Consider the following 57361-nt stretch of genomic DNA (forward strand, 5'->3'; position numbering starts at 1 on the left):
GGGGGCGGCGGGGGCGGCGGGGGCGGCGGTCCCGGCCGGACCCTCCGTTGCGGCCGCCGGTGCCGCGGAGAACAGGGAGAACGCGACCGTTGCGGCCGCGAGCACACCGAGAAGCCGACGCGGTGAACGACGACGCATGAAGCCCTCCAGACGAGGCAGCGGATGCTCGACCCGCTCAGCGTCAGGGGCCACCGCGCGCAGGCCATCGGCGAAATCACCAGTGCCTCACCCTTCTTGTCGGGTTGTGTACTCCGGGCGGAGTACGGGGCGCGCCGCCCCTCGCCGGATGTGGGGCGTCGGGTGCGGAGGGATGGTGAGTGAACGCGATTGGAGATGGAGCGAGAGGGAGTGAGGGCCTATGCGTGGGCGTATGTACCGCGTCGTTGCCGCCGTCGTCACGGCGGTGGCGGTCGCGGTGAGCGTGCCGGGGGCCGCCACGGCGACGGAACCGGGCGGACGGCAGGGCGATCCGGTGGCCGGATGGGCGCGGCGGCACGCGGAGCCGCTGCGGACCCCCGAGCCCGGCCGCCCGCTGGACGACCTGGGGCCGTTGCGGGACGCCGTCGGGCGGGCCCGGATCGTGGGGCTGGGCGAGGCCGTGCACGGGGCGGCCGAGGTCGGCGGGCTCAAGCACCGTGCGCTGCGGTTGCTCGTAGAGCGCATGGGGTTCCGGTCCCTCGCCTGGGAGGAGGACTGGACGACCGGCGTGCGTATCGACACGTACCTGCGCACCGGCCAGGGTGATCCGGACGCCCTGGTCCGGGACATGGGCCCGCAGTGGTCCGGCTCCCGCGAGGTCGCCGACGTACTGCGCCGGCTGCGCGGCTTCAACGCCGGGCGCGCGACGGACGATCAGGTGCGCTTCGTGGGCGTCGAGTTCTTCATGACGCGCCGGCTCGCCTACGACGCCGTGACCGACTACGTCACCGGCACCGCACCGGAGCATGCGGACGAGCTCCGCGGCCTCTATGAAGACCTCCGCCCCAGGACCGACGACATCTGGCAGCACATCTCCTGGTACCAGGGCGTCAAGAACAAGCGGCCCTACGTCGACCGCGCCCGGCAGGCGCACCAGCTCGTCGCGAAGATCCCGCACACGCCGGGCGACCGCTCCCACGCCCTGGCGCTGCACAACGCCCGGCAGATCCTGTCGTTCTACGAGTTCTACGCCCTGGGAGAGGACGAGCAGGGCACCTACCGCGATGCCCGCGCCGCCGAGAACCTGCGCTGGTGGCACGAGTTCACCGGCGACAAGACCGCCTACTGGGCCGCGAGCCCGCACACCGCCAACGCCCCTGAACTCCGCCTCACCCAGCCGGAGATGAGCTTCGCCAGCGCCGGTTCACACCTGCGCGGCTGGTACGGCCGGGACTACCGGTCGGTCGGCTTCACCCTCGACCACGGCACGGTCGCCACCGGCGCGGGTCAGCCGGCCGAGCTTCCGCCGCCCGCCCCGGGATGGTTCGAGAAGCCCCTCGGCGAGGTGCGCGCCGACCAGTTCGTCCTGAACCTGCACGGCCCGGCGGCGGCCCCGCCCGTCCGCGCATGGCTCCACGGACCGGTCACCACTCGCGGCCCCGGCCCGGGCTCCGTCGCGAGCGGCGGCTCCCTGGCGCAGTGGTTCGACGTCCTCGTCCACCGGCAGGAGGTGACACCGGCGCTTCCGCTGCCCTGACCGGGCCGGGCTGGAGGCGGTGCTCGCGATCACGCCTCCCGCTGCGCGTCGATCTCGGCGACGAGTGCCTCGACGCGGGCCTTGATCTCGTCGCGGATGGGGCGGACGGCGTCGACGCCCTTGCCGGCCGGGTCCTCCAGGGCCCAGTCGAGGTACTTCTTGCCGGGGAAGATCGGGCAGGCGTCGCCGCAGCCCATGGTGATGACGTAGTCGGACGCCTGGACGTCCTCGGCGGTGAGGGTCCTCGGCTGCGCGCCGGCGATGTCGACGCCGACCTCCCTCATCGCCTCCACGGCGGCCGGGTTGACCTGGTCGCCCGGGAGGGACCCGGCGGACCGGACCTCGACGCGGTCGCCCGCGAGGTGCCGGAGGAAACCGGCGGCCATCTGGGACCGGCCGGCGTTGTGGACACAGACGAACAGCACGGAGGCGAGCGGAGCGGAGGACATGCGTTCTTCCTTCACGGAGGGTGGGGCAGATCGCGTACGAGAAGCAGGCGCCTCAGAAGTCAGCCCCAGCTGATATCAGCCTCAGGTGATGTGACAGTATCAGCCCATGATGACGTCAGTCGACACTGACCTGATCCGGGTGCTGGCCGACCCGCTCAGGCTCCGGATCGTGACCCTGCTCGCCCGCGAGACGCTGTGCACCACCCACCTCGTCGAGGAGACCGGCGCCCGCCAGACCAACCTCTCCAACCATCTGAGGGTGCTGCGCGAGGCGGGGGTCGTGGAGACCGAGCCGTGCGGGCGCTTCACCTACTACAAGCTGCGCCCCGACGTCATCGACCGGCTCGCGAGGCAGTTCGCCGAGCTGGCCGAGCAGGCCCGTACCGCCGCCGGCAACAAGAGGGCCTGCCCGTGACCCGCACCGAAGCACCCGCGACGATCGAGGCCCCGTCCGTCGTCGCCGGACTCTCCACGCTCGACCGCTACCTCGCCGTGTGGATCCTGATCGCCATGGCGGCCGGCCTCGGGCTCGGGCGCGCGATCCCCGGGCTGAACGACACGCTGGCGAAGGTCGAGATCGGCGGGATCTCCCTGCCGATCGCGCTCGGCCTGCTGATCATGATGTATCCGGTCCTGGCCAAGGTCCGCTACGACAGACTCGACGCGGTCGCCGGCGACCGCAGGCTGATGATCTCGTCCCTGGTCATCAACTGGGTCCTCGGCCCGGCCGTGATGTTCGCGCTGGCTTGGATCTTCCTGCCGGACCTGCCCGAGTACCGCACCGGTCTGATCATCGTCGGCCTGGCCCGCTGCATCGCCATGGTGATCATCTGGAACGACCTCGCCTGTGGCGACCGGGAGGCCGCGGCCGTGCTGGTCGCGCTGAACTCGGTCTTCCAGGTTCTGGCGTTCGGCCTGCTGGGCTGGTTCTACCTCGACCTGCTGCCCGGCTGGCTCGGCCTCGGCGACGGGGAGCGCCTGGACGTCTCGACGGGGGAGATCGCGTTGAACGTGGTCGTCTTCCTGGGCGTCCCGCTGCTGGCGGGCTTCCTGACCCGCCGCATCGGTGAGCGGACGATGGGCCGCGAGCGCTACGAGTCCCGCTTCCTGCCGAAGATCGGGCCGGGGGCGTTGTACGGGCTGCTGTTCACGATCGTGATCCTCTTCGCGCTGCAGGGCAGGACCATCACCTCCCAGCCGCTGGACGTCGCCCGGATCGCGCTGCCGCTGCTGGTGTACTTCGCGGTGATGTTCTTCGGCACGTTCCTGCTCGGCAAGGGCCTGGGCCTGGCGTACGACCGCACCGCCACCCTCGCCTTCACGGCGGCGGGCAACAACTTCGAGCTGGCCATCGCGGTCGCCATCGCCACCTTCGGCGTCACCTCCGGGCAGGCGCTGTCGGGGGTCGTCGGCCCGCTCATCGAGGTGCCGGTGCTGATCGGCCTGGTCCACGTCGCGCTGGCCTGGCGCAAGAGGTTCAGCTGAGGGGCTGCCGGGGTGCTCGGCCGCGCAGGTCGAGCATCGCGGCCATGGCCGCCACCACGGACGGCGCGACCTGGTAGTACACCCAGGTGCCGCGCCGCTCGGAGGTCAGCAGACCGGCCTCGCGCAGCTTCTTCAGATGGTGGGACACGGTCGGCTGGGAGACCCCGACGTCGGCGATGTCGCAGACGCACGCCTCCCCGCCCGGATGCGAGACCACCTTCGAGAACAGCCGCAGCCGCACCGGTTCCGACAGCGCCTTGAACATCGCGGCCATCTTCTCCGCGTCCGCCTGTGACAGCTCCCCGGCGGTGAGCGGCGGGCAGCAGGGCACGGCGTCGCTGTCCTGGAGGAGAGGCAGCTCCACGACCTCTGAATTCGACATGCGTCTATATTGACGCCCGCCGATGTCGGTGGCAAGGTGCGCTGTATCGACGAATGTCGAAGTACGTCGTCACGGAGGAGACGGAGCCCATGAGCACGCACCAGCTTCCCGTCGTCGTCATCGGCGCCGGCCCCGTCGGACTCGCCGCCGCCGCCCACCTCGTCGAGCGCGGCATCGAGCCGCTCGTGCTGGAAGCGGGCGACAGCGCGGGCACGGCCGTGCGCCACTGGAGCCATGTGCGCCTGTTCTCCCCCTGGGGCGAAGTCGTCGACCCGGCCGCCGAGAAGCTCCTGGCGCCCACCGGCTGGACACGCCCGGACCCGGCGACGTACCCGTCCGGCGGTGACTGGGCGGACCGGTACCTGCGGCCGCTCGCCGACGCCCTCGGCGACCGGGTCCGCACCGGCGCCACGGTCACCGGGGTCTCCCGGTCCGGCCGCGACCGGATCGTCGACGCCGGCCGGGAGAACCAGCCCTTCGTCGTCCACGTCGAGTACGCCGACGGCCGCGAGCAGCGGTTCCTCGCCCGCGCGGTGATCGACGCCTCCGGCACCTGGACCACCCCGTCCCCGGCCGGCGGCAGCGGCCTGCCCGCGCTGGGCGAGAAGGCCGCGGCCGACCGCATCACCTACCGGGTCCCCGACCTCAAGGACCCCGCCGTACGCGCCCGTTACGCGGGCCGGCGCACCGCGGTCATCGGCTCCGGCGCCTCCGCCTTCACCGCACTCGCCTACCTCGCCGAGCTGGCCAAGTCCGCCGACGGCGAGGGGACCCACGCGGTATGGATCCTGCGCTGCGGCCTCTGCGCCACCACCTTCGGCGGCGGCGAGACCGACCAACTGCCGGCCCGCGGCGCACTGGGCCTGGCGGCGAAGGCGGCGGTCGAGGAGGGCTACGCCGAGGCGGTCACGGGGTTCCGTGTGGAGGCGTTCGAGCGGGCGGGTGCGGGTGTTGGTGCCGGTGCCGCTGCCGGAGATGGCGACGGCGATGGCTATGGCGACGGCGATGGCTATGGCGATGGATATGGATATGGCGACGGCGATGGTGCTGGTGACGGTCGGCTGGTGCTGGTGGGCGAGGACGGACGCTGCCTGGAACCGGTGGACGAGGTGATCGTGCTGACCGGTTTCCGCCCCGACCTGTCCTTCCTCTCCGAGATCCGCCTGAACCTCGACGAACGCCTCCAGGCCCCGGTGGCACTCGCCCCGCTGATCGACCCCAACCAGCACTCCTGCGGCACCGTCTACCCGCACGGCCACCGCGAGCTCTCTCACTCCGAGCAGGACTTCTACCTGGTCGGCATGAAGTCCTACGGCCGCGCCCCGACGTTCCTGTCCATGACCGGCTACGAACAGGCCCGCTCCGTAGCCGCCGCGATCGCCGGCGACCTCGAGGCCGCCGACCGCGTAGAACTCACCCTCCCCGAGACGGGAGTCTGCGGCGGCGCGGGTCTGTTCGACACCCCGGAGGCCGAACAGACCGACGCCGGCGGCTGCTGCACGGCACCGGAACCCCAGCTCGTACACCTCACCGAGCAAGCCCCGGCGGGGGCGGGCGGCTGCTGCGGCTCATGACCGACCTGGCCGCCCGCCCCTGACCCGTCAGCCCTCACCGAGCAATTCCTTCAGCACCCAGCCCAGCACAACGATCACCAGCCCCACACACAACCGCCCGCCCGGACAACTACGCGCACGGCAGCCCCTGATCACGATGACGATGGCTTCCGCCCCAGGCCCGCTCAAGCAGAGCCGCCCCCGGGGCGCAGCCCGCGCGATCCCGGGGCAGGCACCAGCCAGTCCTCGTCGACGGGCGGCGGGCCGAGCCAGCCGCTGCGGGTGGCCAGTACGCCTGCCTCGAACCGGCTGGTCGCGCCCAGTTGCTCCATGAGCTCGGCGACGATCCGGCGCACGGTGCGTTCGGAGGCGCCGAGGCGGCGGGCGATCGACTCGTCGGTGGCGCCGGTCGCGAGCAGCGCCAGCACGGTGGACTCGCGGTCGCCGAGGCCGGCCTTCGCGTGGTCGGCGGTCTGCGGGCCGGACAGCGGCAGGGGCACCGAGGTCACCCAGCAGTGCTCGAAGATCTGGCGGAACACAGCGGCGAGCGGGCCTCCGTGCACCAGCAGGGCCGCCAACTCGCCCTCGGGCGCCGGTGCGGGAACCATCGCCGACGCGCCGTCCACCACGATCATCCGCAGCGGCAGCATCTGTGTGGTCTTCACCTTGCCGCCGAGGGCCTGCAGATCGTCCAGGTAGGCGGCCATGTGCGGGGTGGAGGCGGTGGTGTGCAGGTGCACTGTCCGGATGCGTATGCCTTTCGCGAGCGCGTGGCGGTCGCGGGCCAGGCCCTCCTCGATCATCTCCGGGGGTACGGCCCTGCCCGGGTGCAGCGAGACGATTTCCCGCTGCGCGGAGCGGGTGATGTCCTCCAGCGCGGCGGTGACCCGGGCCACGCCGGTCAGCAACTCGGTGCTGGAGTGCGCCAGTTGGTCGGTATGTACGGGGTGATAGTCGGCGATGACCCTGCTCACCGCGTTCCACACCTGGTGCAGTTCCTTCGTGAGCCCGTCGACCGTGCGGTGCCCGTGGGCCAGTAGATGGCCCAGCGCACCGCTCGGTGCCGCGGCGGCCCAGCCGCTCGGCGCGTGCGGGTTGGGGCAGAGCAGCTGTAGGTCCGCCAGGTGCAGGATCGCCTGCGTGAGCTGGTCGTTCGACCAGCCCTGGGCGTCCGCGAAAGCGTGCGGATCCCATTCGGGATCCCGCAGCGCATGCGCGTACAGCAGCCTCGTCCGTTCGTGAGTGTCGGTGTCCTCCATCTATCCCCCCGTTCGCGCACTACCAGTGCCCAATCGACTGCGCAATGTACTGGAAGGGGCAACTGCCGCGTACGGGTGATCAGTTCGTGAGATATGTGAACGCTGGATCAAAGACGTGTCCGGTAACGGCCACGGCCTGATCCGGCAGCCCTGATCGCTGGGCACAGGACCGGCGGTGCGTGAGTATCGAGAAGTCGCCGGGGGCGGACGGCGCTTCCCGACCAACGCGTCGGCCACCGCTCTGACGGCTTTCTCCTGTCTTCATCACGACCAACGGGGTTTCTCAGTCATGCGCTCATTCGTTCGCGCCCTTCTCGCCGGTGCCGCCGCCTCTCTCATCTGGGGTGCGCTGCCCTCCACCGACCACGGTGTGCCGGCCGTGGCGCCCGTGCTCCTGCCCGCCCGATGAGGGCCCGGCGTCGCACCGCCGCTCCGCGTCCCGGAATCGTCCGCAAGCCCAGGAAGCAAACGTGATCTTCGGAAGCGTGCACGACGTCGTCACCGACGACCTGTTCCTCAACCTCCATGGATTCCATGACCGGTTGCGGGTCCTGCTCAAGCTGGAGGGACTCAACCCGGCCGGATCGGTCAAGCTCAAGACCGCCGTCGCGCTGGTGGAGGACCTGGAGGAGCGCGGTCTCCTTGAGGAGGGCTCCCGCCTCATCGAGTCGACGTCGGGAAACCTCGGCGTGGCGCTCGCGATGGTCTGTGCCGCCAAGGGCTACCGGCTGACCGTCGTCACCGACCCCAACGCCAACGCCCAGAGCGTCCGGCTGATGCAGGTGCTCGGCGCGGAACTTGTGATCGTCCGCGAACGCGACGCGGGCGGGGGCTTCCTGCAGACCAGGATCCGCTGCATCGAGCGGAAGCTGGCCGAGGAACCGGGGCTGATCTGGCTCGACCAGTACGCCAACCGGGCCTCGGTCGCCGCCCACGCGGCCCGCACCGCCCACTCCATCCGCATCTCGGTCGGCGATCCCGACTACCTGTTCGTCGGCACCGGGACCGCGGGCACCCTGATGGGCTGCGCCACCTACTTCGGGCCGCCCTCCAGGACCAAGGTCGTCGCCGTCGACTCGGTCGGCTCGGTCACCTTCGGGCAACCGGCTGGGCCCCGGCACATCCCCGGCCTCGGGTCCAGCCGCGAACCGCGGCTCTTCGACGAGCAGCAGGTGCACCGGACGGTGTCGGTGCCCGAGGAGAGCGCCGTACGCGTGTGCCGCCGGCTCGCCGCCGACTACGGCCTGCTCGTGGGCGGTTCGACGGGCACCGTCCTCGCGGGCGTCGAGCAGCTGGCGGCGGAGCTGGCGGACCACAGCACCGTCGTCGTGATCTCACCCGACTTCGGCGACCGCTACCTCGACACCGTGTACGACGACGGCTGGGCGGACCGGCGCCTGCCCGGCTGGCGCAGCGAGCCCGCGCACCCGACCCCCGCCCACACATAAGGGATCCGCCATCATGACCACCTTCGACATCGTCCCCGGGAACGTCGCCTCCCGCGTCCTCGACGAGGACCGCGCCGCCGTCATCGCGCTGGTGCGCTCCGCGTACCTCGCCCATGAGGCCGGACTGAGCGTCAACCCCGACAGCTACTTCCTGCGCTTTCCCGAGAAGCCGGACGCCCGGATCATCGCACTGCCCGCCTACCTCGGCGGTGGCACCGACCTGGCCGGCATCAAGTGGATCGCCAGCTTCCCGTCCAATGTCGCCGAGGGCAACCCGCGGGCCTCGGCCGTGCTGGTCCTCAACGACTACCGCACCGGCTACCCGATCGCGCTCCTCGAGGCGGCCGGCATCAGCGCCGCCCGTACCGCGGCCTCCGCGGCCCTGGCGGCCCGGACCCTGGGCGGCGGGGCGGCGCTGAGCGGGCGTACCGCCGTGATCGGCGCGGGCGTCATCGCCCGCACCATCACCGACTACCTGGCCGCGGCGGGCTGGCAGCCGGACGAGGTGCTCTGCCACGACCTGCACGAGCCGTCCGCCGCCCGCCTCGCGGCGCACGCCGGCTCGCTGGGCTTCGACGCCCGCACCACCGGCTCGCTGGAGGAGGCCCTCGACTGCGACCTGGTCGTCCTCGCCACCACCGCGGCACAGCCGTACGTGCCCGCCGGCACCCGGCTGCGGCCCGGGCAGGTGGTGCTGAACATCTCGCTGCGCGACCTGCCGCCGGAGCTGCTGCTCAGCACCGACAACGTGCTCGACGACGTGGAGCACTGCATGAAGGCGCAGACGTCGCCCCATCTGGCCGAACAGCTCACCGGCGGGCGCGAGTTCGTCACCGGCACGCTCGCCCAGGTGCTGTCCGGCGAGGTGACCACCGATCCTGGACGGGCCGTGGTCTTCTCGCCGTTCGGGCTCGGCGTGCTCGACCTGGCGGTCGGCGCGTACGTCCTGGACCAGGCCCGCAAGCGGGAGGAGACGGTCGCCGTTCCCGGCTTCTTCGGTCAGGAGCGCAGGTGGTAGCCGACGGCACCGACGCGGTACGCATAGCGCTGGTCGGCGCCGGGCCGCGTGCCCTGTCCGTACTCGAACGGATCGTCGCGCTCTGCGCCGAGCACCGGACCCCCGCCGCCGTGGAGGTGTGCGACCCGGGCGTCGGCGGCACCGGGCTGCACCGGCCACAGCCCGACTACCTGCTGCTCAACACGATCGCCGCGCAGGTCACCGGGTTCGCGGACGGGCCGATGCTCGGCCGTCCGGTCACCGCGCCGGGCGGGCCGACCCTCTTCGAGTGGGCGCGCGAGCGCGGCCTCGGCCGCACCGGTGACGGCTGGGAGTACGGCGGCCGCGGGCGCCCGGTGCGTCCGGCCGACTACCTGCCCCGCCGGGTGCTCGGCGAGTACCTCGCCTGGTGCTGGCGCGAGATCTGCGGCCGGGCGGCGCCCTGGGTCCACGTCACGCACCACCAAAGCGACGTGACGGATGTCGTCCGGCGGGACGGCCGCGAGCGGGTGCGGCTGGCCGACGGGCGGGAGCTCACGGCCGACTCCGTGGTGCTGGCGCTCGGCCATGGGCTGCCCGAGCGGGCGCCGGTGCCCGCCGACCGGTGGGTCCGCACCCCCTACCCGCTGCCCGAGGCCGTGGCGGGCGTCCCCGACGGCGGCCGGGTGGCCGTCCTCGGCACCGGGCTCGCCGCGATGGACGTCATCGCGGCGCTCACCGTGGGCCGGGGCGGACGTTTCGGGACCAGGTCCGACGGGCGCCCGCGGTATGTGCCGAGCGGGCGGGAGCCCCGGATCACCTGGGTCAGCCGTTCCGGGCTGCCCTACCGGTCGCGGCCGGAGTTCCGCCCCGACCGGGTCGCCTCCCCCGCACGGCACTTCACCCCCGAAGCGGTACAGGAGCTGCGCTCCGGTGCCGCCGGCGGCCGGCTGGACTTCGAGAGCCGCGTACTGCCGCTGCTGCGGGCGGAAATGGACGACCGGCTCGGCACGGGACCGGCTGCCGGCCCGGATTGCACCGCGGCCGGACTGCTCGCGGAGACGGTGCCTCGTGCGGCGCTGGCCGACGCCGACCGGTACGGAAAGTGGTTCCTGCAGTCGGTCAACGAGGACCTGGCCGAGGCGCTGCGCGGGGTCGAGGCCAGCCCGCTGAAGGCCGCCCTCGAAGTGCTGCGGGACCACCGCGAGACCATCCGGCAGGCGGTGGACGCCCCGGGCCTGACCGAGGAGTCCACCCGCTGGTTCTTCACCCGCTTCACGGGCGAGCTGAACCGGTTGGTGACCGGCCCGCACGCGGAGCGGACCGCCGAGGTGCTGGCCCTCGCCGACGCGGGCGTGCTCACCCCCGGGCCGGGGCCCGCGCCCCGTACCGTCCGCGACGGCTCCGGCTGGCGGCTGGAGTCCACCACGCTGGCCACAGCGGCGACCGTACGGGTCGACTGGCTGGTCAGCGCCCATCTGGCGGCTCTTCAGTCCCCCGAGACGGCCGGGGAGCTGCTGCGGCGGCTCCTCGCACGGGGCCGGCTGCGCCGGCTGGGCGCGGCCGGGACGTCGCTCGGCATCGAGGTGGACGGCGCCCTGCGGGTGCGGGACGCCGCCGGTGACGCGTCATCCACCGTCTCAGCCTTCGGACCGCTCACCGAAGGGTCCAGCTTCTACAACCACTATGTTCCGTCGCCCGGTTCTCCCTCGCGCGCCCTGCGTGAGGCGGACCGGCTGGCCGCGAGACTTCTCCGGCTCGACCAGGAAGCAGCGTCATGAAGATCAGTAACCGCGAGCTCTACACCCCCTGGGCGCCCGGCACGGTGCGGCGCGAGACCCTCGCCGCCCAGGCCGACGGCTGGCGCTGCCCCACGACCGGCGCCGTCCCGCCGCCGATCGCCCTGGGCGTCACCTTCGGCCGTGACGGCGCGTACGACACCCGCGGCGGGCGCGCGTACCTCCGTGACCAGGGGGCGCCCGGCTACGAGCAGGCCGAACTGGTCGTGGCGGGCCTGGAGGGCGGCAGTGACGCCACCCTGTTCTCCTCCGGCATGGCGGCCGCGACCGCCGTGTTCCAGTGCCTGCCCGACCGGTCGCGTGTGGTGGTCTCCGAGACGCTCTACTTCGGGCTGACGAAGTGGCTGCTGGAGTTCGCGCCGCAGCGCAGCCTCGAGGTGGTCCGGGTGGACACCACCGACCTCGCGGCGGTCGCCGGGGCGGTGGCGGCGGCGCCGACCACCCTGCTGTGGATCGAGACGCCGGCCAACCCGACCTGGCTGGTCACCGACATCGCCGCCTGCGCCGAACTGGCTCATGCGGCGGGCGCCTTGCTGGCCGTGGACAACACCGTGGCGACACCCGTGCACACCCGGCCGCTGGAGCTCGGCGCCGACCTCGTCATGCATTCCGCCACCAAGTACCTCAACGGCCACTCCGACATCGTGGCGGGCTTCCTGGTCGCCGGAGAGCGCGGCGGGGCGGGCCGGAGCGCGGTGCTCGCCGAGCTGTGGGAGCGGATCGACCTGCACCGCAAGCTCGCCGGCCCGATCCTCGGCACGCTGGAGACGTACCTGCTGGTGCGCGGGATGCGTACCCTGCACCCCCGGATGCGGCAGATCTCCGCGACCGCGCTGGAGATAGCCGAGCACTTCGACGGCCACCCGCTGGTCAGCCGGGTCGGCTACCCGGGCCTGGCGTCCGATCCGGGCCATGCGGTGGCCGCGCGGCAGATGACCGGCGGCTTCAGCGGGATGCTCTCCCTCTATGTGGACGGTCCCTGGGAGCGTTCGCTGCAGACGGCGAAGAACTGTGAGCTCTTCATCCGTGCGACCTCGCTCGGCGGCACGGAGAGCCTGATCGAACACCGCTTCACCTTCGAGGGCGCGGGCAGCCGTGCGCCGCGTGAGATGGTCCGTCTCTCCATCGGCCTGGAGCACCCGGCCGACCTGATCAACGACCTCGAGCACGCCCTTGAGAAAGCCGCGAAGGAAATCTGACACCGTGTCCACGGGCATAGAACCCACCGCTCCACCCGCCGGCGACACCTCTGAGGCCACGACCGAGAACAAGGCACCCACCGAAGGCTGCCCCGGAGCCCCGGAAGCCCCTCCGCGGTATTCGCTGCGCCGGGACGTGTCGTTCCCCGCGGTGCTCGCCGGTCTCATCGCCGTGATCGTCTCGTACTCCGGACCGCTGGTCGTCGTCCTCGCGGCGGCCCGCGCCGGCCATCTCGACGAGGCCCACACCGCGTCCTGGGTCTGGGCGGTCTCCATCGGCTCCGGGCTGACCTGTCTCTTCCTGAGCTGGCGCACCCGGATGCCCGTCATCACCGCCTGGTCGACGCCGGGTGTCGCCCTGCTGATGACCAACCTCGGTGACTACCCGTACGCGCAGGCCATCGGCGCCTTCCTGATCAGCGCCGCGGCGATCGCGGTGATCGGATACAGCGGCCTGTTCGGCCGGCTGATGCGGGCCGTGCCCACCGGTGTGGTCAACGCGATGCTCGCGGGCATCCTCTTCTCGTTCGGTGTCAGCATCTTCACCGAGCTGAAGACCTCTCCCGCCATCGTGCTGAGCGCCTTCATCGCCTTCTTCGCCATGAAGCGGCTCAGCGTCCGCTGGGCCGTACCGGTCGCCTTGCTCGCCGGAGCCGGCGCCGCTCTCGTCACGACCCGGCTGGACTTCGCCCTGGGCGGGGGCGGTGTCCTGGTGCGGCCCGTTCTGACCATGCCGGACTTCTCGCTGGCCGCCCTGATCGGCATCGCGATCCCGCTCGCCGTCGTCACCCTGGCCTCGCAGAACGCCCCCGGCACCGCCGTGCTGGAGGGCGCCGGATACACGCCGGACGACCGGTTGCTGGTCGGCTCCACCGGCGCGATGTCCTTCCTGCTGGCCCCCTTCGGCTCACACGCGGTCAACCTGGCCGCCATCACCGCCGCCATCTGCACCGGCCCGGAGGCCCACCCGGATCCGCGCCGCCGCTACATCGCGGGCATGTCCTGCGGCATCTGGTACCTGCTGATCGGCTCCTGCGGGGGCGTGCTGGTCCTCCTGTTCGCGGGTCTGCCGGCCGCGCTGATCGCGGTCGTGGCCGGCGTCGCACTGCTGGGGGCGCTCCAGAGCAGCCTGACCACGGCGCTCGGAGAAGTCGGCACCCGGGACGCCGCGGTGGTCACCTTCCTGTGCACCGCTTCGGGCATGAGCCTGTTCGGCATCGGCTCCGCCTTCTGGGGACTGCTGCTGGGTCTGCTCACACATGCCCTGCTCAAGACCAGGCTGCCCCGTGGCGACCGGAAGACCTGAGCGGACGTGCCCGGCCGTCGTGATCACGGTCATCGCCCCCTTCACCGGACCTCTGGCGAGCCGGGGCTACCGGCTCTACCAGGACCTGCTGGCGTTGGAGCGCCTGCTGCCCCAGGAGACACGGCAGCTGCTGAGATGGCGCTGGTTCGACTCCCACCGGTCCTGATCGCGCCGCCCAGCTTCTGCGGGCGGCGCGGTAACGCCGCGGGTCATGTCCAGTTGAGGTCAAGAAGCCTCAGCTCAGGGCCATGACGAGCAGTACGGCTGATGCCCCGCCTCATGCAACCGAAGGAGTTCCTGACCGAGGCCAAGGAGGTCTCCCGGTACGTCACGCTTGACCGGCCGGACGCCTGGGCCACCTCCAGCCCCACCAACGTCGCACTGCACGAGCTCAGCTCCCTGGTGGCCCTCGGTGACACCGGCCTCGCCCTCCAAGCCGCCCGCCCGCTCATGCGCCGCGACATTCCGGTCCCCGAGCGCCGCGCCGCACTCTGGGTGGAGGCAGCGCGCGCCTACAGCCAGCAGGGCCGCCTCGCCGACGGTTACCAGGCCCTGCGCATCGCCGAGACCTGCGCCGCCCAGGACGTCCGCCGCCCCGACGTCCGCAACCTGGTCGCCGACATGGCCGTCCGTGACCGCCGACGTACGCTGCCGGAACGGCACCACTTCAGCCGCCGACTGGGAGTCCCCGCGTGACCGAGCCGACCGCCTTGGACAAGAAGCCGTTCCTGTACGTCGTCGTCTGCGCCGCCGGTGTCGCCCGTGACGTCGGCAAGCTGATCACGGCTGCCCAGGAGGCGAACTGGGATGTCGGCGTCGTTGCCACACCGCAGGGTCTCGGGTTCATCGACGCGAAGGCGGTCGAGGCACAGACCGGCTACCCGATCCGTTCGGCGTGGCGTTCGCCCGGGGACCCTCGCCCTCTGCCACCCGCGGACGCGATAGCGGTCGCCCCGGCCACCTTCAACACGATCAACAAATGGGCCGCCGGGATCTCCGACACCCTGGCCCTCGGCATTCTGTGCGAGGCGTACGGCATGGGCATCCCGACCGTCGTGCTCCCCTACCTGAACTCCGCGCAGGCCGCCCATCCCGCGTATCAGCGAAGCCTCGATCAGTTGCGCGCGATGGGCGTCCTGATCGGCTCATGCGAACCGCACCGGCCCAGGGCGGGCGGCGGCGCGGACCGGTTCCGCTGGGAGGAAGCCCTGGAACTGCTGGAGCGAGAGGCGTGACCAGGAACCGGGCTTGTGGGGCCTTGGACGACACCTTCGACGAGGTGGCGAGGGCGAGGTCCGAAGGCCTCGCCCAGCCCCTGTAAAGCCCCAGTTCAGGGCCACACCAGGCAATAAGGCTGATGCCCCGCCTCATGCAGCCGGTGCGAGAAGTCCTGCCACTCGTGCAGCGATTGAAGGCGGCGGGGCGTTGACCTGGGTATTTTCGATAAAATCCGCGTTGACCTGCGGGAAGTCGTCCCGGTAGTTCTCGCGGGTTAACGCCGTTTCCTGGGCTCATGTGCCCTGGATGTGCCCTCGAAAGTGATCGGCTGGCCACGGGGCAGGTGCCGCGGTGTGGCTTGCGGGGCGGCAGTCCGCGGTCGTCAGCAGCCTGCGCGAGGGCTGGACGAAGCTATGCACCACCCCCCGGGCCAAGCTGCCTAATCGCCGAGGGCGCGAGCTCCAGCGGAGAGGGCTGCGGCTTCGTCGGTTGGTGGAGGCCCAGTTGAGGGACCGGTCCGTGGATCATCTGTACCAAGTGGCCATGGACGCGTCATAATGGCGCGATGGGGCTTTCGTTACCTGACCCGAAGGGTCACCAGCGGGACGTCGTCTTCCTGAACGAACGCGGTCACTGCGTCGTTCTGGGCACGGCGGGCAGCGGCAAGACGACGATGGCGGTCCATCGGGCTCATTATCTGGCCACGGCCCCGGGTATCGGAGGCCGCACGCTGTTGGTCACCTTCAACAAGGCTCTCGTAACCTACCTCAGGGGTATGAGCGCCGCGTCTACGAACCTGCAGATCGAGACCTACCACACCTTCGCGCGTGGCTATCTCGCGCATCGCACCAAAGCGCCGGTGCGCATATGCAAGTCCAAGAAGCAAATGGTTGAGCGGGCGCTGGGGGAGGCTCGTGAGCGCCACCCCTCCCGGGCCGTGATTCACCGTCCGCTCGATTTCTTCCTGGATGAGCTGCATTGGATGGTCGGGCACGGCATAGTCGACCAGCAGACGTATGTGGAAGGCCGTGCTCGTCGGGTTGGCCGGGGCAGGCCACTTCAGCAACCCGATCGTGAAGTCGTCTTCGAGGTCTACCAACGGTACGTACAGTTGCGTGCCGAAGCCGGGTACGAGTACGACTTCGACAACATGGCGTCGACGGTCCTGGGCGCCCTGAAGGTTGATCCCACCAAGCGGCTTTACCGGCATGTCGTCGTCGATGAGGGCCAGGATTTTACACCCGAGATGATTCGAAGCCTGGCAGCGGCCATTCCTAGCGACGGATCACTGACTTTCTTCGGCGATTACGCGCAGCAGATCTACGGGAGCCGGATGTCCTGGCGTGCCCTGGGCCTTCATGTGTCAAATGTCGTGGAGTTCGCCCACAACTATCGCAACAGCCGTCAGGTCGCCCAACTCGCCCAGTCCCTTTCGGATATGCCGCACTTCAAGGATGACGTCGATCTGGTCCAGCCGACCGGTGCGGCGGCCGACGGCCCGAAACCCACCATCCTGGAGACCGCGGGCAAGGAAGAACAGCTCGTTCAGGCGGCGAGCAACGCCCTGGCGCTGGGCGCGGACCGCCAGGTCGCCATTCTTATGCGCACCCGGGTCCACGAGGACAAACTCAGATCTCTCCTCGACCGAGGTCGTGTCCCCATTCACCGCCTGCACCGTGAGCTTGCGCGGTGGACGGACGAGCCGGGGGTGTTTTACGGGACCTACTCTGCGGCGAAGGGCTTCGAGTTCGACTCGGTGATCCTCCCATTCTGTGATGCGGACGAGTTGCCGAAACCGAGTGAGGTGGAGGCTCACGGCCTCGACGAGGCCAAGGCGCGCGAGGCCCGGCAGTTGTACGTAGCCATCACCCGGGCTCGTACAGACCTCATCATGCTGCACTCAAGCAAGCTGACCGGTCTGCTGCCGCAGGAGATGTCTGACCTGTACGTGCGGGTGAGCTTGTGAGTGACGTCCTTGAGCAGGCCCGGGCCCGCGGTATCACCCGTCTGTGCCATCTCACCAAGTCGGCCAACCTGTCCCATATCCTCGAAACCCGGCAGATACGTCCCGTGGCCACTCTGCAGACAGCTGCGGACGCCTTTCGGCCTGCCGATACCCAGCGCCTGGACGGCGCACTGGAGTTCACCTTCCTGAGCGTGGAGTATCCGAACACCTGGTACCTGGCCCAGGCAGCGAGCCGGGACCGCCATTTTCAGGACTGGGTGGTTCTCACGCTGGACGTCGACCTGCTCGCCACTTCCGGCGCACGCTTCTGTCCCTACAACTCCGCACGAGACAGGAGCGCCGGCGCCCGGCTGGGTGCCGACGGCTTCAATGCCATGTTCGCGCCCACGGTGACCGGCAAGGTGACTCTGCGGCGAGAAAGTGGGCACCCGTCTTGGTGGCCTACGGACGACCAGGCAGAGATACAGATACCCGGGATCATCCCACTGTCCGCCGTACGTTCTGTCATCGTCCGGGACGAGAAGCAGGCAGAGCTGGAGCACTTCAGACATGCCCAGTTCGGGATGGCGGTTCTGCTGCCACCTCTGGTTGTCGCTCCCATGCTCTTCGACAAGTACGTCCTGAGCCGCTCGGTGCGCTCCGGCAATCGGCCACCGGAGAGCCCGTACATCCCCCGAACAACTCTGGCAGAGTGAACACGTGAACGCTGAGCTTCACCCATGGACCGACAGAGCCTGCGGCATGCTGCTAGGAGCAGCCGTCGGGGACGCCATGGGCTGGCCCTACGAGCGGCGGGACCGGACTCGCTCACTTCCGCCACTCAGCCAGGTCGCGGGTCGGTTTTTCGCCTGGCAGCGAACGGCAAGCAGCCGTTTCCGCCCGATCCTTGAGGACATCGGACCAGGCGAGTACAGCGACGACACACAGATGCTCATCGCCGTGGCTCGTGCTCGCCTCACCGCAGGAGACGACTGGCTTACCTGGTTGCAACGAGTCGAGTGGCCCTTCCTCCTCGATTACGAACGTGGTGCCGGGGCTAGCGTCAAGCGTGCCTGCCGCGCCTGGGAGAAGCATGAATCGGCCTGGGGCAAGAGGGCCGACGACCAGGAAAAGTACTTCAGTAGCGGGGCCAACGGCGCGGCCATGCGCATCGCGCCGCACGTCATAGTCCACCACAAGGGTTCCTTCGGCGACCTGGCGCACGACGTGGTCCGCGACGCCGCGACGACACACGGGCACCCGCGAGCCCTGCTGGGTGCCTTGGTGCATGCCTACGCCCTGTGGACCAGTTTGCGGCAACCTGCGCCATTGGCTTACGGCTGGCTCGTCGAAGCAACACTGGACGGTCTGAAGGACTGGCGGGAACCGGTGTGGCAGGGGCTGGACAGAAACTGGTTGGATGCCGCTGCGAAGGCGTTCCCCGGCGGCTACGAACAAGGCTGGGATGACGCCGTGCGGGAGGTGGAGGATCTCCTCACCAGCGCACGGTCCTCACTGAACAGCGGCGCGCTGAGTGCGCCCTCCGCCTTTCTCGAGCAACACGGCCTCACTCGGCCGAAGACGCGTGGGTCGGGGACGTTGTGCGCGGTGGCAGCCATTTACCTCGCGGCCCGTTCGGCCGCCAGCCCGGAGCGTGGCATCGGTGTCCCCGCGCGCCAGGAGGGCGCGGACACGGACACACTGGCATCTATGGCCGCCAGCCTGCTCGGCGCAGGTCTGGGCCAGGAATGGCTGGGCTCGTTCGGGCGAACTGTTCAGGATGCGGCCCTGCTCGTCACGCTGGCCGAGAATCTGCTCACTCCTGTCTCTCCGATCCTGTCCCTGCCTTCTCGCGCCGCGGCTGGCGAAGCTCGGTCGCGGTTCATCGAGAAGCTCGACAAGGCCGACAGCCGAGCTGATCTGCTGCTCCCGGACCGGCGCCAAGCACGCGTGGTCGCAGCTGGCACCCTGACGTCCGGCAAGTGGACGGCGCGACGTACACATATCGTCACCACGGACGGTCAGAACCTTTTCTTTATCCGCGGGATCCAGCGGGCGGAAGCGGAATTGGAAGGTGTCGAGGAAGCCCCTCGTACCGATGCGGAGCTGGCTGACGAGCATCGATCGGTCTGGCCACCGAACCAGGTCCGGCTCCAAGGTGCCTATCTGCCCGTCGCCGACATCGGACGCGTGACGGCGGCCATGTCCGCCCTCGGTTTGAGCGCGCACCGCCGCGGAAGCGACTGGGTCTCTTATGAGAATCTCGTGATCAGGCAGGCACACACCAGCAAAGTCGCTACGGGCGTTCCAGGCGTCCAACTTCGGGTTGCCATCGACGATGTCCAAGCGGCTTGGGAGCGTCTGCGCAGGCTGGGGTTCGACGGAGCAGTGCAACGTGAGGGCGGCGCCCTCTGGGCACAGATCGACCCGTACCTGATCGTCGCCGTCAACAACGCCGAGCCGCCCGCTCGCCCAACCCTGCAGTAGACCCGGCCGGGACGCGATGGGTTGCTTTGCCACGTCAGTTCAAGGCGAGCCCACGGAAGGTGTTGCGAACCTCGGTCAACGGGCCACGTTCCCTTGTGTAGTAGAGCTTGTTGGTCAGGAGTACCGCCCAGCGGCACTTGGTGGGGGAAATCCACATGCCTGTGCCGGTGAAGCCGTAGTGGACCCAGACGCCTTCGTCGGCGCTCGTGCCGGGAGCGGGGTGCCAGAATAGGCCGCGAGCAGGTTGGAGCCGGCCCGTCTGGATTGTCAGGGAGCGGGTGATCCATTCGCTCCCGAAACCAGCCCGGAACTGGGAAGCGGCAGGGGCGAGCATGTACCGGAGGAAGGCGGCGAGGTCGTCGAGGACGGTGAAGGCGCCGGCGATGCCGCAGACGCCGCCCAGAAGGCGGGCAGAGAAGTCGTGGGCGACTCCCTTGAGGTGGGTGTCGGTGTCGTGGTCGAGTTCGGTGGGTGCGCAGCGGGCGGCGAGGTCGGCGGGCAGGGGGCCGAAGCGGGTGCCGGTCATGCCCAGCGGATGCCAGGTGCGGGCGGTGGCCAGCTGGTCCAAGGGGCTGCCGGAGAGGTGTTCGGCGAGGTAGCCGAGGATGAGGGCGGCTCGGTCGGTGTACTCGACGGCTTCGCCGGGTGCCCGGTGGAGTGCCTCGTGCAGTACTCCGCGGCGGATGTCGTCCGGGTTGGTGCCGTAGAGGTTCTTCAGCTGGGCTCGCAGTGGGACGCCGGCGGTGTGCGTCAGCAGATGCCGGGCGGTGACGGCTCCGAGTGGGTGCCCGGTGACCTCCTGCCAGAAGCTGCCGAGCGGCTGGTCGAGGTCGAGGGTTCCGTCCTCGTACAGGGCGCCGACGGAGGACCAGACAGCCAGGATCTTGGTGAGGCTGGCGGCGTCGAAGACGGTGTCGGTGCGCATCGGCACGTCCGGCTCGTCGGGGTCGAGGACGCCGGTGGTGCCCTGGGCGAGGGTGCCGGTGGCGTCGCCGAGGGCCCATACGGCGCCCGGGTACACCTTGTCGCGGACCCCTTCGTCGAGTAGGGCTTCGATGCGGTCATGCTCGTACGTCATGGTCTCCCTCTTCGCCGGGGTATCCCGTCGGACAGCGTAGTGACGTTCGCAGAGCGGTTCGGGTAGTGACGTGTCGGGACGTCTGACGGTCGGTTCAGGTGAGCTGTCGGCCGAGGTCGGTCAGGGATCGTGCGGTTGCCGAGAGGGGGTAGCGTGCCGCATTGGCGTAGCCCGCCTGGCGCAGGGCGGACAGCAACCCAGGGGTCTTCATCAGCCGGTCGAGATCCCGTGCGAGTGCGGCGGAGTGGGTGAAGTCGGTGGTCATACCGGAAGCGGCGAGCGCCTCGCTGAGGCCGGGGACAGGCTGGTAAAGGACGGGCAGTCCGCACGCTTGGGCTTCCAGTGCGACCAGTCCCATGGCTTCCAGTATGGTGGACGGCATGACCAGTACGTCGTGTTCGGTGAAGGCTTTCCACAGCTGTGGGCGGCGCAGCCAGCCGAGGTAGCGGACTCGTACGCCGGCGCGTTGCAGCAGCGGGGCCAGTGCGTGGAACTGGGCTCTGGGCGCGGCGACGCTCAGCTCGACACCGGGGACGGGAGCCAGGCTCTTGATCAGGGTCTCGCCACCCTTTTCGGTGGTCAGGCGTCCTGCGTACAGGAGCCGCAGGTGGCTGGTGGAGGTGCGTGCCGGCCGGGCGGGCGGTGCGGTGAGCAGGTGGTCGGGGATGCCCCAGGGGATGTGGGTGATCTTGCGGCGTTCGATCTGTGGGGCGAGCTTGAGGAGGCGGTCGGCCATTGCGTTGGTCGGGACCACGATGGCGTCGGCGGCCCCGGCTGTCTCGCGCAGCACCTGGAGCTGGTCTCGGTGGGTCTCGGCGAAGATCAGGTCCGTGCCGTGGACGAGGGCGATCCGGGGATGCGCGGGCAGAGCGCGGATGAGGGCAGGAGTGGCGCCGAATGCGAGGTGCTGCAAGTGGAGGACGCTGATCTGTGTGGGATCGAGCGTGGCTGTAAGTGCTCTGCGCAGGGTGGCGACGTAGCGGCTGAAGGCCGTTCCTTCCAGGCATTTGCCTGCTACGGGGAGCACGTTGAGTCCGGCGGGTGGACGAGGAGCGTGACCAGGTGGTGCGAGCATGAAGGCGCGGGCCGGGATGAGGGGTTGCGGTCCGGTGTAGAGGTCGAGGAAGAGCTCGATGCTGCCGCCGGGGCTTCCGACGGGGAGGTCCAGGAAGGTGGCGGCCATCGGGCCGGTGGCCGAGCGAGCGTTCACCGCGCTCCTCCGTCGATCTCCTCGTAGAGGCGCGAGATGTCGATGCCTTCCGTGGACGCGTACTTGGCAGGCTGCTGCTGGTAGCTGGCCGGGGTGCCGAAGGTGGTGAGGAAGACGAGCTTGCCGAAGGTCATGCCCGGATACACGCGCACCGGTCGCGTGGCGCGGATCTCCAGCGTCCAGCGGATCGCATGGCCCTGGTGTCCGAGCGGAGCCGAGACGTGAACCCAGATGCCCAGGGACCCGGTGGTGCGGTCGCCATTCAGTAGCTGCGCGTACGTCTCCGAACCGGTCCGCTCCAGCGTGATGCCGAGGTAGAGCAGGCCAGGGCGCAGCACGAGGCCGGTGTCGGGGATGGGCTGCTCGGTGAAGGCGGTGGGGGTTGCGGCGTCGAGGTTGCCGTCGCAGACGCGGATCGTTTCGCCGAGCCGCCAGTCGTAGGCGTTGGGGGAGAGGCGGCTGGGCTCGTACGGGTCGATGGTGATCTCGTCGGCCTGGACGGCGGCGGCGATGGCGGGGCCGGTGAGGATCACGATGCCACCGCCCGGAGTCGGGCGAGGTCTCGCCAGTAGGCGGAAGGCTGCGGTCCTGCGGCGGCCTGGTACTTGCCGCGGTAGAGGTCGATGGCGCCGGTGGAGACGAAGAACATGATCTGCCCGATCGCCATGCCGGCATACACGCGCAGCGGTCGGATCGGGGTGAGCATGAGCGTCCACTGGCCGTGGAAGCCGATGTCGCCGATGGGGGCGGTGATCTCGACGAACAGGCCGAGACGTCCGACGGAGGAGCGACCGAAAAGCAGTGGCACGAAGGTGTCGGAGCCGACCTCTTCGAGGGTGTGGCCGAGGTAGAGCTCGCCTGGCTGGAGGATGTGCCCGTCCGAGCCGATGCTGGTTGCGTTTGTGGGGTTGGGCCGGTGTGGGTCCAGGACCGTGCTCGTGTAGGTGATCAGGGTGGGGCCCAGACGCACGTTGTAGCTGTTGGGGTTGACCTGGTCGGCGGCGAACGGGGTGATGCGGAGGCGGCCGTCGTGAGCGGCAGTGGTGATCTCCGGGCCGGTGAGGATCATTAGCTGCTTCCTTCCGCGGTGACAGGAGCGGTGATGATGAGGACGTGCTGGACGGCCTGGTCCAGGCGCAGGCCGACCTCATATGTGCGTCCGCCGAGGTAGGTGTCGGCGAGGTAGTCGGTGGTCAGCACGGTGGTGATGGCGTCCGGCAGGGGATCGGGGGCCGTGACGAGCGGGCCGGTCTGGGCGGTCAGACCTGACAGCAGGCCACGGAGGCCGCTGCGTGCCGGCTCAGGTACGTGGGCGTGCACCAGCTGGTTGGCGAACGGCTCGATGGAGAGCAGGTCGCCCTGGGTGAGTGTGTCGCAGAGCGGGACGGCACGTAGTGCCGTCTCGTTGAGGATGACCGCGTCTGCCCCGAGTGCCGTACGCAGGCGGGCGGTGAGCTCCACGAGTAGGCTGCGCCGGTCGAGGGGCTGGTGGCGGTACGCCGGACTGATCGGGCCGAGGACGGCGGCCAGCTGCTGCTTGACGTTTTCGATGAGGGAGCACAGATCCGCAAGCTCCATGGGAAAGCGGCTCGGGGCCCGATTCGGGAAGGTTGTACTGCCGGCACCCCATCCCGTGCCTACGGGTGTCGCGATCGCATAGCCGTCGGCGAGTTCCCGACCCTTGGCGACCAGGGTGCCGTCGACTCGGACCGGTCCGTACTGATCGCTGTGGCAGTGCCCGGCGAAGACCACGTCGAGGAACGGGCAGGCCGCCGCGAGTTTCCGGTCCTCGTCGAAGCCGGAATGGCTGAGCAGGACCCAGCTGTCCACCTCGTGGTGGGCGAGAATCACCTCGCGCAGGGACTGCAGGGGATCGGTGACGCATTGGCCGACTCGCTGGGCAGCCGGGATCGAGTGGAAGGCTTGCCGGCCGATCACAGCGGTTACGCCGACGCGCCGTCCATCGATGTCGGCGATGTACAGGCGGCGGAACAGAGCGTCGCCGGTGTTGGCATCCACGGCATTGGCGCAGACAGTGCGCCGGTGAAGGTCGGGTTCGAAGTAGTGGGGCCAGCCGTGGTTGCCGGGGCCAGCACGTCGTACAGCCTGAGCAGGATCCCCCGCTCGATCGTGCCGCGGGCGAGGCGGTAGTACCCGCTGCCTTCGAAGAAGTCGCCGCAGTCCACGATGAGGGAAGTCGGCCGCAGCGAGTGGAGGTGGGTCAGGAACGGCGCGGCGTTGTCGAAGGCGGAGTGGACGTCCGTTGTGGCAACGATCTGGCGCAGGTTGCGCCCGTCGGTGGTCATGGGGTGACCTCGCAGATGTCGGCGCCCAGGGTGTGGAGCTTGCCGGGCAGGTCGGCGTGGCCGCGGCGGAGCTGGTCGAGACCGCCAAGGGTGGTGACGCCCTGGGCGGTGAGGCCGGCGACCATGAGGGCGGATCCGGTTCGGATGTCGGTGGCCTCCACGCCCGTCCCGGTCAGCCGTTGAGGACCGGTAAGGCGGCACTCGGTGGGGGAGATCTCCTCGATGTCCGCCCCGAGGCGGGCCAACTGCGGCAGAAGATTGCCGTGGCGACCTGGGTTGATGGCGTCGGCGAACAGGTGGGTACCGGGTAGGCCGAGGGCCAGTGCCATGAGTGGTGGTTCGAAGTCGGCGTCCAAGCCGCCCGGGCTGAGCGAGGCGGTGGCCCGTAAGGGCCGGCTGGCCAAGCGGCCGTCCTGGGCGTTCACGGTGAGGGTGTCCGCCTCGCTGACGGTGGAGATGCCCAGTCGGTGCAGGGCAGCCACGAGGGGGCCCAGGTCGTCGGCTCGCGCGCCTCGGATGCGCGCGCTTCCGCCGGTGGTGGCGACTGCACAGGCGAGTGTCCCTGCCTCCACCTTGTCTCCCGGCACTACCCATGCGGCGTCGCTCGGTGCCGAGGGGGGTGGCGAGAGGGCGAGCAGGCGCTCGCCGGCCCGGGTTTCCCATCCCGCCGCCTGCAGGGCCTCCAGCACGTACAGCACTTCCGGCGAGAGATTGGGCTCGCCCAGCCGCAGAGGCCGGCCGGTGGTGACGGCTCGAAGCAGGGCGGCCACGGTCGCCCCGCGCGAGCGGAACGGCAGCACCAGGGACACGGTGCCATAGCGACGTCTGGCGGCCTCGACGCGATATCCGGAGTCACCCAAGACACTCCGGTCGCCGAATGCCTCGTACACCTTGAAGTGCAGATCCATCCCGCGTGCGCCGATCCGGCAGCCTCCCGGCCACGGCAGCCGTGCCTCTCCGTGCCGGGCGAGCAGGGCCGGCACCAGGTAGTACGAGGCACGGATACGCGCGGCCTGGGGCAGGTGGGGGCGCACGGGCTGGTTTTCAGTCGGCAGAATCACCGCCGCAGTCGGCTTCCCGACCGGCTGCGCTACATGCCAGCCCGACTCTTGGAGCAGCGCGAGCATGGTCTGCACGTCCGTGTTGGCAGGGATGTTGTTCAGCCGCACCGGACAGCCGAGGGCAGCCGCGGCGGCCACCAGCGGGAGCGCCGCGTTCTTGGAGCCGTCGACAGTCACAGTGCCGGTGAGCGGTGGGCCCGGACGAACGGCGATCACCTCGGCGGCCACGCCGGGGACGCGAGTGGTCGTCATCAGCAACTCTTCTGTGCAACAAGGGGGGACACGATCGGATGGTCCGGATTGGTGGGCAGTGCGATCTCGGCCCAGCAGCACTTCCCGACCGCCGTCGGCTCGACGCCGTATCGATCCGCGAGCGCGGCCACGAGGAACAGACCTCGGCCGCTCTCGCTACACGGATCCGGGAGACCCGGCCGGGGCAGTTCCGGGCAGTCGTCGCAGACTTCGATCCGCAGTGACTGCTCGTCGAGACGGACGGACAGGGAAACCGGGCCGGCTTCGGCATGCCGGACCGCGTTGGTGACGAACTCACTGATCACGAGCTCGGCGGTGTGCACCACCTCGTTGCCCAGCACCGTGTCCCAGCCCTCTATCGCGTCCACGGCCCGGTGCCGGGCGGCGGTGACCGCGGTCGGTGTGGCGGATACGGAGAGTGCGAACTGGTGCGCTTTCACGAGCTGCCTCCAGGGTCGGTGCGGCTGCTCCAGGCAACCGCTCCGGAGACAAGCGGGACCATGCCGTGTGCCGGGGCCGCATCACTTATGCAGGAGCTGCATCGCGGCCAATCGATGCTCGGTTACGCTCGGTTGAGCAGGCAGGATCGGCGACGGCAGAAGGGGCCGTGGCGCAGATGGCCGACGCACAGAGTGAAGCCGGACGGATCGGCGAAGTCATCCGTCAGGCACGCGTATTACAGCGGCGCTCGCAGAAGGACGTTGCCACCGCACTGGGCTACCACCAGTCGAAGGTGAGCCGCCTGGAGAACGGCAGGGGCACGGAGGACGTGCGCGTGCTGCGCGAGATCGCGAAGGTACTGGACATCCCACCGCAACGCCTCGGCCTCGCCGCTGCCCCCGACGCCAGCCCCAGCGATCCCGGAACCGAGGACATGCACCGCCGCACCTTCCTTGCCGCGAGCGTCGCCGCGCTCGCGGCAACGCCGACGCCAACCATGGCGCACCACGACCTGATCCAGGTCCTGCTGCCGGGACCGAACCCCGCCGCCACCGGTGACTCCTCCGGTATCGACGAGCTGCGGGAGCGAGCGCGGACCGTGCGCCGGCTGTTCTGCACGTGCGACTACGCGAAACTGGAGCAGGCCCTGCCGGGCCTGATCGCCGACCTGCGCCAGGTCGCCGGCGGCTCCTCCGGTTCGGCGGAGGCATCCGGGTTGCTCGCGACCACCTACCAGACGTCGGTGAGCCTGTTGCTGAAGCGAGCCGACCAGGGCAACGCCTGGCTCGCGGCCGGCCGGGCCATGGCCGAGGCGGAAAGGTCTGGGGACCCTGTCGTCCTCGCCGCCAGCGTCCGCGTTCACGCTCACGTGCTCGTACGGGAGAAGCACACAGCCCAAGCCGTGAACATGGTGCGCCACACCGTCGACCAGCTCAGCGGCTCCTACGACCGACGCTCGCCCCGATACCTGGCAGCGGTCGGCCTGCTGCTGCTCCGCGGGGCAACCGCCGCCAGCAGAAACGGCGACCGCGAAACCACCCGCGACTTCCTCACCGAGGCCAGAGAGGTGGCCCGCTACGTCGCATTCGACAGGCCGGACGCCTGGGCGAACTTCAGCCCGACCAACGTAGCCCTGCACGAGATCAGCGCGGCTGTCTCATTCGGCGACGCCGGAATCGCCCTCCAAACCGCTCGCCCCCTCATGCGGCGGCACATCCCCCGTCCCCGAGCGACGGGCCGCGCTCTGGGTGGAGGCCGCCCGCGCCTACAGTCAGCAGGGCAGACTCGCCGACGGCTACCAGGCCCTGCGCATCGCCGAGAGCTGCGCGGCACAGGACGTCCGCCGCCCGGCCGTACGCGAACTGGTTGCCGACATGGCAGCCCGTGACCGTCGCCGGGCGCTGCCCGAGCTCCACCACTTCAGCCGCCAACTGGGAGTGCCCGCGTGAGTGACCAGCACGACAAGCCGTTGCTCCAGATCGTGGTCTGCGCGGCCGGGGTCGCCGCCGACGTCGGCCGGCTGATCACGGCAGCACAGGAACGGCACTGGGACGTCGGCGTCGTTGCCACCCCGCAAGGAGTCGGCTTCCTTGATGCGGAGGCGGTCGAGGCCCAGACCGGCCGCCCCGTTCGCTCGGCCTGGCGGTCACCGGGTGAGCCACGCCCGAGCCGGCCTGCGGATGCGATCGCGGTCGCCCCGGCCACCTTCAACACGGTCAACAAGTGGGCCGCCGGGATCTCCGACAACCTCGCGCTGGGCATCCTGTGCGAGGCGCCCGCCATGGGGGTACCGGTCGCCGTGCTGCCTTACCTGAACTCCGCCCAGGCCGCTCACCCTGCATACCGACGGAGTCTGGACCTGCTGCGCGAGATGGGTGTCTTGGTCGGCTCCTACGAGCCTCACCGGCCGAAGGCGGGCGGCGGGGCCGACCGCTACCGCTGGGAGGAAGTGCTGGAGCTGCTTGCCCCGAGGCTGTCCGCGCGGTCGTGATCAGCGCCGATGTGCTCGCGGCTGCGGGAGCGAGACGGTGGTTGCCTCGTGGGCCGGAGTGCTCGGTGTCCCATCGGGCCGTGCTGCGCTGCGGGCCTGTGCTGCACGGGCGCGTGCGTTGGGCGTCGGCCGTGCGCTGAAGCGTTGAACTCGCCATGCCAACGTCCCTGCGGGGGAGCGGGCGTCATCCAGGGCACGTTGGTCGGCGGCCTGCCTGAGGAGGCGCTCAGGGTCGTACCCAAGCGCTTCCGCTTCGGCGAGTGCGGCAGTGAGGGCAGCAATCGAGGGATCTGCCAGGACGTGCTCCGAGTGCTCGGGGACGGCCCGACGGATGTGGTGGACGTGCGGGTCCACAGTCGGTTGTGGCGGTCGGCGTCGGATGAGGGCGGTCAGGGGAGCGGTTGCTGCCTGGTCGTAGGCGGCTTGTAGGTGGAGCAGGGTCTGCTGGGCGGCGGTGACCTGCTGGTCGTGGTGGCGGAGCTGATGCCAGCGGGTGGCCGCGATGGTGACGAGGATCGCGGCATCGAGGAGCATCGCCAGCGCCGTACCGTCGCTTGGTGCGGGCTCGCGGAGCATCGCACGTGTGGCGCTTCGCAGGGCACGGGCGTGGTGGTGTTCGGCCTGGATGCGGGAGCGTGTGGCGCGCTCGAAGGCGGAAGCGGCTTCACGGAGCTGGGCGCGGATGGGTGCGGGAGCGAGGAGGGGCAGGACGTCCAGGGCTTCACCGAAGGCGGCGAGGTGAGCCTGGGAGGCTCCATCGTCGTGACCGGTGAGGTGGTGGGGGATCCACTCGGTGGCGGCGGTGGCCTGGTGCCAAGGGTTGGGAGAGCGAGGAGAGCGCTTGCTCGGCTGGTTGGTGGGTTGCGGGTCGGTAGCCTCCAGGCGTGCTCGGATCCTGGGGAGGGAGGGCGGCCGAGGTCGACGTCGAAATCCGCAGCGGCAGATACGTCGTTCCCGCCGAGACGAAGCAGACGCTCGGCGCCTACGCCCAGAAGTGGCTCGACGGGAACTCGGTAGGCCCGACCACGGCCCTCCGCTACGAGGCCACCGTCCGCAACCACATCGTCGCCCACCTCGGTCGGCGCGAGCTGCGGTCCTTGAACAAGCCTTCGGTCATTCAGGGCTGGATTCGCGCGCTGCAGGACGGCGACTTCGAGGTGTCGACGATCGAGGGCATCTTCGACATCCTCTCCAGCATCCTGGGCATGGCTGTGGAGGACGGGCTACTGCCGAAGAACCCGTGCAAGTCAAAGTCGGTCAAGCTGCCGACCGCGACCAAGAAGAAGATCGTCCCTTGGCCCCTGGAGCGTGTGCGTGCCGTCATCGCCGGGCTGCCCGAGCGCTTCCAGGCAGCCGGCAAGCTCGCCTTCGGGTGCGGCCTACGTCAAGGGGAGGTCTTCGGCTTCGCTGTCGAGGACATCGACTGCAAAGGCGGTTGGATCCACGTCAACCGCCAGGTGAGGCTCGTCGGCACGAAGCCGGTTTTCGCTCTGCCCAAGGGCAACCGGATCCGGTCAGTGCCGCTGTCGGCGCAGCTGGTCACTGCCCTCAAGGCCCACATGAGGCGATTCCCGCCCACGGCGGTCACGCTGCCCTGGGCGAAGCCCGACGGCGAGCCCAAGACCTTCCGGCTGCTTTTCGTCGACGAGAAGGGCCGAGCGTACAACCGCAGCGTCTTCAACATGGGCGCCTGGAAGAGAGCCCTGGTCGCCGCTGGCGTGATCCCTCCCCGCGAGCGCGGGGCGAGGTATCTCCAGGCGGCCCCGGAGGATGGCATGCACGCCCTCCGGCACGCGTACGCTTCCGTGCTCCTGGACGCGAGGGAGAGCATCAAGGCGCTCTCCGAGTACCTCGGCCACTCGGACCCGGGCTTCACGCTTCGGACGTACACGCACCTGCTGCCGTCCAGCGAGAGCCGGACCCGCAAGGCGATCGACGATGCCTTCACCGAACACAGGGAGTCCGAACTTCGGAGTGCAGCAGCGGGTGCGATTGAGGATCTCAGTTGGCGAACCGCGGTCTGAGACAGCTGGGGGCCTCAGCTTGATCACATGCATCAGGCCCCGGACCTCAGCTTCCAGGCCGCCGAATGATGTCGAACCGCGGTCTGTGGATGAGCATGAGGCGGACGACGATGGCGTCGACGGAGTTGAAGCCGAAGGGAGTGTCAGTGGGTAGCAGTACCGTCGGAGCATGACTGTGTGGCCGCCAATTGATCGTGACGATCTTCGCAAGGCACGTGGTGACGCGGGCTTCGATACCGTCCTCCCGCTGCTGATTAGGCGCTTGATAGCCGAGACCGCAAGCGGCTTGGAATCGCTGGACATGCCCGGCGGGTCCGGAACCGCCGTCGGGGGATACGACGGCATCGTCACAGCGTCGCGACCGTCGGCGTTCGTGCCCGAGGGAACTTCGGTGTGGGAGCTGTCTGTTGGCGGCGGCAATAGCAAGGCCGAGGATGACTACGAGAAAAGGATCAAAGGCCCGAAGGGGCTCGCGACCCAAGACGTCACCTACGTAGAAGTCGTCCTTGACACGTGGAGAGATGCTCGAACCTGGGCCGAGCGTCACACCGAGGATGGTCGGTGGCGGGAGGTACGTGGGTACAACCTCGACGGGATCGACCTATGGCTGGAGCAAGCGCCGGCCACCACGGCATGGCTTGCTGCCCGGCTGGGGAAGGCACTGCCGGGCGTGCGGTCTCTGGACTCGTGGTGGACGGACAGTTGGCTCCTGTCGACGCGCATCCCGCTGGACCGAACGGTGGTGCTGGCAGGAAGAGAGAAGGCAGCCGCCGACTTTGGTGCCCTCCTCGCCACCGGCCGGTCGGTAACCACGCTAGGTGGTGATCTGCGTCCCGATGAAGTCTGCGCTTTCGTCGCCGCTGCCCTAGAACAAGAAGGCATCCTGGGGGCCACTCAGGTGGGTGCGCGGGTCCTGTTTGTTTCCGACAAGAGTGGTATTGAGCAACTGGTTACGCAGCGCCAGCCGTTGATCCTGGTCCTCGCCGACCCGGCCCTCGCGCGGGACATTCCGCAGCAGCAGCCTCACCAGTTGGTGTGGGCGGCTATGCCGGGCGCCCGGTGCGACGTGAAGGTACCCAGGCTTCACAGCCAAGTCATCGAGTCCCTGCTGCTCTCCAACGACATGCCGCGTGAGCGTGCGGCTCGACTCGGCGCGCTCGGTCGCCGCAGCCTGCTTGCGCTACGGCGAGCCCTGGCCCACCACCCGGAGCCACTCACAACGGAGCGGGTCTCCACTCTCGATGTGGTCCGCCGACGGCTGCTCCTGGTGAACTCCTGGGCCGGAGACAATCAGGAAGACCGCCGTGTGGTTGGGCAGTGCTCGGGACTTGAGTACGACGAGTTGCAGGAGCGAGCTCGGGAGCTCGCCGCCGGGGCCGACATCCCCTTCCTTGGCTATCAGGAAGGAATTTGGCATGTGCTCGCCGCCGAGGATGCCTGGGCGTTGCTCGGTACGTCTCTCACCAGTGACGATCTTCAATTCTTCCGAAGGGTAGTCCTGGAGGTGCTGACTGAAACAGATCCGACCCTCGACCTAGACCCTGGTGAAAAGTGGAAGGCCGGGGTGATGGGCGTACGACGGTGCTTCTCACACACCCTTCGCGCCGGGCTCGCCCAGTCGCTCGCCCTCCTCGGCACCCTGGGCGCAGACCTACGGGGCCCGGGCGGTGCCACGGGCGATCGGTGGGCACGGTTGCTAGTTCGTGATCTGCTGAAACGGGCCAATGCTGATGACACGTATAGCCTGTGGCGTTCCCTGGGCGACGTGCTCACTTTGCTGGCTGAGGCCGCTCCGGAGGAGTTCATGGAAGCCGTGCACGAGGGCCTCAGCGGCACCACGCCGCTTCACACCGCCATGTTCACAGACAACCAGCCTGACAACATGGGGCTTGGATCCAGCTCTCCCCATACAAGCTTCTTGTGGTCCTTGGAGAGCCTGGCGTGGTCTCCGGAGCACCTCGATGACGCAGTCGACGTACTGACTGCGCTGGCTGTCGTGGACCCGGGCGGCCGGCTCTCGAATCGTCCCCTCGCGAGTCTGGTGGGGATTCTCAGCGCATGGGCTCCAAACACGACCGCCCTTGCCGAGGACCGCATAAGGGTAATCCGACGTCTGGTGCGGAGACAGCCAGCACTCGGCCGCAAGTTGCTCCTCCAGCTCATTCCTGACAGTCACGCTATACAGATGAGCCATCCTGGTCCGCGCTTCCGTGATTGGAAAAGGGACCCCGTCGTCACCCCGCATGATCGATGGAGTGTGATCACCGCCGTGGTCGACCTACTCCTGGACGAGGTCAACGCTGCCCCCGAGCTGTATGCCGAACTGATCGGCAAAATCGACGTTCTCCCTCCCCAACACCGCGCTGAGGTCGCGCGAGGACTGACTGAACTGGGCGGCGACCTGGAAGATGACGATCAGCGCGCGGTTCTCCACCGCGCACTGCGCGACCAGGTCGCCCGCCACCAAGAGTATGCGGACGCCGCGTGGGCGCTTCCTGCGGACGAGCTGGCCCCCCTCCAAGCCGCATGTCAAGCGCTGGAGCCTCGGAATCCGGTGAGGCGATACGCATGGTTGTTCCAATCCGGTTGGATCACGCTCGGCGACATCAGGCGGCGTGACGACTTCGCTGCCTACGACGCGGAACTCCTCGCCCGGCGGGCCGCCGCAGTCGGGGAGATAGTCGTGAATGGAGGGCTGACGGCTCTTGTCGAGCTGGCTTCCGTAGCCGAGTTCGCCGACCTGGTGGGCATCGCTCTTGCCGAGCACTCCGATGACCATGACCAAGAGCTGCTGTCCTGGCTTGAGGAGGACGCCTCACCAGCCAAGGAGGTTGCAGTTGGGTACCTGCGTCGGCGTATGTGGGCTCGGGGGAATGATCTCCGCGACAGGCTTCTTTCTCTTACAGAGCTTCCGCATGTTCAGGCAGTGATCCTGCGACTCGCCCCAGAACCAGCCGCCGCGTGGTCCAAGCTCTCGGAACTCAGTCCGGAAGTAGCGGGACATTATTGGCGCGAGTTCTCCTACTTTGGGCTCGGCTCTAATTTCCCACGAGCGCTTGATGCCGCCCGGTCGCTGCTGGGTGCAGGCCGTCCTGCAGCCGCGCTGGACCTCATCCTCCTCTACGACAAGGAAGGGAGTGCTCCAGAGGCCGCTGAGATTGTCGTCACCGGGCTCGAAGACCTCATCGAAGCTAGGTTGAGCGATCCTGAGATCAGGCGACTCAGTTCACGTTTCCAGGATCTATTCACGCTGCTGGCACGGCATTGTGAGCAGGTCGGGCGTCAACGCATCCTCAGGCTGGAGTGGCAACTCTTGCCTGCGCTCGGATTCGACGCTAAGGCTCCAATCCTCCACAAGACGCTTGTCGAGGACCCTGAGGCGTTCGCGGATTTGGTGACGTGGTCCTTCCGTCCCAGCACCGCTTCTGACGAAGATACGGTAGATGCCGTAGAAAAGGAGAATAGGCGCAATATTGCGAACCATTCATACCGAGCCCTTCGCACGCTGCGAACGTGTCCAGGGCTTAAGGCCGACGGAACCCTCGACCCGGTTGCGCTGCGCACGTGGGTCATGACGGCACGGGCAGAATTGGCTTCCAGGGATCGCGCCAGGGTGGGTGACGTGCAGATCGGTCAGGTCCTTGCTTTCGCGCCGCGCGACCAGGACGACCTGCAAGTTCCGGAAGCTGTCCGAGATCTACTTGAAGAGATCAATAGCAACGATCTCGAAAGCGGTCTCAGCATTGGCATCTACAACAAACGAGGTGTGACCAGCCGAGGGCTCCTAGACGGTGGAGTGCAGGAGACGGAGCTGGCCCGGTCCTTCCGGGAGCAGGCCGAACGCGTACGCGCGTGGCCGCGAACCCGGAAGTTGCTCAAAGGGCTTGCGGAGTCGTACGAGGCAGACGCCCGGCGGGAAGACCAAGAGGCAGAGCGACGCCATCAGGGCCTGCAGTAGGCCAAGCCGCCAAGACCTGTTGCGAAAGCGCGGGCCGACGCTGCTCAGCGAGCTCAGTTAACAGCACGGTCGCCTTAGCGACGTGAGCGTCGCCGACACCGATCCGACCCTGGCGCGCGCGAGGCGGCTGCCTGCACCTCGACGCCATCGCCGACCTCGCGGTTCTCTGGATGAGGATCGCCCGTCAGGGGGGCCACGGGGGCTGACTGGGCCGAGCGACTGACCGGCGGGAACCCGAGTACGCCGGCTACTCGGACCCGGACTTCACGCTGCGGACGTACACGCACCCGCTGTCGTCCAGCGAGACGCGGACCCACAAGATGATCGACGACGCCTTCAGGCAGTAGCCAGCACCAGAAGCCCACGGCGCATCAGTGCCTCGGCTGCACCAATGTGCCCTCAATGTGCCCTGGCCGCCTGACGGCCCCTCCCCGGCAAGCACAAGGGCGAGGCCCGAAGACCCCGCCCGCCCCTCACGAAACCCCAGCTCAGGGCCACACCAGGCAATAAGGCTGATGCCCCGCCTCATGCAGCCGGTGTGAGAAGTCCTGCCACTCGTGCAGCAGCTGGTACACGTTGAACGCGTCGCGCGGGCCGCCGCGGTCCGGGACCGTGGACCAGATGAAGGCTGCCGCGCCGACCGCCTCCTCGCCGATGCCGCGCAGGGGGTCGACGACCGTCATGGGGAGCTTGACCACCGCGTAGTCGGGGTGCAGGACGACCAGTTCCAGCGGGGGCACCTTGTGCAAGGGGACGCCCTCGATGCCCGTCAGCACCATGGCGGCCATGGTCTCCGGCTTGATCTTGGTGAACATGCCGCCCATGCCGAGCTCGTCGCCGCCGAGCTCCTCGGGGCGCATCGAGATCGGGACGCGGGCCGCGGTGGCGCCGTCCGGCGCGCCGAAGTACTTGTACGTCACCCCCACCCGACCACCATTCCTGCTCCCCGGTCCCGGTCCCAGCCGCTCGATCCGTCCGTGTATACGTCCGTCGAGCCGCTCGGGTTCGCCGGGCTGACCGTATGCCTGACGTGCCTCGTCCATGCCTGCGGCGTCCGTGCCTGCCGCGTTCGCCGCGTCGTCCGCGTGCTGCGCCTCGCGTCGGTGCCTTCCCCGCCGGGCACGCCGAGGACCCAGGTCGTCAGTCCCCTCGCCCAGTCCGCCACCGCGATGCATATCTCCACCCGACTGCTTTTCTAGGACGCCCGGCCCCCGCCGCGCAACCCGATCATCGTGTCAGTGACCTCCCCCACGGCCGCCCGCCGAAACGTGCGGTTCACACATCCACCCGCGGGATCTTCGCGACCTACCGGCCCCTCGCGCACCCCCTGCCCCCGTGAGCTGTGTGTATCAGACGTCAGTCTCGCAGATCACCGCGGATGCGGGGCCGTTCCCGGCCCTGGCCTACCCTTGACACGTCACTCGCACCCGGAGTCCGGGGGCCCCAGAAGTCGCCAGAAGGTCGGAGAAGTCGCAGGTCATGAGCGCACTGCCCTATCCATACGAAGCCCCCGCCTCGCAGGCGCTGTTCGATCGTGCCGCCGCCGTCACTCCCGGTGGCGTGAACTCACCGGTGCGTGCCTTCCGTGCCGTCGGCGGCACGCCCCGGTTCATGGTGTCCGGCAGCGGCCCGTATCTGACCGACGCCGACGGCCGTGAGTACGTCGACCTCGTCTGCTCCTGGGGCCCGATGATCCTGGGGCACGCACACCCCGAGGTGATCGCCGCCGTCCAGGAGGCCGTCGCCCGCGGCACCTCCTTCGGCACGCCCGGCGAGGGCGAGGTCGCGCTCGCCGAGGAGATGGTGAACCGCATCGAGCCCCTGGAGCAGGTGCGGCTCGTCTCCAGCGGCACCGAGGCCACCATGTCGGCCATCCGCCTCGCCCGCGGCTTCACGCAGCGCACCAAGGTGATCAAGTTCGCCGGCTGCTACCACGGCCACGTCGACTCGCTGCTCGCCTCCGCCGGCTCCGGTGTCGCCACGTTCGCCCTCCCCGACACCCCGGGCGTCACCGGCGCCCAGGCCGGCGACACCATCGTCCTGCCGTACAACGACCTCGACGCCGTGCACGCCGCCTTCGCCGCGCACCCCGGCGAGATCGCCTGCGTGATCACCGAGGCCTCGCCGGGCAACATGGGCGTCGTCCCGCCGCTGCCCGGCTTCAACCAGGGCCTCAAGGACGCCTGCGCGAGCAACGGCGCGCTGTACATCTCCGACGAGGTCATGACCGGGTTCAGGACCAGCCGCGCCGGCTGGTACGGCGTCGACGGCGTGCGGCCCGACCTGATGACCTTCGGCAAGGTGATGGGCGGCGGCTTCCCGGCCGCGGCGTTCGGCGGGCGCGCCGACGTCATGGCGCACCTCGCCCCCGCCGGGCCCGTCTACCAGGCCGGCACCCTCTCCGGTAACCCCGTCGCCACCGCCGCCGGGCTCGCCCAGCTGCGGCTGCTCGACGACGCGGCGTACCGGAGGATCGACGCGGTCTCCGCGCAGATCCAGACGCTGGTCGGCGAGGCGCTCACCAAGGAGGGCGTCGCGCACACCCTGCAGAGCGCCTCCAACATGTTCTCCGTCTTCTTCACGGACCGGCCGGTGCGCGACTACGAGGACGCCAAGGCGCAGGAGTCCTTCCGCTTCACCGCGTTCTTCCACAGCCTGCTGGAGAATGGCGTCTATCTGCCGCCGTCGTCCTTCGAGTCCTGGTTCGTCTCGACCGCGCACGACGAGCGGGCCGTCCAGCGGATCGCCGACGCCCTCCCGGCGGCGGCCCGAGCGGCAGCGGAGGCCACCGCGTGAGCGCGAACCCGAGCAGCGAGCTGACCGTCGTCCACCTGATGCGGCACGGCGAGGTCGCCAACCCGGACGGCATCCTCTACGGCCGCCTGTCCGGCTACCACCTCTCCGAGCTGGGCCGGCGCATGGCCGACCGGGTCGCCGACCACCTCGCCGGCCGCGATGTCACCCATGTCGTCGCCTCCCCGTTGGAGCGGGCGCAGGAGACGGCCGAGCCGATCGCCAAGGCGCACGGCCTGGACATCGTCACCGACGAGCGGCTCATCGAGGCGGACAACGTCTTCCAGGGCAAGACCTTCGGCGTCGGCGACGGTGCCCTGCGCCGGCCGGAGAACTGGAGGCATCTGGTCAACCCGTTCAAGCCGTCCTGGGGAGAGCCGTACGTCGACCAGGTCATCCGCATGATGGGCGCGCTGAACGCGGCGAAGGACGCGGCCCGCGGGCACGAGGCGGTGCTGGTCAGCCATCAGCTGCCGATCTGGATCGTGCGCTCCTACGTCGAGAAGCGGCGCCTGTGGCACGACCCGCGCAAGCGGCAGTGCACGCTCGCCTCGCTGACCACCTTCACCTACCAGGGCGACCGGATCGTCTCCGTCGGCTACAGCGAGCCGGCCCGCGATCTCGTCCCCGCGCATCTGCTGGCGGGCGCCAAGCGGGTGAAGGGGAAGGACAAGGCGTTCGGCGCATAGAGCGGCGTACAAGGCGGCGTACAAGGCACGCGCCCTGTGTCCCGTTCGTTGCAGAACCTCCCCATTTGAGAGGAACCTCCCCCTCCGTCACACCCTCTGACTGGGTGACCAGCAGATGATGTGACGAACGGGGAGGCCATGCGCACTCTCACCCGCAGGGGAATGCTCGGACTCGGCGCGGGCGCCGCGGCCGCCGTCTCACTGGCCGGCTGCGGCGGCCTCACCGGCTCGGACGGTTCGACCCACGCCGACGGTTCCCGCGGCGACGGCCACGGGCCGGGGAGGAAGCCCGAACCCACGCGGACCGCCCGCCCGATCGGCGACGGCTCCACCTCCTTCACCGGCAAGCAGCCCCACCAGCCCGACGCGCCCGTGCCGCTGGAGCCGGGTCAGACCCCGCCGCAGTTCGTGGTGTTCTCCTGGGACGGCGCCGGCGAGGTCGGCAACGGCCTCTTCCCGCGCTTCCTGGACCTCGCCAAGGAGCACGGCGCGTCCATGACCTTCTTCCTCTCCGGGCTGTATCTGCTGCCCGAGTCGAAGAAGCGGCTCTACGACCCGCCGAACAACCCGCGCGGCGCGTCCGACATCGGCTACCTCACCGACGACCACATCAAGGACACGCTGAAGAACATCCGCCGCGCCTGGCTCGAGGGCCACGAGATCGGCACCCACTTCAACGGCCACTTCTGCGCCGGTTCCGGCAGTGTCGGCAACTGGACGCCGAAGCAGTGGCGCAGCGAGATCGACCAGGCGAAGGCGTTCGTGAAGCAGTGGCGCACCCACACCGGCTGGACCGATCTGCCGTCGCTGCCCTTCGACTACGACAAGGAACTCGTCGGCAGCCGTACGCCCTGCCTGCTCGGCCAGGACAACCTGCTGCCCGTCGCCCGCGAGCTCGGCTGGCGCTACGACGCCTCCTCGCCCGGCGGCCGCCAGACCTGGCCGGTGAAGAAACAGGGCATATGGGACCTGCCGTTGCAGCAGATACCGTTCCCCGGCCGCTCCTTCGAGGTCCTGTCGATGGACTACAACATGCTCGCCAACCAGTCCCTCAACTCCACCAAGGCGCCCGCCCACAACTACCCGGCCTGGCGCGAGCAGTCCGCCCAGGCGTACATATCCGGCTTCAAGCGGGCATACGAGACGAACCGCGCCCCCTTCTTCATCGGCAACCACTTCGAGCAGTGGAACGGCGGCATCTACATGGACGCCGTCGAGGAGGCCCTCAAGCACATCGCGCGGGAGAAAGAGAAGGGCGGCGACGTGAGGCTCGTCTCCTTCCGGCAGTTCACCGACTGGCTGGACGTGCAGAAGCCGGAGGTGCTCGACCGGCTCCGCACGCTGGACGTGGGCCAGGAACCGGCCGGTGGCTGGAAGCGGCTGACGGGCGGCGCCGCCTGAAATGCGGGTTTCCGCCCGCCAGGGGGGTGCGCAAGATCCCCTGAACGGGCATGCGAAACTTTTCACATGAGTGCCGCAAGCCGAGCCCGCCGTGTGACCGTCCGCCGCCGCGCCGCCCTGAGCGCCGCTGCCGCCGTGGCCGCGCTGCTCGTCACCGCGTGCGGCTCGGGCGGCACGTCCGGTGGAGGCGGCAACACCAACTTCGTCACCGGCACCGACGGCATCGCCACCGCCGACAAGGGCGAACGCGCCGCCGCACCCGAGCTGTCCGGCAAGACCGTCGACGGCAAGCAGCTCGACGTCGCGGACTACAGGGGCAAGGTCGTCGTCCTCAACGTCTGGGGCTCCTGGTGCAACCCCTGTCGCGCGGAGGCCAAGTACTTCACCAAGGTCGCCAACGAGTACGCCGACCAGGGCGTCCAGTTCGTCGGCATCAACACCCGCGACACCAACATCACCGCCGCACGGGCCTTCGAGAAGGACTTCGACGTCCCCTACCCGAGCCTGTACGACCCGACCGGCAAGCTGATGCTCCGCTTCGAGAAGGGCACGCTCAACCCGCAGGCGATCCCCTCCACCCTGGTCCTCGACCGGGACGGGAGGATCGCCGCCCGCTCGCTGTCGCCGCTCAGCGAGGAACGGCTGCTGAAGATGCTCAAGCCGGTCGTCGCGGAGAAGTGACGTGACGGCCCTGCACACGCTCGCCGCCGACCCGTCGTACAACGGCACGGTCCTCAACGGCGCCCTGCTGGTGGCGCTGCCCCTCGCGCTGCTCGCCGGCCTCATCTCCTTCTTCTCGCCCTGCGTCCTGCCCCTCGTCCCCGGTTACCTCTCCTACGTGACCGGCGTCTCCGGCACCGACCTCGCCGAGGCCCGGCGCGGGCGCATGGTGATGGGCGCCTCCCTGTTCGTGCTGGGCTTCACGGCCGTGTTCGTCTCCGGCGGGGCCTTCTTCGGCTACTTCGGGCAGACCCTGCAGGAACAGTCCGGCGTCCTGTCCAAGATCCTCGGCGTCTTCATGATCCTCATGGGCGTCTTCTTCATGGGCCTGATGCCCTGGCTCACCCAGCGCGAGTTCCGCTTCCACAAGCGCCCGGCGACCGGGCTCGTCGGCGCGCCCGTCCTCGGCGCCCTGTTCGGCATCGGCTGGACGCCCTGCATCGGCCCCACCCTCTCCTCCGTCCTGACGCTCTCCGCCCAGCAGGAGAGCGCCGGACGCGGCGCCCTGCTGACCGTCGCGTACTGTCTGGGGCTCGGCGTGCCCTTCGTGCTCACCGCCGTCGCCTTCCGCAAGGCGCTCGGCGCGTTCGCCTGGGTCAAGCGGCACTACGTGTGGGTCATGCGCATCGGCGGCACCATGATGATCCTGACCGGTGTGCTGCTGCTGACCGGCGCGTGGGACAGCCTGGTGGCGCAGATGCAGACCTGGTCCAACGGCTTCACTGTGGGGATCTGACCCGATGAGCAACACCACGACCGACGACACCACGAAGGCCGGTGACGACCAGGACCTGGGCGCCGCCGGCTCCCAGCTGTCCACCGCCCCCAAGGAGGAGCTGCCCAACCTGCCCTCCCTGGGCGTCATCGGCTGGGCCCGCTGGTTCTGGCGGCAGCTCACCTCCATGCGGGTGGCGCTGCTGCTGCTCCTGCTGCTGTCGCTCGGCGCGATCCCCGGCTCGCTGATCCCGCAGACCGGCATCGACGAGACGAAGGTCGCCGACTTCCGCGAGCGGCACGACGTCCTCGCGCCGATCTACGACAAGCTCGGCCTCTTCAACGTCTACAGCTCGGTGTGGTTCTCCGCGATCTACATCCTGCTGTTCATCTCACTCATCGGCTGCATCGTCCCGCGCACCTGGCAGTTCGTCGGCCAGCTGCGCGGCCGACCGCCGGGCGCGCCCAAGCGGCTGACCCGGCTGCCCGCCTACACCACCTGGCGCACCGAGGCCGAGCCCGAGCAGGTCCGCGAGGCGGCCCTCGCACTGCTGAAGAAGCGCCGCTTCCGCGCCCACGTCGCCGGGGACGCGGTCGCCGCCGAGAAGGGCTATGTGCGCGAGGTCGGCAACCTGGCCTTCCACATCGCCCTGATCGTGATGCTGATCGCCTTCGCCTGGGGCCAGCTGTTCAAGTACGAGGGCAACAAGCTGATCGTCGAGGGCAGCGGCTTCGCCAACACGCTCACGCAGTACGACGACTTCAAGTCCGGCAACCTCTTCTCCGAGAGCGACCTGGAGTCGTTCAGCTTCGACCTGAAGGACTTCAAGGGCACCTACGAGCGCACCGGCCCCAACAAGGGCACCCCGCGCACCTACGAGGCCGACCTCACCTACAGCGAGGGCGCCTACGGCGACGAGAAGAAGACCACCGTCAAGGTCAACGAGCCGCTGGAGATCGGCGACGCGAAGGTCTACCTCGTCAGCCACGGCTACGCGCCCGTCGTCACCGTCCGCGACGGCAAGGGGAAGGTCGTCTTCCGGGACGCGGTGCCGCTGCTCCCGCTCGACGGCAATGTCACCTCCTCCGGTGTGGTCAAGGTCCTCGACGGCTACCGCAACCCCGAGGGCAAGAAGGAACAGCTCGGCTTCCAGGCGTTCTTCGTGCCCACCTTCGGCGGCTCGGCGACCGGCACGATGCTCTCCCAGTTCCCCGCGCTGGACTATCCGGTGCTCGCGCTCAACGCCTACCACGGCGACCTGAAGGCCGACTCCGGCATTCCGCAGAGCGTGTACCAGATGGACAAGACGAAGATGAAGGAGTTCAAGGACGCCAAGGGCGAGCTGTTCAAGAAGCTGCTCACCCCCGGCGAGACCATGACGCTCCCGAACGGCGCCGGCTCGGTCACCTTCGAGAAGGACATCAAGGAGTGGGCCGGCTTCCAGGTCGTCCAGGAGCCGGGCGGCGGCTGGGCCCTCGCCGGCGCGATCGCCGCGATCGGCGGCCTCGCGGCGTCCCTGTTCATCCAGCGCCGCCGGGTCTGGGTGCGGGCGGTACGCGGCGCCGACGGCGTGGCGGTCGTCGAGATGGCCGGCCTCGGCCGCAGCGAGTCCGCGAAGGTGCCCGAGGAACTGGGCGACCTCGCCGAAATCCTCTACGACCAGGCCCCGGGCGCCCCCGAGGCCGACCCCGAACCGGACGACACCTCCCCGAAGACATCCGAACAGGCCGTACCTGCCGAAGGGGCTGAGCAGCCGTGACTCTCGCCACCGCGACCAACGAGAGCCTCGCGGAGATGAGCAATGTGCTCATCTACTCCGCGATGGCCGTCTACACCCTCGCCTTCTTCGCGTACATCGCCGAATGGCTCTTCGGCAGCCGCAGCAAGGTCGCCCGCACGGCCGCCGCGCTCACTCCGCGCGCGGAGGGCCGGAAGGCACCGGCGGTGACGGTGAAGAAGGCGGGCGGCACCGCCGTACTGGAGCGGCCGAAGGTCGTCGTCCGGGCCGCGGCGGGCACGCGCGACGTACCCGACGGCCCCGGCGCCCACGGCGGCGACGAGCAGGGCGACCTCTACGGCCGTATCGCCGTGTCCCTCACGGTGCTCGGCTTCCTGCTGGCCTTCGGCGGCGTCCTCACCCGGGCGCTGTCCGTGCAGCGGGCGCCCTGGGGCAACATGTACGAGTTCAACATCACCTTCTCCACGGTCGCGGTGGGTGTGTACCTGCTGCTCCTCGCCCTGAAGAAGAACGTGCGCTGGATCGGGCTGTTCCTGATCACCACGGTCCTGCTCGACCTCGGTCTCGCCGTCACCGTCCTCTACACCGAGAGCGACCAGCTGGTTCCCGCCCTCCACTCGTACTGGCTGTACATCCACGTCTCCACGGCGATCCTGTGCGGCGCGGTCTTCTACCTCGGCGCGGTCACCACGATCCTGTACCTGTTCAAGGACTCCTACGAGAACAAGCTCGCGACCGGCGGCAAGCCCGGCAGCTTCGCGACGTCGGTCCTCGAACGCCTCCCCGCCTCGGCCTCCCTCGACAAGTTCGCCTACCGCGTCAACGCGGCCGTCTTCCCGCTGTGGACGTTCACGATCATCGCGGGCGCGATCTGGGCGGGCGACGCGTGGGGCCGCTACTGGGGCTGGGACCCCAAGGAGACCTGGTCCTTCATCACCTGGGTCGCCTACGCCTGCTACCTCCACGCCCGCGCCACCGCAGGCTGGAAGGGCCGCAAGGCCGCCTACCTGGCCCTCCTCGCCTTCGGCTGCTGGCTCTTCAACTACTACGGCGTCAACATCTTCGTCTCGGGCAAGCACTCGTACGCGGACGTGGGGCTGGGGGCGCTGACGTCGGTGGGCTTCTGAGCACAGCCCTGCCGCTCGCTCGCCGCGGAAGGCCGGTTTCTGTGACCTGAGTCACGGGAACCGGCCTTCGTCGTCCGGACAGACAAGGGACGTGGACACGAATCTGCGGAGACGCATCCGTGCGGGGGACCACAACGCCTTCGGCGACCTCTTCGACGCGTACGCGCGCTCCGTCTACAACCATGCCTACCGGCTCACCGGCGACTGGACGACCGCCGAGGACGTCGTCTCCCTGACCTTCCTGGACGCCTGGCGGCTGCGCGCGAAGCTCGACGAGGAGGGCGGCTCCCTGCGCCCCTGGCTGCTGGGCATCGCCACCAACGTCACCCGCAACACCCGCCGCGCCGCCCGCCGGCACGCCGCGGCGATCGCCCGGCTGCCGCGCGACGAGGCGGTACGGGACTTCGCGGACGAGGTGTCGGGCCGGCTGGACGACACCGCCCGGCTGGCGCTCGTCCGCACCGCCCTGGAGAAGCTCCGCCGCCCCGAACGCGAGGTGCTGGCGCTGTGCGTGTGGTCCGGCCTCGACTACGCCGCCGCCGCAGAGGCCCTCGGCGTCCCCATCGGCACCGTACGCTCCCGGCTCTCCCGGGCGCGCGCAAAGCTCGCGAAACATATGGAACCCCCCCAAGCGCACGGACAGATGAAGGGTGACCGCACCACCGCGGTCAGGCCCATCACGGAGGGAAACCGATGACCCAGCTTCCCGAGAGAGACCTTCCGCCGGGCCGTCACCGACTCCTCAAGGAGCATCTGATGACCGAGATCCGGCACACCGCCCCGCCCGCCCCCGCACGTACATCGCCCAGGTGGCGGAGGCCCGCTCTGGTGGCGGCCGCGGCCGCGGCTGTGGTCGCGACCTTCACCGTCGCCCTGCCGTCCGGTGAGTCCACTCCCGCCGCCTCGAAGGAGGCCGTGTCCCTGCTGGAAGAGGTCGCACTGGCGGCGGAGAAGGCGCAGGCGCCGACCGATGTCAGGGACGACCAGTTCGTGTACATCAGGAGCAAGGGCGGCTGGACCACGCAGACTGGCGACGGCCCCGCGCGACTGCAGCCCGTCCACCAGCGGGAGGTCTGGCTGTCGGTGGACGGCTCACGCGAGGGCATGCTGCACGCCCCTCACGTCCGGTCCGACCACGAACCGCTCGAGAAGCAGACCCCCGGCATCCCGTCCAACACCAACTACCGCCACCTTCAGACCCTCCCCACCGACCCCGACGAGATGTACGAGTGGCTGAACAGCGTCAGTGAGGGCGGCAACAGCAAGGACGAGGCCAACTTCTTCCTCGTCGGCGATCTCTCGCGCGAGTCCCTGGTGCCCCCGGCCCAGGCCGCCGCGCTCTACCGGGCGGCGGCGAAGATCCCCGGTGTCTTCGTCGTCGACGACGCGGTCGACGCGGCGGGCCGGCACGGCGTCGCGGTCGCCCGGATCGACGACGGGGAGCGTGTCGAGCTGATCTTCGACAAGAAGACCAAGGAATTCCTCGGTGAGCGCGAGGTCGCCGTCGAGGACCTGCCCGGTGGCTTCGAGAAGGGGGAGGTGACCGGCCGCTTCGCCGTCCTGGAGCGGGCCGTGGTGGACAAGCGGGGCGAGCGCCCGTAGCCGTCAGTCCCCGATGTCCTCCTTCCACAGCTGTGGATGACGTTCGGTGAAGTCCCGCATCAGCGCGATGCACTCGGCGTCGTCGAGCACGATGATCTCCACGCCGTGCTCGGCCAGCCAGTCGTGGCCGCCGTGGAAGGTGACCGCTTCGCCGATCACCACGCGGGAGATGCCGAACTGGCGGACCAGGCCCGAGCAGTACCAGCACGGGGAGAGGGTCGTCACCATCGTCGTGCCCCGGTACGAGCGCTGCCGTCCCGCCGCGCGGAAGGCGGCGGTCTCCGCGTGCAGCGACGGATCGCCGTCCTGCACGCGGCGGTTGCGGCCGCGGCCGAGCAGCGTGCCGTCGGCGCCGTAGAGGGCGGCGCCGATGGGGATGCCGCCCTCGGCGAGACCGGTGCGGGCCTCGGTGAGGGCGGTGCTGAGCCACGTGCGGGCGGTGGCCGGGGTGATCGAGTCCATGTGCTCAGTGTGTCCTGGCGGCTCTGTACCCTGGCCCGATCATCGCCGCACGGGCGGCAGTTGTGGGCTGGGCTGGGCTGGGAGGAATGTGATGGGTGCTCCGGCACTTCACGAGCTGCGGGAGGTCTGCCAGCCGCAGGCCAAGATGGCGAGCCGGAACGGCGAACACTGGGCCGGGCGGCTCTACATGCGCCGGATCTCCCTGCGCACCACCCGCCACCTGGTCCGCACCCCGGTCACGCCGGACCAGCTGACCTGGACCATGGTGGTGTGCGGGGTCGCCTCCGGGGCGGCCCTGATGATCCCGGGCCTGACCGGTGCCGTCCTCGCCGTGATCCTGATGCAGTTGTTCCTCCTCTTCGACTGCGTGGACGGCGAGGTGGCCCGCTGGAAGGGCCAGAACAGCGCCGCCGGGATCTACGTCGACCGCCTCGGCGCGTATCTCGCCGACGCAGCCCTGATGGCGGGCGCCGGGTACCGTGCCGCCGAGTCGGGCGTCGGCGGCTGGCTGTCGATCGGTGTGGCCACGGCTCTCGGTGTGGTCCTGCTCAAGGCTTCGACCGACCTGGTGGACGTGGCCCGCGCCCGCCGCGGCCTCGCCGTCGCCGACGACGAGTCCACCCGCCCCCGCTCCCAGGGCGTCGCCACGGTGCGCCGCATCGCCGCCGCGTTCAAGATCCACCGCGTGACCAACGGCATCGAGGCGTCCCTGGTCCTCCTGATCGCCGCGCTGGCGGACGCGGCGACGGGCGGCATCGAGCCGACCCGCTGGGCCCTGGGCGCGCTCGCGGTGATCACGTGGGTGATGGTCCCGGCCCACCTGCTGTCGATCCTGTCGTCGTCGCGGCTGCGGTGAGTGCGGGGCTACGGCACTGGTGATTTACGCGGTACGCGGGGTGCGTGACGGCGTCGACACTGCGGTGTCCGTGTCACCACCCGACTCCGTATCCGGAGGTGCCGATGTCCGGTCCGTTCAGCAGACGCAAGGCAAGGATTCCGTACCGCTCGTCATGGTTCTGGACGCGCCGCTTACGGGGGGTGCTGGCGGGTGCGCTGCTGCTGGCGGCGGCCGGTGTGGGTGCCGTGCCTGCCGCAGCGGCCGACGAACCGGACAGCCCGACCGTCACCACCCGGTACGGGCAAGTGCGGGGCGAGGCGGGGGAGTCCGCGTACTCCTATCTCGGCATCCCGTATGCCGCACCCCCGGTCGGCGACCTGCGCTGGAAGCCGCCCGCCCCGCCCGCCCGCTGGACGGGCGCCCGGGACGCGACAACGCCCGGCAACCCGTGCATGCAGGCCAACTCATCGACCCCCTGGGGTGATCTGGCGGGTCCCGGCACCCCCAGCGAGGACTGCCTCTACCTCAACGTCCATGCCCCCGCCGAGCGTTCCCCGCGCGCGCGTCCCGTCATGGTGTGGATCCACGGCGGCGGCTTCACCATCGGCTCCGGCACCTTCTACGACGGCAGTGAGCTGGCCGCCCGCGGCGACGTCATCGTCGTGACCCTCAACTACCGCCTCGGCGCCTTCGGTTACCTGGCCCACCCGGGACTGGCCGAGGAATCGCCCGAGGGCGTCTCCGGCAACTACGGCCTCCTCGACCAGCAGGCGGCCCTGCGCTGGGTGCGGCAGAACATCGCGGCGTTCGGCGGCGACCCCGGCGAGGTGACGGTCTTCGGGGAGTCCGCGGGCGGCGGCAGTGTCTGCCAGCACCTCGTCTCGCCACGCGCGCGTGGCCTGTTCCACCGCGCCATCGCCCAGTCGGGCTGCGGCTTCCCGCTGCCCACCCAGCAGTCCCAGCAGCACACCGGCACGTCCTGGGCGGACACCCTGGGCTGCGCCGACGTGGCCTGCCTGCGCGCCAAGCCGGCCTCCGCACTGCTCACCGCCGCGCAGAACCCCGGCGCCCGCTGGGTCCCCAACGTCGACGGCCGCGTCCTGCCGCTCCAGATCCCCGAGGCGCTGGAGAAGGGCCGCTTCCACCGGGTCCCCGTCCTCCAGGGCACCACCGCCGACGAGGGCCGCCTCACCGTGGCGACGACGTACGACCTCGCCGGCCGCCCACTCACCGCGGCCGGCTACCCGGTCGCCGTCCGCGCCCTCTACGGCGTCCGCGCCGACGCGGTCCTCGCCCGCTACCCGCTGGCGGAGTACGGCACCCCCGCCGAGGCCCTCGGCGCGATCCTCACCGACTCCCAGTTCGCCTGCCTCCAGTCACGCACCGCGCGGCTGATGGCCAGCCACACCCGCTCATACCAGTACGAGTTCGCCGACCGTCACGCCATGGACTACCTCAACCTGCCGGTCAGCTTCCCGCTCGGCGCCCCGCACGGCTCGGAGATCCGGTACGTCTTCGGCGGCGTCTCGGGCACCCCCGCCCAAAACGCCCTCGCCGCGAGGATGCTCGGCTACTGGACCGCCTTCGCCCACACCGGCGTCCCGTACGCGGCGGACGCCCCGCGCTGGAGCCAGTACCCGCAGGTCCAGGTGCTCGCCCCCGAGGTGATCACGGCGTCGACGAGCTTCCCGGAGGATCACAAGTGCGACCTGTGGAACCAGGCAGCAGGCTCCTGACCGGCTCCAGCACCACATAGTCCGCGATGCGGCGCCGGTAGCGCAGATGCCGGGTCTCCTGGGCGTGCCCGCGCTGCCACTCCGCGACCTCCTCCGGGCCCTCGCACGGCCCGGAGGAGGCCCCGCACCCGCCCTCGCCGCCCGACACACAACACGCCTCGTACTCCGGCCGGGCCGACGTGTCCGGCACGATCGCGTACGGCACGTACCGGAACAGCCGCCGGCCGCCCCCGCCGTGCTCCCGCCTCTGATGCCGGGCGAGCAGGACGTCCGCGTCCGTCTCCGCGCTGCCGTCACCGGCGGCCCGCGCGAGCGCCCGCCGCGCGCCCAGTTCAGCGCAGTCGGCGCAGCCGGGAACGGGCTCGGGCGGCGGGCCGATCGTCACGAGCGGGTACGACGTCAACATGCCTGTCCGCGAACGGCTGTTGGCGGCCCGCACCTCCGCGCTCAACCGCTCCTCCAAGGTCGCGGGCCGGACCGCCTCCGGATCCGCCTGCCACTCCCGGCCGCCGCCGACGGGGCGCAGCATCACGTACGGCCCCACCCGGTCCTGGTACTCACCGACCCGGCGCATGCGGCGGTCGTAGAGGAGCGTTCCCGGTTCCATACACCCTCCCGTTCGTCACTCTCGGTGTATCGAGCGTGGCTTAGGGGAATCGTCCGTATCAATGCTCGACGCGTGACACTCGACCACTGTCACGGAGGGTTGGGAGGGGGGCATCGTGAGCCGACGCAACGCCGAGGGTGGCTCGGGGGCCAGTACGGCTGCCGTATTCGGGGAGGTTCTGCGTCACTTCCGCGAGGCGGCGGACCTCACCCAGGAGGCACTGGCCGCACAGATACCGTGCGACCGGTCGCATGTCGCGCGGGTGGAGGCGGGCACGCGCGTGCCGACCGACACGTTCGCCAAGCTGTGCGATGAATTGCTGCGCACGGGTGGGGTGTTGCTGCGGCTGTGGGGGCGCATCGACTGGTATCCGCAGGTGGAGCATCCGGATTGGTTCCGGCGACGGGCTGAGATGGATGCGGTGGCTGTGTCGCTTCGGGAGTATCAAGAGCGGTTGATTCCGGGCCTGTTGCAGACGGAGCGGTACGCCAGGGCGCTGTTCGCGCGTGTGGCTCGGGGTGAGGAGTTGGAGGAGCGTGTACGGGCTCGGCTCAGCCGACAGCAGCGCTTCATGGCGGAGGGCGGGCCCTCGTACGTCGTCGTGATGGACGAGAGTTGTCTGCGCAACGTTGTGGGAGGCTCGGAGGTCATGCGGGACCAGTGCGCCGCCCTGCTGGACCTCGCGAAGCGGCCCAACATCCGCATTCAGGTAGCACCGGCAAGCTATCCGGAGCTGCTCCGCCCCAACGTCTCCATGTCGTTGATCGAACTCCCCGACGGGGAGCGGTGGGTGTACTCGGAGTCGCTCGACCGGGGCCATTTCAACAGCGATCCGGCCGTCTACGCACGTCACGCCCACACCTATGATGTGCTCAGGGCGGACGTCATGTCGGCCCGCGAGACTATCGCCCTCATCGGCGACGCGATGGAAGGGTACGGGCACCATGGCCAGCCACGAAGCCAGCGCGACGACCTGGATCAAGAGCAGCTACAGCGGAGAAAACGGCGGCAACTGCGTCGAGGTGGCCCCCGGATCTCCCGCCACCGTCCCCGTCCGAGACAGCAAGAACCCTGACGGCCCGGTGCTGTTGATCACCCGCTCCGCCTGGACGGCGTTCACCTCGGCCGTTCGCGGATCACGGTGATCAGGGCCATACCGGGAGATCACCACGCGGGCGGCCTGGTGCGTGCCTGAACCGGCGGGGAGCCGGACATCGGTCGAGGAAGAGGCTGGTGAACCTTGCCGAGGCGTCGCTGCTGAACATGTCCTTGGAGTAGGACGACAGTGGCTGCTCCGGCGATGACTCCGGCAGCGGCGACCACGCTCCACTTCAGCACTGCTTTCGGTCCTGGTCGGGTCGGCGTACCTTCCTGATCTGCTCGTCGGTGGACCGGCCGCAGCGCACCCGGAAACGAGCCGTGGGGTCGGGGCGTTCAAGGTCGAGGACGAGGGTGCGCTCGTCTGTCCACCCCTGGAGCCGGAACTCGGCGTTGCCGATGTGAACCAGCCCGAAGCGTGGTTCACCCGCGATGCACAACGTCAGACGGCCCGCGATGATGTCCACAGCCCCGGGCAGGCTGTCAGCGGGGTCGGCGTCGGAGTCGTCCGACCAGTCCGGGAACGTGGCGGGTATGTCGAGTTCACAGCGGAGCCTTTCCTGTTCGGCTGTCGGCAACGGCGCTTCTCGGCGGGCCATCAGCACGTCTGCCCACGGCAGTTGGGCGCGGAAGCCATCAGGGAAGAGGGCCATGAGGGCGGGGGTCGGGACGCAGTCCACCACCAGGTGGATACGACGTCGCGGGCTGCGGTTGCGAGCGATGTGCAGACGGTCGAAGTCCGCGTACCACAGCTGTCCGGCCTCCCAGTGGTAGGTCTGGCCGCCCACGATGAGTTCGGCGCCGGGCTGGGTCACGACGGGGATGTGCAGGCGCAGGGAACCCCAGGGGAAGTTGGTCCGTCCGTCGCGGTGCTCGTGTGTCTCGGCGCCCGGGCCGAGGGCCATGAGGCGGACGCTGTGCAGCGGGGCGGGGATCTGCGCCAGGACCTCGGCGTGGTAGGGGCAGCGGTCCAGTGCCGCGGTGTCGAGATGGTCTTCGAGACCGGCTCCGCCCGGGTCCGTGCGGTGCAGGCTGCCCGTGGGGCTCCGCAGGGGGATGATCTTCCAGTCGAAGGCGTCCTCCGTTCCCAGACCGTCTTGACTCACGGGTCGGTTGGGCCGCCAGGTGAACCCGGACAGCGCGTCGACTTCGGCCCCGAGGCGTGCGGCATCGGCGGTGAGGCCGAGGGGGACGGCCGGCGGCAGATGGGACCAGGTCGCGTCACCGACCGAGGTCGTGGAGGCAGTGGACACGGGGGAATCCTTAACTGTCGACGGGCAGGGGCGGCTGGTTCGAGGCCATGGGCGCAGAACGGCCGGATCGCCGCCAGTGGCGGCGTCCGCAGAGCAGGGCAGCCGAGGCGAGGGACGCGGTTCCGGCGGCGGCGAACACCCAGGACAGCGAAAGCCATTCCGCCAGGAGGCCGCCTGCGGCCAGGGCTGTGCCCTGTGCCGCGATGGAGCCTGCGCCACTGAGTGTCAGCGCGCGTCCCCTCAGGGACACGGGGACCCGCTCGACGAAGAGCTGGTCGAGCGGGAGGACGAAGGCGCTGCCGATACCACTGAGGAACAGCAGGGCCAACGCCACGGGCAAGGAGGGGCCGATGGCGAAGCCGATGAGCGGGCCCGCGGCGACCAGGACGAGCAGCGGGATACGGCGCACACGCGCCGCCGGGCTCATCCAGCGGGCGACGATGACTTCTCCGAGCACGGTTCCCACCGCAGGGGCGGCCAGCAGGAGACCCACTGCCGCCGTACCTCCGCCGAGCTCGTCGGCGTAGGGGGCGGCGAGCCCTTCGGGCATGACCAGCAGTGCGGTCGGAATCCACTGCAGGAGCAGCAGACGGCGTAACGCCGGATCGCCGAGAACGGCCCAGTTGCCCCGGGTCGTCGCGCGGATGATGCCGCCTGTGTGCGCGGAGCGCTGGGCGGCGGCCGGTCGGGGCCGGACCATCAGGAGAACCATGGTGAGGGAGAAGACGAACGTCGCGGCGTCGAGGAGCAGCGCGGTCCTCGGTGTGACCAGGACGAGCAGCAGGCCGCCCAGTCCGAATCCGAGGGTCTGGCCGAGTTGCACGGTTCCGGAGAACATCGACCGGGCCAGGACGTATCCCTCCATCCCCACGATCTCCGGCAGCATGGACTGCCGGGCTGCACGGAACATGGGTGTCAGGGCACCGGACACGGTGACCAGCACGAGCAGGGCCCAGACAGGTATCCCCGGCACCGTCATGGACAACACGCACAGCAGCCGTATCGTGTCGCCGATGAGCATGATGCGTCGTACGGGCAGCAGGTCCACCACGGCAGAAGCCAGCGCTGCCGTCAGCACCTGGGGCAGGAAGCCGAGCGCGAAGGTGAGCGCGGTCATGAACGCCGAGCGGGTGCGGTCGTAGACCAGCACGGACAAGGCGACTTTGCTGAGGACGTCCCCGAGAATCGAGACCGAGTGGGCGGCGAAGAGCCCGGTGAACTCACGGTTGGCCAGCAGTTTCCGGTAGGTGGTCGCTTCGCTCATCGCGGTTTGCCCAGGGCCATCGGGCATCGTGCGGTCGGCTCAGGCGCAAGGACGGCGGTATGCCGGACGCCGTCACCGGGCACAGCCGGCCGTGGTGTCAGCCGAACGCGCAGTCCGCTCGGCGTCAGTTCCCGGGAGGGATCGGGGACCACAGCCGATCCGGGGACAGCGGCAAGATGGAAGTCCCGCACGAGCAGTGCGGCGGCCAGTGTCATCTCGATGAGGCTCCAGGAGAGCCCCATGCACACCAGGGGACCGGCCCCGAAGGGCAGGTAGGCGTACTGCGGGGCAGCCGTGCCCGTGCCCTGCGGAAGCCAGCGGTCCGGGTCGAAGCGCAGCGGCTCGGGGAACCAGCGGGCGTCGCGCTGGATGACGTAGGAGGGGACCATGACCTTTGTGCCCGGTGCCAGGGTGTAGCCGCCCAGGTCCGTCTCCTTGAGTGTGTGGCGCGCGTACACCCAGTTCGGCGGCCACAGACGCAGTGCCTCCTTGACCACGCGGGCGGTGAACTCCAGTTTCCTGTAGTGGTCATGGCTGATGTCGCCCGACGCGGGGAGCACGGCCGTGGCTTCCGCGGCGATGCGCTCCTGGACGTCTGGGCGCTTGACCAGTTCGTGAACGGTCCATCCGAACCCCGATGAGGGGGCGCTCTGTGCTGCCAGCAACGTGGCGGCCAGCGTTTCCCGAATGACCTTGTCGGACAGGCGTCCATGCCTCCCTGTCGGCTTCATGAGCACGCCGAGCAGATCGTCACCCTCGGTCCGGTCGTCCCGCCGCCGTACCTCGATGACCCGTGCGATGCCCTTCTCCAGTGCCTGGTTGGCGCGGGCCACTCGGCGGTGACGGGGAAGCGGAAGCCAGGAAGGAAGAGCGATGAGGCTGCGGATGACCGGGAGGAGGGAATCAAACAGTTCCTGCTCCAGTCCCTCCGTGAGGTGAGCGTCCTCGGCGAAACAGATCATCGATCCGAGCCTGGAGGTGAGGGAACGCATCTCCGCGACCACATCGACTTCACCGTGGGATTTCCACGACGGAATCGCCTTGCGCATCTCCGCGGCGATCATCGGGATCTTTTCCTGCATTGCGGCAGGGCGCATACCGCGCATGCGCGCAGCCCGGGACGACATCCACTGCTGCTGCGTGGCTGCGTCTTCTTTCTGCTTTCGGTGCAGGAAGTCCACTTCCCCGCCGAAATCTCTGTTGGTCCGCAGAAGGACTTCCCCGGCCAGGGACGGGTCGGCGGCGACCACGATATGACGGTCGAAAGACCAGATCGCCCCGTGCTCCTGGGACATGCTGGTCATGAAGCCAAGACGGTCCTGGTCGTACGCGGGGCCGTTGCCGGCGAGGCGTCCGCCGACCGGTCCTGGAGGTCGGTTCATCAGCTCCTCCATAGAGGCGATCCGGAACTTCAGCCTCCGCGGGCGGGGAAGCAGTGCTCCCTCCCCGCCCACGGAAATCAGATTCCCTGACGTCAGTTCAGGGAGGCGGCTCAGTACTTGTAGCTCTTCCGTGGATTCGGCCGTTCCGGAATCTGGAACTGGCGAAAAATGATCGTCCCCCCGGGCGGTTTCTCCCGGGGCCTTGGTGCCATTTCAGGCTGTCGTTCCCGGATTTCCTGGTCCAGCGTTATAGCCCCGCACTAAGCTGCATGCAGCAAACTTCCAGGGGGTAAATATGGACAACGCGGGCATGTGGGATGTGCGGCGGCTGGACGAGACCGAGATCAGCATCTACCGCTGGGCCTCACGCGAGGGCTGGGTGGACGTGCCTGCGGCAGCCGCGACGCTCAACCTGCCGCCTGAGGAGGTTCAGCAGGCTGTCGAGGCCCTCGTGAAGCGGCATCTCCTGCGCACGGCGCCCGCAGGTCCGGGAGAAGAGCCCCGGGTTGTTCCCGTCGCGCCTCAGGCTGCCGCAGCGAGCGCGCTGACCCCGGCTGAGACCTTTCTGCGGAACCAGCTGGCCCGCGCTGAAGAGCTCCGCAGTGAGTACGACTTCCTGGAGAGTGTCTTCGCCGAGGGGCGGCAGGCCACGGGCGCCGGTGCGACCGCGCACGAGGTCCGGGACCTCAAGACCGTCGTCGACCTGATCGACGACGCTCTGGCCCGCTGCCAGGAAGAGGTACTTGCCTGCGAACCCAGTCGGGAGCAGCCCTACAGCCTGATCGAGCGCGCCTATGCGGGCGAACGGGGGGCACTTCAGAGAGGGGTGCGGATGCACACCCTGTACCAGCACACGGCCCGCTATCACGACGCGACCCAAAGGCACGTAGACCGGCTACTGGCCTCCGGGGCACAGGTACGGACCCTCAGTGACCTGTTCGGCAGGATGGTCGCCTTCGACCGGAGAACCGTCTTCATCCCGCACCACGAAGAACCTGACGGGGCAGTCATCATCAGTGACCCCGCTACCGTCAGCTACCTCTGCTCCGTGTTCGACCACGCCTGGGTCCTTGCCACCCCATACCGCCCCGGGCACCTCAGCAGCCCCTCTCTGGCCGGCGAAGCCAAGCAGGCCATCGTCCGCCTGCTGACCGAAGGCATGAAAGACGAAGTCATCGCCCGCCGACTCGGCATGTCGGTGCGGACATGCCGAAAGCACATCGCCGAGATCATGGAGACCTTCGGAGCCGAGAGCCGGTTCCAGGTCGGCTACCTCATCCGTGCACGCCTCGGGGAACCGGGCACCACAACAGCGGATCTCGATCACGTCATCGCTCCTGCCTGCTCCTCGGGCCAGCACGCCGAGCACACAGGGGATTCGGTCCGCTCCATGGATCGCACACCTCGGAGGCGAGGCGACGGTACGCAGAAATGAGAGGTCTGCGAGATCGCGGACCCTTGTTGGAGCCTGTCCGGCTTGCCTCTGATCTTCGTTCTCACAACCCTTTCGCGAAACGGCCCTCGCAACTGGACGGCGTTCACCTCGGCCGTTCGCGGATCTTCGCAACCGGGAGCCTGACGAGGACGGTGCCTACTGGCTTCCGCCCCCGCAGCCGCCGCTCCCACCACCCCCGCAACCACCACCGCCGCCGTACGCACTCGTACCGAGGCCGGAGTCGCCCCAGAGGGGCCGGTCTCCGGCGCGCCATGTCTCCGCGGCGGCCAGAGCCCTGAGCTCGGGATCCTGGACGGCGGCTGGGCCGGAGAGGGCGAGCGTGCCGGTGGGGGTGACGGCGAGGGCGGTGAGGGCGTTCGGCGGGCGGGAGGATGCGGGGCGTTCGCGTTCGCCGCGCAGGAGGTCGAGCGTGAACCGGACGCGGTGCGGGACGCGTTCCTCCGTCGGCTTGACGAGGGCGGCGGGTGCGGCGGCGAGGACGGCCAGGGCGAGGCCGGTCCACCAGAGGTGCGGGTCGCCGCCGATGAGTTCATAGGCGGTAGGCGCCAGCGCGAGAAGGGCCGCACACCACAGCAGCAGTCTCGCCCGATACTGCTTGCGCAACAGCGCGGAGCCGACCAAGAGCCCTTCGCCGCACAGCCGTTCCTCCACTTCCCGGACGGCACCGCTCCTGGCGACCTCGGCGACGAGCTTCCCGGCCCGCTCACTTCGCGCGACGCCGGCGGCCTTGACGACGGCCCCTTCCACGCCGCCCCGCGCAGCCCCGTCATGCAGGACGACCCGATCACCGCCGTCGATGACGGACATCCGCCCCTGCGCATGCATCCGCGCCAGCACGGCCGTCACGACCCGCCGCCGCCCACCGGCCAGACAGCCAAGCTCCTCGACGGTCAGCCCTTCACGGACGGCGACGTCCGCCTTCATTGCCACCGCGACCTTGACGGCGACGACCAGCCGATACGCCACCACCCCGGCCACGACGATCAACGCACCGACATAAACCCCCGCACGCACCATCCCATGCCCCCGTATCCACCGCCCTGCGCAGAACAGTTGTCCCCGCCCCACCAGATCGACAAGCCCTCGCTCCGCCCTCACCCGCCCGCGTGAACATCACCGGAACATGAGATCCCGACCACGACAACTTCCCTACGCTCGGCGCAACTTCAGAAGGCATATGCACGGAACAGGAATTCCATGGTCAAGCACCCGGACAAGCCCGCGGCCTGGGCCTACTACGCCGCCTACCTCTGGACGAAGTACAAGCTTCCGACGGTTCTCCTGGTCGTCTGCCAGGACTACGCGACCGCCAAGTGGGCCCAGCAGTCGGTCAGCAGCGGCCTCCCGCAGATCCCCGCGCTCACTCTTCAGCCATTGGTCGCCGGTCCGCACAACATGCCGGTCATCACCGACGCGGCCAAAGCCCGCGAGGATCTCGTGCTGGCCAGTCTTGCGGCCCGGCCAAGCACATCTGGAGGAACCTGGTGGCTGTGGACCTTTCCTTCTACAAGTCGTACATCGCCGAAGAGATCCGCGAGGAAGGCCGTGAGCAAGGGATTGCGGAGGCCGTGTTGCGCATCCTCGAGAAGCGCGGGCTCGCGGTCTCCGATGAGGTTCGCCGGCGGGTCACGGAATGCAGGAATCCCGAGCTGCTGGATCTCTGGCTCGACAGGGCCGTCACGGCGACCGAGACCGAAGAGATCTTCGACGGCGGCGAGTGACGAGGACGGCGCGGGCCACGGTCAGTCCTGGTCCGCGCTGATCGACCGCCAGATCCGGTCCGGCAGGACCCTCGCCGCCTCGTCCAGGTCGATGTCTCCCATGGTCAGCCAGCGGCGGCTCGCGCCGATCACCGGGCCCAGGATCAGCGACTCCAGCACCGGCTCCGGCAGGGGAGCCACCTCGCCGCGTTCCACATGCGTGCGCAGCCAGGCGGACAGCGGAGTCAGACGCGCTTCCTGCGCGTCGCGGAGCATCTGCGCCTGGGTCATCGTCAGACGGTCCGCGCGCGAGGAGTGCAGCAGCATGCCCACCGCACGATGTTCCTGGACGAAACCGACGTACGCCCGCACCAGCGCACGGATGCCCGTCCGGGCCGTGCGCGCGGGTTCCAGGGCCGCGAGCATCTCGCCCAGCAGACGCCCCAGCCAGCGCATCAGAAGGGCGTTCAGCAAGCCGTCGAGGCTGCCGAAGTGGTGGTACAGGCTGCCCAGACTGACCCCGCTGGCTTTGGTGACGGCGTGGACCGTCAGGCCCTGCTCGCCCTCCTCGGCGTAGACGCGCAGCGCCGCGTCCAGGAGCAGTTCGACGGTGGCTTCGCCGCGTTGCTGCTTCGGGGTCATGGGCGACACCGTCCTCGCGTGTCCTGCGTGCATCTACGCCAGTGATGCTACGTGGCCGAATCACCCCTGAACTAGAATCACTTTCTAGAAACTACTTCCAATCTTCCTCGCTCATGGTCCACACTGGACCCCGCGTCCGGACCCGTGTCCGTCCGTGCGGGCTGGGGGGAACGCATGGGCGCGGGTCCGGACGGACGGGGCGGCCGTGACCGGGAACGGGGAGCGAGTGAACGGGGACACCGGGTTCGACCTCGCGGGCAGCGGGGCCGAGCCTCTTCAGGACGACGATCCGCGCCAGATCGGGTCGATTCCGCTGGTCGGACGGCTCGGGGCCGGTGGCATGGGCCGGGTGTATCTGGGCGTGCACGAGGGGCGTTACGCCGCCGTCAAGCAGGTGCTGCCCTCCGTGGCCGGTGAGGACGAGGACTTCCTGCGCCGCTTCGGGCACGAGCTGGACAATCTCGCGCGGCTGCCCGCGGACGCGACCGCTCCGCTGCTCGCCGGTGACCGTGACGCCCGTCCGCCGTGGTTCGCCACCGCCTACGTCCCCGGCATCACCCTGCGGGAGGCCGTCGAGCTGCACGGGCCGCTGCCCGCCCGCGCGCTGTGGTTACTGCTGCGGGAGGCCGCGGCCGGT

General features: G+C 69.4%; 49 protein-coding genes and 5 pseudogenes (1 of these 54 cut by a window edge). 35 read left to right on the forward strand and 19 right to left on the reverse strand.

The features are described 5' to 3' along the window. Positions 1–358: 358 nt before the first annotated feature. Positions 359–1675 carry an erythromycin esterase family protein gene (locus tag N4P33_RS00995; protein WP_260824238.1) on the forward strand — a complete coding sequence of 439 codons (1317 nt, stop codon included), beginning with the start codon at positions 359–361 and terminating at the stop codon, positions 1673–1675. Between the two features lie 29 nt (positions 1676–1704). Here N4P33_RS00995 and N4P33_RS01000 read toward each other — a convergent pair whose 3' ends face one another. Further along, a complete protein-coding gene (locus tag N4P33_RS01000) occupies positions 1705–2124 on the reverse strand; it encodes an arsenate reductase ArsC (RefSeq protein ID WP_260824239.1) in 420 nt (139 codons plus the stop codon). Between the two features lie 106 nt (positions 2125–2230). Between N4P33_RS01000 and N4P33_RS01005 the strand changes: the two genes are divergently transcribed. Both N4P33_RS01005 and arsB read left to right on the forward strand, forming a co-directional pair. Then, positions 2231–2539, forward strand: a complete 309-nt coding sequence (locus N4P33_RS01005) for a helix-turn-helix transcriptional regulator (RefSeq protein ID WP_260824240.1) — start codon at positions 2231–2233, stop codon at positions 2537–2539. Beyond that, the gene (gene arsB, locus N4P33_RS01010) at positions 2536–3609 is read left to right on the forward strand and encodes an ACR3 family arsenite efflux transporter (protein WP_260824241.1); all 1074 of its coding nucleotides are present in this window, start codon (positions 2536–2538) and stop codon (positions 3607–3609) included. Before N4P33_RS01005 ends, arsB begins: the two co-directional genes overlap by 4 nt. On the opposite strand, the gene N4P33_RS01015 is transcribed toward arsB, so the two are convergent. Then, positions 3602–3991 carry a helix-turn-helix transcriptional regulator gene (locus tag N4P33_RS01015; RefSeq protein ID WP_260824242.1) on the reverse strand — a complete coding sequence of 130 codons (390 nt, stop codon included), beginning with the start codon at positions 3989–3991 and terminating at the stop codon, positions 3602–3604. The genes arsB and N4P33_RS01015 overlap by 8 nt on opposite strands. An 89-nt stretch (positions 3992–4080) precedes the next feature. On the opposite strand from N4P33_RS01015, the gene N4P33_RS01020 reads away from it, so the two are divergent. Beyond that, entirely contained in the window at positions 4081–5565 is a 1485-nt protein-coding gene (locus N4P33_RS01020) for an FAD-dependent oxidoreductase (protein WP_260824243.1), read from the forward strand. 164 nt (positions 5566–5729) lie between these two features. On the opposite strand, the gene N4P33_RS01025 is transcribed toward N4P33_RS01020, so the two are convergent. Further along, on the reverse strand, positions 5730–6803 hold the full coding sequence (locus tag N4P33_RS01025) for a LuxR C-terminal-related transcriptional regulator (RefSeq protein ID WP_260824244.1): 1074 nt from the start codon (positions 6801–6803) through the stop codon (positions 5730–5732). A gap of 470 nt (positions 6804–7273) precedes the next feature. On the opposite strand from N4P33_RS01025, the gene sbnA reads away from it, so the two are divergent. From sbnA to N4P33_RS01080, 11 genes and pseudogenes are all read left to right on the forward strand, one after another. Continuing rightward, on the forward strand, positions 7274–8251 hold the full coding sequence (sbnA, locus tag N4P33_RS01030; protein WP_260824245.1) for a 2,3-diaminopropionate biosynthesis protein SbnA: 978 nt from the start codon (positions 7274–7276) through the stop codon (positions 8249–8251). Between the two features lie 13 nt (positions 8252–8264). Beyond that, positions 8265–9269: a 2,3-diaminopropionate biosynthesis protein SbnB gene (gene sbnB / locus N4P33_RS01035; RefSeq protein WP_260824246.1), complete on the forward strand. Its 1005-nt coding sequence runs from the start codon at positions 8265–8267 to the stop codon at positions 9267–9269. Next, complete coding sequence (locus tag N4P33_RS01040; RefSeq protein WP_260824247.1) at positions 9263–11008, forward strand: FAD/NAD(P)-binding protein; 1746 nt, start codon at positions 9263–9265, stop codon at positions 11006–11008. The genes sbnB and N4P33_RS01040 overlap by 7 nt, the downstream gene beginning before the upstream one ends. Then, positions 11005–12225 (forward strand): PLP-dependent aspartate aminotransferase family protein, encoded by a 1221-nt coding sequence (locus tag N4P33_RS01045; RefSeq protein WP_260824248.1) that lies wholly within the window; start codon positions 11005–11007, stop codon positions 12223–12225. Before N4P33_RS01040 ends, N4P33_RS01045 begins: the two co-directional genes overlap by 4 nt. A gap of 4 nt (positions 12226–12229) precedes the next feature. Then, positions 12230–13531 carry a benzoate/H(+) symporter BenE family transporter gene (locus N4P33_RS01050; protein WP_260824249.1) on the forward strand — a complete coding sequence of 434 codons (1302 nt, stop codon included), beginning with the start codon at positions 12230–12232 and terminating at the stop codon, positions 13529–13531. Positions 13532–13550: 19 nt separating this feature from the next. Continuing rightward, complete coding sequence (locus N4P33_RS01055) at positions 13551–13697, forward strand: hypothetical protein (protein WP_260824250.1); 147 nt, start codon at positions 13551–13553, stop codon at positions 13695–13697. Positions 13698–13819: 122 nt separating this feature from the next. After that, positions 13820–14227 (forward strand): annotated as a pseudogene (locus tag N4P33_RS01060) (transcriptional regulator); the annotation flags it as partial. Continuing rightward, positions 14224–14766 (forward strand): flavoprotein, encoded by a 543-nt coding sequence (locus N4P33_RS01065; RefSeq protein ID WP_260824251.1) that lies wholly within the window; start codon positions 14224–14226, stop codon positions 14764–14766. The pseudogene N4P33_RS01060 and the gene N4P33_RS01065, both read left to right, overlap by 4 nt. A 548-nt stretch (positions 14767–15314) precedes the next feature. After that, entirely contained in the window at positions 15315–16715 is a 1401-nt protein-coding gene (locus tag N4P33_RS01070; protein ID WP_073725500.1) for a UvrD-helicase domain-containing protein, read from the forward strand. Next, entirely contained in the window at positions 16712–17410 is a 699-nt protein-coding gene (locus tag N4P33_RS01075) for a DarT ssDNA thymidine ADP-ribosyltransferase family protein (RefSeq protein ID WP_073725498.1), read from the forward strand. Before N4P33_RS01070 ends, N4P33_RS01075 begins: the two co-directional genes overlap by 4 nt. Positions 17411–17456: 46 nt before the next feature. Next, entirely contained in the window at positions 17457–19181 is a 1725-nt protein-coding gene (locus N4P33_RS01080; protein WP_260824305.1) for an ADP-ribosylglycohydrolase family protein, read from the forward strand. Between the two features lie 34 nt (positions 19182–19215). Here N4P33_RS01080 and N4P33_RS01085 read toward each other — a convergent pair whose 3' ends face one another. From N4P33_RS01085 to N4P33_RS01115, 7 genes and pseudogenes are all read right to left on the reverse strand, one after another. Then, a complete protein-coding gene (locus N4P33_RS01085) occupies positions 19216–20259 on the reverse strand; it encodes a serine hydrolase (RefSeq protein WP_260824252.1) in 1044 nt (347 codons plus the stop codon). A 94-nt stretch (positions 20260–20353) separates the two neighbouring features. After that, the gene (locus N4P33_RS01090; RefSeq protein WP_260824306.1) at positions 20354–21442 is read right to left on the reverse strand and encodes a glycosyltransferase family 4 protein; all 1089 of its coding nucleotides are present in this window, start codon (positions 21440–21442) and stop codon (positions 20354–20356) included. Between the two features lie 23 nt (positions 21443–21465). Next, positions 21466–22002, reverse strand: a complete 537-nt coding sequence (locus tag N4P33_RS01095) for a dCTP deaminase domain-containing protein (RefSeq protein ID WP_087808835.1) — start codon at positions 22000–22002, stop codon at positions 21466–21468. Continuing rightward, entirely contained in the window at positions 21999–22538 is a 540-nt protein-coding gene (gene dcd / locus N4P33_RS01100; RefSeq protein WP_260824253.1) for a dCTP deaminase, read from the reverse strand. Before dcd ends, N4P33_RS01095 begins: the two co-directional genes overlap by 4 nt. After that, positions 22538–23775 (reverse strand): annotated as a pseudogene (locus N4P33_RS01105) (metallophosphoesterase). The gene dcd and the pseudogene N4P33_RS01105 overlap by 1 nt, the downstream one beginning before the upstream one ends. After that, complete coding sequence (locus N4P33_RS01110) at positions 23772–25088, reverse strand: UDP-N-acetylglucosamine 1-carboxyvinyltransferase (protein ID WP_190077914.1); 1317 nt, start codon at positions 25086–25088, stop codon at positions 23772–23774. Before N4P33_RS01110 ends, N4P33_RS01105 begins: the two are co-directional and overlap by 4 nt. Continuing rightward, on the reverse strand, positions 25088–25528 hold the full coding sequence (locus tag N4P33_RS01115; RefSeq protein WP_260824254.1) for an ATP-binding protein: 441 nt from the start codon (positions 25526–25528) through the stop codon (positions 25088–25090). The genes N4P33_RS01110 and N4P33_RS01115 overlap by 1 nt, the downstream gene beginning before the upstream one ends. 176 nt (positions 25529–25704) lie before the next feature. Here N4P33_RS01115 and N4P33_RS01120 point away from each other — a divergent pair. Together N4P33_RS01120 and N4P33_RS01125 are read left to right on the forward strand one after the other, a co-directional pair. Further along, positions 25705–26977 (forward strand): annotated as a pseudogene (locus tag N4P33_RS01120) (helix-turn-helix domain-containing protein). After that, entirely contained in the window at positions 26974–27519 is a 546-nt protein-coding gene (locus N4P33_RS01125) for a flavoprotein (RefSeq protein WP_190077916.1), read from the forward strand. Before N4P33_RS01120 ends, N4P33_RS01125 begins: the two are co-directional and overlap by 4 nt. Here the strand turns inward: N4P33_RS01125 and N4P33_RS01130 are convergent. Further along, a pseudogene (locus N4P33_RS01130) lies at positions 27520–28425 on the reverse strand (mobilization protein); the annotation flags it as partial. Between N4P33_RS01130 and N4P33_RS01135 the strand changes: the two are divergent. Both N4P33_RS01135 and N4P33_RS01140 read left to right on the forward strand, forming a co-directional pair. Continuing rightward, positions 28404–29543 carry a site-specific integrase gene (locus N4P33_RS01135; protein WP_260824255.1) on the forward strand — a complete coding sequence of 380 codons (1140 nt, stop codon included), beginning with the start codon at positions 28404–28406 and terminating at the stop codon, positions 29541–29543. The pseudogene N4P33_RS01130 and the gene N4P33_RS01135 sit on opposite strands and share 22 nt — an antisense overlap. A 169-nt stretch (positions 29544–29712) precedes the next feature. Further along, positions 29713–33501, forward strand: coding sequence for a hypothetical protein (locus tag N4P33_RS01140; protein WP_260824256.1), 3789 nt, complete (start codon positions 29713–29715; stop codon positions 33499–33501). A 488-nt stretch (positions 33502–33989) separates the two neighbouring features. Here the strand turns inward: N4P33_RS01140 and N4P33_RS01150 are convergent, their stop codons facing one another. Beyond that, entirely contained in the window at positions 33990–34676 is a 687-nt protein-coding gene (locus N4P33_RS01150; protein WP_260824257.1) for a hypothetical protein, read from the reverse strand. A gap of 304 nt (positions 34677–34980) precedes the next feature. Between N4P33_RS01150 and hemL the strand changes: the two genes are divergently transcribed. The 9 genes from hemL (at position 34981) to N4P33_RS01195 (ending at position 44286) form a co-directional block, all read left to right on the forward strand. Next, positions 34981–36297: a glutamate-1-semialdehyde 2,1-aminomutase gene (hemL, locus tag N4P33_RS01155; RefSeq protein ID WP_260824258.1), complete on the forward strand. Its 1317-nt coding sequence runs from the start codon at positions 34981–34983 to the stop codon at positions 36295–36297. Positions 36298–36335: 38 nt separating this feature from the next. Further along, positions 36336–36983: a histidine phosphatase family protein gene (locus N4P33_RS01160; RefSeq protein ID WP_260824307.1), complete on the forward strand. Its 648-nt coding sequence runs from the start codon at positions 36336–36338 to the stop codon at positions 36981–36983. A 162-nt stretch (positions 36984–37145) separates the two neighbouring features. After that, on the forward strand, positions 37146–38384 hold the full coding sequence (locus tag N4P33_RS01165; protein ID WP_260824308.1) for a hypothetical protein: 1239 nt from the start codon (positions 37146–37148) through the stop codon (positions 38382–38384). Between the two features lie 66 nt (positions 38385–38450). Beyond that, a complete protein-coding gene (locus tag N4P33_RS01170; RefSeq protein WP_260824259.1) occupies positions 38451–39065 on the forward strand; it encodes a TlpA disulfide reductase family protein in 615 nt (204 codons plus the stop codon). Position 39066: 1 nt separating this feature from the next. Continuing rightward, complete coding sequence (locus tag N4P33_RS01175) at positions 39067–39840, forward strand: cytochrome c biogenesis CcdA family protein (RefSeq protein WP_260824260.1); 774 nt, start codon at positions 39067–39069, stop codon at positions 39838–39840. Between the two features lie 4 nt (positions 39841–39844). Further along, positions 39845–41578 (forward strand): cytochrome c biogenesis protein ResB, encoded by a 1734-nt coding sequence (locus tag N4P33_RS01180; RefSeq protein WP_260824261.1) that lies wholly within the window; start codon positions 39845–39847, stop codon positions 41576–41578. Continuing rightward, on the forward strand, positions 41575–42684 hold the full coding sequence (gene ccsB / locus N4P33_RS01185; RefSeq protein ID WP_260824262.1) for a c-type cytochrome biogenesis protein CcsB: 1110 nt from the start codon (positions 41575–41577) through the stop codon (positions 42682–42684). Before N4P33_RS01180 ends, ccsB begins: the two co-directional genes overlap by 4 nt. A 91-nt stretch (positions 42685–42775) precedes the next feature. Then, entirely contained in the window at positions 42776–43381 is a 606-nt protein-coding gene (locus N4P33_RS01190; RefSeq protein WP_260824263.1) for an RNA polymerase sigma factor, read from the forward strand. Beyond that, positions 43378–44286: a CU044_5270 family protein gene (locus tag N4P33_RS01195; protein WP_260824264.1), complete on the forward strand. Its 909-nt coding sequence runs from the start codon at positions 43378–43380 to the stop codon at positions 44284–44286. The genes N4P33_RS01190 and N4P33_RS01195 overlap by 4 nt, the downstream gene beginning before the upstream one ends. 3 nt (positions 44287–44289) lie before the next feature. Here the strand turns inward: N4P33_RS01195 and N4P33_RS01200 are convergent, their stop codons facing one another. Then, positions 44290–44748 (reverse strand): nucleoside deaminase, encoded by a 459-nt coding sequence (locus tag N4P33_RS01200; RefSeq protein WP_260824265.1) that lies wholly within the window; start codon positions 44746–44748, stop codon positions 44290–44292. A gap of 91 nt (positions 44749–44839) precedes the next feature. Here N4P33_RS01200 and N4P33_RS01205 point away from each other — a divergent pair, with 91 nt between their 5' ends. Both N4P33_RS01205 and N4P33_RS01210 read left to right on the forward strand, forming a co-directional pair. Then, positions 44840–45604: a CDP-alcohol phosphatidyltransferase family protein gene (locus tag N4P33_RS01205; RefSeq protein ID WP_260824266.1), complete on the forward strand. Its 765-nt coding sequence runs from the start codon at positions 44840–44842 to the stop codon at positions 45602–45604. Positions 45605–45708: 104 nt separating this feature from the next. Then, a complete protein-coding gene (locus N4P33_RS01210) occupies positions 45709–47322 on the forward strand; it encodes a carboxylesterase/lipase family protein (protein ID WP_260824267.1) in 1614 nt (537 codons plus the stop codon). Here N4P33_RS01210 and N4P33_RS35505 read toward each other — a convergent pair. Beyond that, positions 47255–47929: a hypothetical protein gene (locus N4P33_RS35505; protein WP_313904426.1), complete on the reverse strand. Its 675-nt coding sequence runs from the start codon at positions 47927–47929 to the stop codon at positions 47255–47257. The genes N4P33_RS01210 and N4P33_RS35505 overlap by 68 nt on opposite strands. A 115-nt stretch (positions 47930–48044) precedes the next feature. On the opposite strand from N4P33_RS35505, the gene N4P33_RS01220 reads away from it, so the two are divergent. Together N4P33_RS01220 and N4P33_RS01225 are read left to right on the forward strand one after the other, a co-directional pair. Beyond that, the gene (locus N4P33_RS01220) at positions 48045–49004 is read left to right on the forward strand and encodes a helix-turn-helix transcriptional regulator (RefSeq protein WP_260824268.1); all 960 of its coding nucleotides are present in this window, start codon (positions 48045–48047) and stop codon (positions 49002–49004) included. Next, positions 48952–49074, forward strand: coding sequence for a DUF397 domain-containing protein (locus tag N4P33_RS01225; RefSeq protein ID WP_260824269.1), 123 nt, complete (start codon positions 48952–48954; stop codon positions 49072–49074). Before N4P33_RS01220 ends, N4P33_RS01225 begins: the two co-directional genes overlap by 53 nt. 186 nt (positions 49075–49260) lie before the next feature. On the opposite strand, the gene N4P33_RS01230 is transcribed toward N4P33_RS01225, so the two are convergent. Genes N4P33_RS01230 through N4P33_RS01240 form a run of 3 tightly spaced genes read right to left on the reverse strand, consistent with a single transcriptional unit; the run spans position 49261 to position 52938 of the window. Next, entirely contained in the window at positions 49261–50280 is a 1020-nt protein-coding gene (locus N4P33_RS01230; protein WP_260824270.1) for an aspartyl/asparaginyl beta-hydroxylase domain-containing protein, read from the reverse strand. 10 nt (positions 50281–50290) lie between these two features. After that, entirely contained in the window at positions 50291–51544 is a 1254-nt protein-coding gene (locus N4P33_RS01235; RefSeq protein WP_260824271.1) for an MFS transporter, read from the reverse strand. Then, complete coding sequence (locus N4P33_RS01240; RefSeq protein ID WP_260824272.1) at positions 51541–52938, reverse strand: cytochrome P450; 1398 nt, start codon at positions 52936–52938, stop codon at positions 51541–51543. Before N4P33_RS01240 ends, N4P33_RS01235 begins: the two co-directional genes overlap by 4 nt. A gap of 283 nt (positions 52939–53221) precedes the next feature. Between N4P33_RS01240 and N4P33_RS01245 the strand changes: the two genes are divergently transcribed. Further along, on the forward strand, positions 53222–54361 hold the full coding sequence (locus N4P33_RS01245) for a LuxR C-terminal-related transcriptional regulator (protein ID WP_260824273.1): 1140 nt from the start codon (positions 53222–53224) through the stop codon (positions 54359–54361). 156 nt (positions 54362–54517) lie between these two features. Here the strand turns inward: N4P33_RS01245 and N4P33_RS01250 are convergent, their stop codons facing one another. Further along, positions 54518–55360 carry a TIGR04222 domain-containing membrane protein gene (locus N4P33_RS01250; protein WP_260824309.1) on the reverse strand — a complete coding sequence of 281 codons (843 nt, stop codon included), beginning with the start codon at positions 55358–55360 and terminating at the stop codon, positions 54518–54520. A 219-nt stretch (positions 55361–55579) separates the two neighbouring features. Between N4P33_RS01250 and N4P33_RS01255 the strand changes: the two are divergent. Then, positions 55580–56103 (forward strand): annotated as a pseudogene (locus N4P33_RS01255) (hypothetical protein). A gap of 21 nt (positions 56104–56124) precedes the next feature. Here N4P33_RS01255 and N4P33_RS01260 read toward each other — a convergent pair. Further along, positions 56125–56724, reverse strand: coding sequence for a TetR/AcrR family transcriptional regulator (locus N4P33_RS01260; RefSeq protein ID WP_260824274.1), 600 nt, complete (start codon positions 56722–56724; stop codon positions 56125–56127). 226 nt (positions 56725–56950) lie between these two features. Here N4P33_RS01260 and N4P33_RS01265 point away from each other — a divergent pair, with 226 nt between their 5' ends. Continuing rightward, positions 56951–57361: the beginning of a serine/threonine protein kinase gene (locus N4P33_RS01265; RefSeq protein WP_260824275.1), read on the forward strand. 1464 nt of this gene lie beyond the right edge of the window; 411 of the gene's 1875 nt are visible here — the first part of the coding sequence; its start codon is at positions 56951–56953; its stop codon lies beyond the right edge, outside the window.

Origin of the sequence: Streptomyces sp. 15-116A, from assembly GCF_025290915.1 — a bacterium.
GTDB lineage: Bacteria > Actinomycetota > Actinomycetes > Streptomycetales > Streptomycetaceae > Streptomyces.

Coding starts and splice junctions, on each gene's coding strand:
- N4P33_RS00995 (WP_260824238.1), top strand. CDS start 359: ATGCGTGGGCGTATGTACCGCGTCGTTGCCGCCGTCGTCACGGCGGTG.
- N4P33_RS01000 (WP_260824239.1), bottom strand. CDS start 2,124: ATGTCCTCCGCTCCGCTCGCCTCCGTGCTGTTCGTCTGTGTCCACAAC.
- N4P33_RS01005 (WP_260824240.1), top strand. CDS start 2,231: ATGATGACGTCAGTCGACACTGACCTGATCCGGGTGCTGGCCGACCCG.
- N4P33_RS01015 (WP_260824242.1), bottom strand. CDS start 3,991: ATGTCGAATTCAGAGGTCGTGGAGCTGCCTCTCCTCCAGGACAGCGAC.
- N4P33_RS01020 (WP_260824243.1), top strand. CDS start 4,081: ATGAGCACGCACCAGCTTCCCGTCGTCGTCATCGGCGCCGGCCCCGTC.
- N4P33_RS01025 (WP_260824244.1), bottom strand. CDS start 6,803: ATGGAGGACACCGACACTCACGAACGGACGAGGCTGCTGTACGCGCAT.
- sbnB (WP_260824246.1), top strand. CDS start 8,265: ATGACCACCTTCGACATCGTCCCCGGGAACGTCGCCTCCCGCGTCCTC.
- N4P33_RS01045 (WP_260824248.1), top strand. CDS start 11,005: ATGAAGATCAGTAACCGCGAGCTCTACACCCCCTGGGCGCCCGGCACG.
- N4P33_RS01070 (WP_073725500.1), top strand. CDS start 15,315: ATGGGGCTTTCGTTACCTGACCCGAAGGGTCACCAGCGGGACGTCGTC.
- N4P33_RS01080 (WP_260824305.1), top strand. CDS start 17,457: ATGCTGCTAGGAGCAGCCGTCGGGGACGCCATGGGCTGGCCCTACGAG.
- N4P33_RS01085 (WP_260824252.1), bottom strand. CDS start 20,259: ATGACGTACGAGCATGACCGCATCGAAGCCCTACTCGACGAAGGGGTC.
- N4P33_RS01090 (WP_260824306.1), bottom strand. CDS start 21,442: ATGGCCGCCACCTTCCTGGACCTCCCCGTCGGAAGCCCCGGCGGCAGC.
- dcd (WP_260824253.1), bottom strand. CDS start 22,538: ATGATCCTCACCGGCCCGGAGATCACCACTGCCGCTCACGACGGCCGC.
- N4P33_RS01110 (WP_190077914.1), bottom strand. CDS start 25,088: ATGACGACCACTCGCGTCCCCGGCGTGGCCGCCGAGGTGATCGCCGTT.
- N4P33_RS01140 (WP_260824256.1), top strand. CDS start 29,713: ATGACTGTGTGGCCGCCAATTGATCGTGACGATCTTCGCAAGGCACGT.
- N4P33_RS01150 (WP_260824257.1), bottom strand. CDS start 34,676: ATGCATCGCGGTGGCGGACTGGGCGAGGGGACTGACGACCTGGGTCCT.
- hemL (WP_260824258.1), top strand. CDS start 34,981: ATGAGCGCACTGCCCTATCCATACGAAGCCCCCGCCTCGCAGGCGCTG.
- N4P33_RS01160 (WP_260824307.1), top strand. CDS start 36,336: ATGCGGCACGGCGAGGTCGCCAACCCGGACGGCATCCTCTACGGCCGC.
- N4P33_RS01165 (WP_260824308.1), top strand. CDS start 37,146: ATGCTCGGACTCGGCGCGGGCGCCGCGGCCGCCGTCTCACTGGCCGGC.
- N4P33_RS01170 (WP_260824259.1), top strand. CDS start 38,451: ATGAGTGCCGCAAGCCGAGCCCGCCGTGTGACCGTCCGCCGCCGCGCC.
- N4P33_RS01180 (WP_260824261.1), top strand. CDS start 39,845: ATGAGCAACACCACGACCGACGACACCACGAAGGCCGGTGACGACCAG.
- N4P33_RS01195 (WP_260824264.1), top strand. CDS start 43,378: ATGACCCAGCTTCCCGAGAGAGACCTTCCGCCGGGCCGTCACCGACTC.
- N4P33_RS01200 (WP_260824265.1), bottom strand. CDS start 44,748: ATGGACTCGATCACCCCGGCCACCGCCCGCACGTGGCTCAGCACCGCC.
- N4P33_RS01205 (WP_260824266.1), top strand. CDS start 44,840: ATGGGTGCTCCGGCACTTCACGAGCTGCGGGAGGTCTGCCAGCCGCAG.
- N4P33_RS01210 (WP_260824267.1), top strand. CDS start 45,709: ATGTCCGGTCCGTTCAGCAGACGCAAGGCAAGGATTCCGTACCGCTCG.
- N4P33_RS35505 (WP_313904426.1), bottom strand. CDS start 47,929: ATGGAACCGGGAACGCTCCTCTACGACCGCCGCATGCGCCGGGTCGGT.
- N4P33_RS01235 (WP_260824271.1), bottom strand. CDS start 51,544: ATGAGCGAAGCGACCACCTACCGGAAACTGCTGGCCAACCGTGAGTTC.
- N4P33_RS01240 (WP_260824272.1), bottom strand. CDS start 52,938: ATGGAGGAGCTGATGAACCGACCTCCAGGACCGGTCGGCGGACGCCTC.
- N4P33_RS01245 (WP_260824273.1), top strand. CDS start 53,222: ATGGACAACGCGGGCATGTGGGATGTGCGGCGGCTGGACGAGACCGAG.
- N4P33_RS01260 (WP_260824274.1), bottom strand. CDS start 56,724: ATGACCCCGAAGCAGCAACGCGGCGAAGCCACCGTCGAACTGCTCCTG.